The sequence below is a fragment of the Microvirga sp. VF16 genome (assembly GCF_016864375.1).
Taxonomy (GTDB): domain Bacteria; phylum Pseudomonadota; class Alphaproteobacteria; order Rhizobiales; family Beijerinckiaceae; genus Microvirga.
The window spans coordinates 670900-728570 of the sequence record NZ_CP069357.1 but is presented as its reverse complement, the minus strand read 5'-3'; the positions used below and the strand labels follow the sequence as shown (position 1 = coordinate 728570).

51 protein-coding genes (1 of these 51 running past the window's edge) are annotated in these 57671 nt (G+C 58.3%); 5 read left to right on the top strand and 46 right to left on the bottom strand.

The genetic code is table 11. From position 1 onward, the window contains the following. The 6 genes from JO965_RS42900 to JO965_RS42875 all read right to left on the bottom strand — a co-directional run. On the bottom strand, positions 1 to 239 hold the start of the coding sequence (locus tag JO965_RS42900; RefSeq protein ID WP_246777237.1) for a helix-turn-helix domain-containing protein. 397 nt of this gene lie to the left of the window's left edge; 239 of the gene's 636 nt are visible here — the first part of the coding sequence; its start codon is at positions 237 to 239; its stop codon lies off the left edge, out of view. A 154-nt stretch (positions 240 to 393) separates the two neighbouring features. Next, positions 394 to 1209 (bottom strand): outer membrane protein, encoded by an 816-nt coding sequence (locus JO965_RS42895; protein ID WP_246777236.1) that lies wholly within the window; start codon positions 1207 to 1209, stop codon positions 394 to 396. Positions 1210 to 1373: 164 nt separating this feature from the next. Continuing rightward, positions 1374 to 1868 carry a hypothetical protein gene (locus tag JO965_RS42890; protein ID WP_203447138.1) on the bottom strand — a complete coding sequence of 165 codons (495 nt, stop codon included), beginning with the start codon at positions 1866 to 1868 and terminating at the stop codon, positions 1374 to 1376. Positions 1869 to 1936: 68 nt separating this feature from the next. Continuing rightward, the gene (locus tag JO965_RS42885; protein WP_246777235.1) at positions 1937 to 8077 is read right to left on the bottom strand and encodes an Eco57I restriction-modification methylase domain-containing protein; all 6141 of its coding nucleotides are present in this window, start codon (positions 8075 to 8077) and stop codon (positions 1937 to 1939) included. A 203-nt stretch (positions 8078 to 8280) separates the two neighbouring features. After that, a complete protein-coding gene (locus JO965_RS42880; protein ID WP_203447136.1) occupies positions 8281 to 8631 on the bottom strand; it encodes a hypothetical protein in 351 nt (116 codons plus the stop codon). A 297-nt stretch (positions 8632 to 8928) separates the two neighbouring features. Next, on the bottom strand, positions 8929 to 9207 hold the full coding sequence (locus JO965_RS42875) for a hypothetical protein (protein WP_203447135.1): 279 nt from the start codon (positions 9205 to 9207) through the stop codon (positions 8929 to 8931). Between the two features lie 174 nt (positions 9208 to 9381). Here JO965_RS42875 and JO965_RS42870 point away from each other — a divergent pair, with 174 nt between their 5' ends. Then, positions 9382 to 10014 carry a hypothetical protein gene (locus tag JO965_RS42870; RefSeq protein WP_203447134.1) on the top strand — a complete coding sequence of 211 codons (633 nt, stop codon included), beginning with the start codon at positions 9382 to 9384 and terminating at the stop codon, positions 10012 to 10014. 412 nt (positions 10015 to 10426) lie between these two features. Here the strand turns inward: JO965_RS42870 and JO965_RS42865 are convergent, their stop codons facing one another. The 12 genes from JO965_RS42865 to JO965_RS42810 form a co-directional block, all read right to left on the bottom strand. Further along, positions 10427 to 11476: a hypothetical protein gene (locus tag JO965_RS42865; RefSeq protein WP_203447133.1), complete on the bottom strand. Its 1050-nt coding sequence runs from the start codon at positions 11474 to 11476 to the stop codon at positions 10427 to 10429. A 30-nt stretch (positions 11477 to 11506) separates the two neighbouring features. Then, entirely contained in the window at positions 11507 to 12325 is an 819-nt protein-coding gene (locus JO965_RS42860) for a hypothetical protein (protein ID WP_203447132.1), read from the bottom strand. Between the two features lie 311 nt (positions 12326 to 12636). After that, entirely contained in the window at positions 12637 to 12945 is a 309-nt protein-coding gene (locus JO965_RS42855) for a hypothetical protein (protein WP_203447131.1), read from the bottom strand. A gap of 207 nt (positions 12946 to 13152) precedes the next feature. Then, positions 13153 to 13683, bottom strand: a complete 531-nt coding sequence (locus JO965_RS42850; RefSeq protein WP_203447130.1) for a hypothetical protein — start codon at positions 13681 to 13683, stop codon at positions 13153 to 13155. 116 nt (positions 13684 to 13799) lie between these two features. Next, on the bottom strand, positions 13800 to 16202 hold the full coding sequence (locus JO965_RS42845) for a DNA cytosine methyltransferase (RefSeq protein ID WP_203447129.1): 2403 nt from the start codon (positions 16200 to 16202) through the stop codon (positions 13800 to 13802). Positions 16203 to 16274: 72 nt separating this feature from the next. Further along, entirely contained in the window at positions 16275 to 16886 is a 612-nt protein-coding gene (locus JO965_RS42840; RefSeq protein WP_203447128.1) for a uracil-DNA glycosylase family protein, read from the bottom strand. A 119-nt stretch (positions 16887 to 17005) separates the two neighbouring features. Next, positions 17006 to 17473 carry a hypothetical protein gene (locus JO965_RS42835; protein ID WP_203447127.1) on the bottom strand — a complete coding sequence of 156 codons (468 nt, stop codon included), beginning with the start codon at positions 17471 to 17473 and terminating at the stop codon, positions 17006 to 17008. Between the two features lie 77 nt (positions 17474 to 17550). Then, a complete protein-coding gene (locus JO965_RS42830) occupies positions 17551 to 18258 on the bottom strand; it encodes a hypothetical protein (RefSeq protein WP_203447126.1) in 708 nt (235 codons plus the stop codon). Between the two features lie 40 nt (positions 18259 to 18298). After that, on the bottom strand, positions 18299 to 18901 hold the full coding sequence (locus JO965_RS42825; RefSeq protein ID WP_203447125.1) for a hypothetical protein: 603 nt from the start codon (positions 18899 to 18901) through the stop codon (positions 18299 to 18301). Between the two features lie 2 nt (positions 18902 to 18903). Continuing rightward, positions 18904 to 19458 (bottom strand): hypothetical protein, encoded by a 555-nt coding sequence (locus tag JO965_RS42820; RefSeq protein WP_203447124.1) that lies wholly within the window; start codon positions 19456 to 19458, stop codon positions 18904 to 18906. A 57-nt stretch (positions 19459 to 19515) separates the two neighbouring features. Beyond that, positions 19516 to 21282 (bottom strand): AAA family ATPase, encoded by a 1767-nt coding sequence (locus tag JO965_RS42815; protein WP_203447123.1) that lies wholly within the window; start codon positions 21280 to 21282, stop codon positions 19516 to 19518. Between the two features lie 41 nt (positions 21283 to 21323). After that, positions 21324 to 21719: a hypothetical protein gene (locus tag JO965_RS42810; RefSeq protein ID WP_203447122.1), complete on the bottom strand. Its 396-nt coding sequence runs from the start codon at positions 21717 to 21719 to the stop codon at positions 21324 to 21326. Positions 21720 to 21870: 151 nt separating this feature from the next. Between JO965_RS42810 and JO965_RS42805 the strand changes: the two genes are divergently transcribed. After that, positions 21871 to 22188: a hypothetical protein gene (locus JO965_RS42805; RefSeq protein WP_203447121.1), complete on the top strand. Its 318-nt coding sequence runs from the start codon at positions 21871 to 21873 to the stop codon at positions 22186 to 22188. A 343-nt stretch (positions 22189 to 22531) separates the two neighbouring features. On the opposite strand, the gene JO965_RS42800 is transcribed toward JO965_RS42805, so the two are convergent. The 12 genes from JO965_RS42800 to JO965_RS42745 all read right to left on the bottom strand — a co-directional run bounded on the left by JO965_RS42800 (position 22532) and on the right by JO965_RS42745 (position 36465). Continuing rightward, entirely contained in the window at positions 22532 to 22873 is a 342-nt protein-coding gene (locus tag JO965_RS42800; RefSeq protein WP_203447120.1) for a hypothetical protein, read from the bottom strand. 196 nt (positions 22874 to 23069) lie between these two features. Beyond that, complete coding sequence (locus JO965_RS42795; RefSeq protein ID WP_203447119.1) at positions 23070 to 24950, bottom strand: hypothetical protein; 1881 nt, start codon at positions 24948 to 24950, stop codon at positions 23070 to 23072. Between the two features lie 158 nt (positions 24951 to 25108). Continuing rightward, positions 25109 to 25666 (bottom strand): hypothetical protein, encoded by a 558-nt coding sequence (locus JO965_RS42790; protein WP_203447118.1) that lies wholly within the window; start codon positions 25664 to 25666, stop codon positions 25109 to 25111. 75 nt (positions 25667 to 25741) lie between these two features. Further along, positions 25742 to 27898: an ATP-dependent helicase gene (locus JO965_RS42785; protein ID WP_203447117.1), complete on the bottom strand. Its 2157-nt coding sequence runs from the start codon at positions 27896 to 27898 to the stop codon at positions 25742 to 25744. Positions 27899 to 27912: 14 nt separating this feature from the next. Next, complete coding sequence (locus tag JO965_RS42780; protein WP_203447116.1) at positions 27913 to 28233, bottom strand: hypothetical protein; 321 nt, start codon at positions 28231 to 28233, stop codon at positions 27913 to 27915. 2 nt (positions 28234 to 28235) lie between these two features. After that, positions 28236 to 28712 (bottom strand): hypothetical protein, encoded by a 477-nt coding sequence (locus tag JO965_RS42775; RefSeq protein ID WP_203447115.1) that lies wholly within the window; start codon positions 28710 to 28712, stop codon positions 28236 to 28238. Next, a complete protein-coding gene (locus JO965_RS42770; protein WP_203447114.1) occupies positions 28709 to 29119 on the bottom strand; it encodes a single-stranded DNA-binding protein in 411 nt (136 codons plus the stop codon). The genes JO965_RS42775 and JO965_RS42770 overlap by 4 nt, the downstream gene beginning before the upstream one ends. A gap of 137 nt (positions 29120 to 29256) precedes the next feature. Then, positions 29257 to 29685 (bottom strand): hypothetical protein, encoded by a 429-nt coding sequence (locus JO965_RS42765; RefSeq protein ID WP_203447113.1) that lies wholly within the window; start codon positions 29683 to 29685, stop codon positions 29257 to 29259. Positions 29686 to 29758: 73 nt separating this feature from the next. Then, a complete protein-coding gene (locus tag JO965_RS42760; protein WP_203447112.1) occupies positions 29759 to 33121 on the bottom strand; it encodes a hypothetical protein in 3363 nt (1120 codons plus the stop codon). Positions 33122 to 33235: 114 nt separating this feature from the next. After that, the gene (locus tag JO965_RS42755) at positions 33236 to 34231 is read right to left on the bottom strand and encodes a hypothetical protein (protein WP_203447111.1); all 996 of its coding nucleotides are present in this window, start codon (positions 34229 to 34231) and stop codon (positions 33236 to 33238) included. A gap of 100 nt (positions 34232 to 34331) precedes the next feature. After that, positions 34332 to 35510 carry a Rad52/Rad22 family DNA repair protein gene (locus JO965_RS42750; RefSeq protein ID WP_203447110.1) on the bottom strand — a complete coding sequence of 393 codons (1179 nt, stop codon included), beginning with the start codon at positions 35508 to 35510 and terminating at the stop codon, positions 34332 to 34334. Positions 35511 to 35550: 40 nt separating this feature from the next. Then, positions 35551 to 36465 carry a hypothetical protein gene (locus JO965_RS42745; protein ID WP_203447109.1) on the bottom strand — a complete coding sequence of 305 codons (915 nt, stop codon included), beginning with the start codon at positions 36463 to 36465 and terminating at the stop codon, positions 35551 to 35553. A gap of 165 nt (positions 36466 to 36630) precedes the next feature. Between JO965_RS42745 and JO965_RS42740 the strand changes: the two genes are divergently transcribed. Together JO965_RS42740 and JO965_RS42735 are read left to right on the top strand one after the other, a co-directional pair. Further along, complete coding sequence (locus JO965_RS42740; RefSeq protein ID WP_203447108.1) at positions 36631 to 37779, top strand: hypothetical protein; 1149 nt, start codon at positions 36631 to 36633, stop codon at positions 37777 to 37779. A 283-nt stretch (positions 37780 to 38062) separates the two neighbouring features. Then, a complete protein-coding gene (locus tag JO965_RS42735) occupies positions 38063 to 38674 on the top strand; it encodes a hypothetical protein (protein WP_203447107.1) in 612 nt (203 codons plus the stop codon). 289 nt (positions 38675 to 38963) lie between these two features. On the opposite strand, the gene JO965_RS42730 is transcribed toward JO965_RS42735, so the two are convergent. Further along, positions 38964 to 39572, bottom strand: a complete 609-nt coding sequence (locus JO965_RS42730; RefSeq protein ID WP_203447106.1) for a VUT family protein — start codon at positions 39570 to 39572, stop codon at positions 38964 to 38966. A 31-nt stretch (positions 39573 to 39603) separates the two neighbouring features. Further along, positions 39604 to 41505, bottom strand: a complete 1902-nt coding sequence (locus tag JO965_RS42725) for an ATP-dependent helicase (RefSeq protein WP_203447105.1) — start codon at positions 41503 to 41505, stop codon at positions 39604 to 39606. A 558-nt stretch (positions 41506 to 42063) separates the two neighbouring features. On the opposite strand from JO965_RS42725, the gene JO965_RS42720 reads away from it, so the two are divergent. After that, positions 42064 to 42240: a hypothetical protein gene (locus JO965_RS42720; RefSeq protein ID WP_203447104.1), complete on the top strand. Its 177-nt coding sequence runs from the start codon at positions 42064 to 42066 to the stop codon at positions 42238 to 42240. 76 nt (positions 42241 to 42316) lie between these two features. Here the strand turns inward: JO965_RS42720 and JO965_RS42715 are convergent, their stop codons facing one another. From JO965_RS42715 to JO965_RS42650, 14 genes are all read right to left on the bottom strand, one after another. Beyond that, positions 42317 to 44512: a type IV secretory system conjugative DNA transfer family protein gene (locus tag JO965_RS42715; RefSeq protein ID WP_203447103.1), complete on the bottom strand. Its 2196-nt coding sequence runs from the start codon at positions 44510 to 44512 to the stop codon at positions 42317 to 42319. Positions 44513 to 44750: 238 nt separating this feature from the next. Beyond that, entirely contained in the window at positions 44751 to 45266 is a 516-nt protein-coding gene (locus JO965_RS42710; RefSeq protein WP_203447102.1) for a hypothetical protein, read from the bottom strand. A 4-nt stretch (positions 45267 to 45270) separates the two neighbouring features. After that, complete coding sequence (locus tag JO965_RS42705; RefSeq protein ID WP_203447101.1) at positions 45271 to 45576, bottom strand: hypothetical protein; 306 nt, start codon at positions 45574 to 45576, stop codon at positions 45271 to 45273. A 13-nt stretch (positions 45577 to 45589) separates the two neighbouring features. Beyond that, positions 45590 to 46612, bottom strand: coding sequence for an ATPase, T2SS/T4P/T4SS family (locus JO965_RS42700; RefSeq protein WP_203447100.1), 1023 nt, complete (start codon positions 46610 to 46612; stop codon positions 45590 to 45592). Between the two features lie 11 nt (positions 46613 to 46623). Then, positions 46624 to 48396, bottom strand: a complete 1773-nt coding sequence (locus tag JO965_RS42695) for a TrbI/VirB10 family protein (RefSeq protein WP_203447099.1) — start codon at positions 48394 to 48396, stop codon at positions 46624 to 46626. An 11-nt stretch (positions 48397 to 48407) separates the two neighbouring features. Further along, positions 48408 to 50060, bottom strand: coding sequence for a TrbG/VirB9 family P-type conjugative transfer protein (locus tag JO965_RS42690; protein ID WP_203447098.1), 1653 nt, complete (start codon positions 50058 to 50060; stop codon positions 48408 to 48410). A 39-nt stretch (positions 50061 to 50099) separates the two neighbouring features. Further along, on the bottom strand, positions 50100 to 50918 hold the full coding sequence (locus JO965_RS42685) for a VirB8/TrbF family protein (RefSeq protein ID WP_203447097.1): 819 nt from the start codon (positions 50916 to 50918) through the stop codon (positions 50100 to 50102). A gap of 24 nt (positions 50919 to 50942) precedes the next feature. After that, positions 50943 to 51119: a hypothetical protein gene (locus JO965_RS42680; protein ID WP_203447096.1), complete on the bottom strand. Its 177-nt coding sequence runs from the start codon at positions 51117 to 51119 to the stop codon at positions 50943 to 50945. Between the two features lie 163 nt (positions 51120 to 51282). Beyond that, a complete protein-coding gene (locus JO965_RS42675; protein ID WP_203447095.1) occupies positions 51283 to 52569 on the bottom strand; it encodes a hypothetical protein in 1287 nt (428 codons plus the stop codon). A gap of 29 nt (positions 52570 to 52598) precedes the next feature. Continuing rightward, positions 52599 to 53285: a hypothetical protein gene (locus JO965_RS42670; RefSeq protein WP_203447094.1), complete on the bottom strand. Its 687-nt coding sequence runs from the start codon at positions 53283 to 53285 to the stop codon at positions 52599 to 52601. 43 nt (positions 53286 to 53328) lie between these two features. Beyond that, positions 53329 to 54150 carry a hypothetical protein gene (locus JO965_RS42665; protein ID WP_203447093.1) on the bottom strand — a complete coding sequence of 274 codons (822 nt, stop codon included), beginning with the start codon at positions 54148 to 54150 and terminating at the stop codon, positions 53329 to 53331. Positions 54151 to 54178: 28 nt separating this feature from the next. After that, entirely contained in the window at positions 54179 to 56629 is a 2451-nt protein-coding gene (locus JO965_RS42660; RefSeq protein ID WP_203447092.1) for a hypothetical protein, read from the bottom strand. A gap of 36 nt (positions 56630 to 56665) precedes the next feature. Continuing rightward, complete coding sequence (locus JO965_RS42655; RefSeq protein ID WP_203447091.1) at positions 56666 to 56980, bottom strand: VirB3 family type IV secretion system protein; 315 nt, start codon at positions 56978 to 56980, stop codon at positions 56666 to 56668. A 149-nt stretch (positions 56981 to 57129) separates the two neighbouring features. After that, positions 57130 to 57483 carry a TrbC/VirB2 family protein gene (locus tag JO965_RS42650; RefSeq protein WP_203447090.1) on the bottom strand — a complete coding sequence of 118 codons (354 nt, stop codon included), beginning with the start codon at positions 57481 to 57483 and terminating at the stop codon, positions 57130 to 57132. Between the last annotated feature and the right edge of the window lie 188 nt (positions 57484 to 57671).

Genomic DNA, 57671 nt, shown 5'->3' with positions numbered 1-57671 from the left:
TCGAGGAGCGCGGTGGCCTCGTGCTCGGCCCGATACTGGACGAGCCAGCGGTGCACGCTGGAGCGGTTGACCCGGCCGCGGCGGGCCGCCTCGGCCACGGAATGCCCCTCGGCCACCAACAGCAGCGCCTCGAGGCGGCGATACACACGGGCCTCACGGGCGCCAGCAAGCGCTGCGGCAAGCCGCTTGCGATCCGCCTCGTCGAGCCACGTCTCGGGAGAGTGATCATGTCGTTGCATGCTCCCCAGGGAACACCCGCAGCTCTCCCGTTGCAAGTCTTATGGCGACCTACTTAGCCGCCCCATACCTTTCGGGGTGTTAACTCGAGCAGTGAAAAAGGCCCGGTGCCGAAGCACCGGGCCTTCTCTTTTCCTCAAAGGGGGCGTTTGAGGATCAGAACTTATAATTCAGACCTGCACGGAGGACCGTGAACTTGTTGTCGGCCTTTGCCGTGAAGGTATCCTCAGCGAGGATGTCGATGTCACCGGTGTAGGTGCCCGTGATCTTGGTGTCCTCGAGGTCGACATAAAGCGCCTCCGCACGAAGGGTGACGTTGTTCGTCAGCGCGTACTCGGCGCCACCACCAAGGGTCCAACCAAACTTCGTGTCGGACTCGGTGCCAGTCCAGACGTCAGCCGAACGGCCGAGGCGGGCAGTGGTCATCGTGTCGGTGGCCGAAGCGTCGATCGAACCGTAGGCCAAGCCGCCGGTGGCATAGACGAGAAACCGGTCGACCGGGACGAAGCCTACACGGGCGCGAACAGTGCCGAACCATTCGAGTTCAGAGCGGAACTCAAGGGATTCATTGAAGATGCCGGAACCGAGAGAGCCGAAGGACTTCGTTTCCTGGTCGGCATAGTTGATGTCAGCTTCAGCGCCGACGACGAACTTGCCGATCTGGTAGTTGTAACCAACCTGGGCACCACCGGTGAAGCCGTCGCCACCAGTCGTATTGAAGCCGCCGAAGGCTGCATCGTTGAAGAAGAAGCCCTCGGAACCGGACACCGACACGTCATCGCTGTTGTTCCAGCCGTAGCCGGCATTCACACCAGCGTAGAAGCCGGTCCAGTTGTAGCCCGAGCCGACAGTCGTGAAGGCCGGCACCGGAGCGGGTTGGGACGTGAAAGGAAGATCCGCAGCGGATGCGGGCACAGCGAACATTGCCATGGCGGCGCAGGCGGCGAGCGAAAGGAAAGAACGGTAACGCATGTCAACCTCAGTGTGACTGATGGAGGAGAGGTTCCGGCGCGAAGCGCGGAGCCGGGATAGCAACTGCGGGTGATTTTCTGAGCAGCTGGCTATGTCGAGCGTTCATGGAACGCTTTTTTGGGGTTTTCAGATTGTCTCTGGCAATTTCCTATTGGGAGATGGGATTAGGCGGTACCAAGAACGTTCCGCGCAGCGACAATCCGCTCATGTTCGCGTACAGCGAGCCACCGTGAGGTGGCGACGAATGTATGCATGATGAGAATGCCGACGGCGAAAACCGGAGGCATGTTGAAGCCGTAAGGGACGGCGGCGAGAATGAACGTCAGGACGTAGAAGGCGCGGTTCTGGTAGAATTCCAGGTTGCGACGGAAGCGCTTGAGTGCGTCGAGTTTGCTCAGGTTGCCCTTTGCTGCCATGCGACTTTGGGCATAGCGGACTCGCCAAGATCTATAGAGATCCTGCTTCCAGGTAATCCGCTCCAGACCGACGGCCTGAAGGAGGGATCTGCGTCCCGGAGAGCGGAGCATCCCGGCGATCCCGAGGAGCGCCAAGATGGCGAGAGTGAGCCATCCGGCGAGACCGGCAAGGTTGAGGACGAGCAGCAGTGCTAATGCCACCCGTTCCTCAATTGCTGCCGAGACGGTCCTGTCGTCAATCATCGATGTATTCATGTTACGATTCGCAAACTTCCGTTCGCCCGATTTGCACCTTATAGCAGCAATCCGAATTAAAGTGCATACCCAACCGCCATTTGGGTAAACGAGAGGTCATCATTGGCAGGCTGGGGCGGTTCCTCGAACTGGTTGAGGGCCGATGAGGCTAAAGGGACTTCTAAGGCAACCTCCTCAATGCCGTCTTGGACTGCATCATCGGAAACGGTTTCAGAGGCATCTGCTTCCTCGCCTTCGTCAGCATCTTCAGCGGCTGCAGCCTCCGCCGCTTTCTCGGCGGCGAGCTCTGCTTCAAGGGCATCGAGTTCAGCCAGCTTTTCGAGCAGGACAGCTTCCTCGGCGAACGGGACGCCAAGGCGGTTTCTGATCTGCTCGATCTTGCGCTGATTGCGCTGGATCTCGTCCTCATGCCGGTAAAGAAGGCGCTCTAGGCCACCGACTTGGTTCAAGCCACGGGTTGCGATGCCGCCCGGGGCGAGGTCCTGATCGAAGGGATACGTGACAATCGGGTCAGGGTCTCCGGGAAGGTCCATGTAGACCTCGGCGCCGTATTTCGTGAAATTCGTCGGGCGGATGCCCACGAACACGATATTGAAGCCGGCGAGCGTGCCGATTTCGCGGTTACCGACCGTCTGCCGGTTCACGTGCTGTGCAACCGCCTTGATGATAGCGTTGCCGAACGCCTCGCGCTTGTCATAGACGACGCCATCGACCGTGCCGCTGAATTCTCCGGCCGGAACGGGTTGGCGTTGTTTGATGGCCTCCCTGATTACATCGACTGTGGACGTTGAGGACTCGATGGTTTTCTCAGCCCACCGTTTCTCGCTGCGGAGTTTACCCTGTTCAGAGTTGTGGGCCTGGCGAAGACGCTCGAGGCGCTCCACGTCGGCTCTCAGGCCGGCCACTCGCATATAGCGCTCGTCACCGGACGCCAGCGCGGCAGCCATCTGGAAGGCTGATGCCTCAGAGACGTCGTCCATGCTGCGGATCGTATCGTCGCCGTTCATGGCTTGCTCAATGAAGCGTGCCTTTCGGGCGTTCATGCCCCACATCGTGGAGTCATAAGAGCCTTTTGTCGCATAGGCCCGGATACGAACCGAGCTATTCTGGTTGCCCTGGCGCTCGATGCGGCCCTCGCGCTGTTGGACGGAAGCCGGGAACCACGGCGCATCCAGGTGGAAGAGGTCATAGAGGCGCTTCTGGACGTTCACTCCTGTTTCCATATCGCGTCCGCCAATTAGTATCCTCTTCTTGCCTTCGCGCAGCTCTGCGAACAGGCGTTCCTTCTTGGCATGCTGCTTGTGATCGCGCATGAACGCGATGTGTTCCGGGCGCACTCCACCCTCAATCAGACGCTGCTGAATCCAGGCTTTCATATCGAACCCGCGATTGATCGCGGATTGCTCACCCAAGCCAATGTCCGTGAAGATGATGGAGGTTGCTCCCTTCAGCGGCTCGGCTTTCTTGGTCACCGGATCGAAGAACTCGAAGTCGGCGGTCTCGTGATAGGCGTCGATCGCGTCACTGAGCATCCGATTGAGTTTGCTGTCCGGGTCAGCCGGCCAGTTCGGATCGACAAAGCGCATATCGATGGCCGAGAAGCGTCCGTCAGCGATCACGGTCAAGATGATGTCATCACCCTTCTTCGGGGCGCCAGAGCGGTTACGGATTGCCTTGATGCGAGCTTCAAGCTCCTTCTGGTATTCCTTATAGCCGGTCGGCACAGGAGTAACGATGATCTGGCGCTGACCGCCCTCAATGAGCGGGCGTTCCACCAGTTCACCAAGCTGCTTGCTGGACAGAATGTCCATGAAGCTACGGACGCGGCGCATAAGCTCCGGCACGTTGTAGAACTTGGCGAAGCGGCTCACGATCTCATAGCCACCGGCAGCGTTCTGTTCGAAGCCTGCAACGATGTCGCCGTACTGAGCTGCCCAAGCATCGAAGCTGCCCAGACCATCGGCCTCCAACTGAGCGGGCTGGAAGAACCGCTGCACCGTGAACAATTCGCCCATGGTGTTGGTGATCGCGGTGCCTGAAGCCATGACCAAGGCACGGCCCTTGTTGTTCCGGCGGAGGTAATCGACCTTCATAAACAGGTCGAGCGCCATCTGGGATCCAGCCGGGTCGATTCCTTTGATATTTCCTTGGTTCGTTGCGAAATCCAGCTTCCGAAACGTATGTGCTTCGTCTACGTTTATAAAGTCGACGCCGAGTTCCTCGAAAGTTAGGACCTGGTCCTTCTTGTCCGAGGCTAGGCGAGCTTCCAGACGACGCTCCAGGGCTTCGATACGCCGCTCGATTTGCTTGCGGGTGCGGCGGTCTGAGTTGTCGACATCCTGCAGCAGCCATTCCCACTCGCGGATCTGGTCGTCAATGAATTCCTTGTAGAATTCGTTGCTCATGCCGATGCGCCCAAAAGCCGAATGCGTGATGACGATGGCATCCGGATTGTTCAGAGCGGCCATAGCCACGAACCGACGGCGGTTGTGGGTATGGAAGTTGTATTCGTCGGCCACCAGAATGTTCGCCGCCGGGTAGATCTCGAGGAATTCCCGCGAGAATTGGGCGAGCATGTGGTTGGGAACGACGAACATCGGCTTCGAGATCAGGCCGAGACGCTTTTGCTCCATCGAGCCGGCGATCATCTCGAAGGTTTTGCCCGCACCAACGGAGTGGGCCAGGTATACGTCGCCCTGCTGGATGATGCGCCAAACAGCCCGCTTCTGGTGGGCATAGGGCGAGAACCGGAGCGAGAGTCCCGGAAGGGTTAGGTGCGAGCCGTCGAAGACGCGCGGGGCGATGTTGTTGAAGTTCTCGTTATAGTAGGAAACGAGGCGCTCCGTACGATCCGCATCGGTCCAGAGCCACTTCTGGAAGGCTTCGCGCATCTTTGTTGCAATGTCGTTGGCCTTCTCGGTGGCTTCCACATTGACGGTCGAGGAGCCGTCCTCGTGGCGATCCACAATCTTGATCTGCTTGCTGTTGAGCAGCGCCTGCAGGACGTCGGACGACTCCATCCGGTCGAATGTCCATTCGGACACGGCATGGTGGTGGCAGGTGACCGTCCAGGTCCCGAGCGATGCCGTATAGACAACCTTCATCCGGTCGCCGATGACCTCCTGGGCGAACTCCTCGATGTCGGTGGTCGGGATCCAGTTTACGCCGAGCCGGACCATGATGTCCGAGGCCGCCAGCGGCTTTGGCTGAACCTCCATCAGGGCTTCGACGTTCCGCTTGTAGCTCGGATCGAGACTGCAGGCGGCCATGGCGTCCTTCAGCTTCTGGACGACGTTGCCCGACAGGTACTCGTCGGCCATGACCCACTGGCAGCCTGCCGGATCCTTGAAGATCGAGGTGCCGAGGTCTGCGATCACCTCATCGCGGTTGAGTTGGGCAAGGCGTGCCACATCGTCGATATCGAGACGGCCGAGGCGGTTCAGGGACACGAACAGGGCGTCCTGGGTCGTGTTGATGGCTGGTTCCTGATCCCGCTTGAGCACCCGACCCTGAAGGACAGGCCCGCGGCGGATATCTCCATCCTCCGCGATGGTTTCCAGGGCGTAGGCAAGCGCGCCCTCAGCGTCGATCCGGATCAGGGGATCGTTCTTGAAGCGCTTGGTCTCGGTAATGGTGCCATCGGGATTGGACCGTTCAATCACCGTGTATTGCAGAATCCGGCCATGGGATTTGACGAAGGAGTCATAGGTCTCGTTGAGGCGCGCTAGCGAGAACTCCCAGTTTCCGTCGTTGAGCTGGTCGGCCTGAGCCTTCTTCAAGGCGTCGCGGAGCTTGATATAGCCCTTCAGCCAGAAGAGCTCGCTCGGGCGCAGATCGATAGCCTTCCCGGACGAGTTGAAGCGCTGGGTCAGCGGCTGGCCGATGCCGTTCTCAAACTGCATGACGGTCCCGTCCTCGGAGAGGTACAGGCCGCCGACTTTCCGGTTGCTCGGGTCGAGGTCGATGGTCGGGCCGTTGGCGGCGGTCGAGGCGACCGATGAGGTTTTCGGGCGCCGGGCATAGATGCCCTCGGGTAGGGTCAGGATAGCGGTCTCGAAGGCATCCTCGATGGTGACGTCGGACAGAGGATCGACGGAGTATTCCACCGCCCGATGCATCGAGCCGCTGACACTGTGGCGACCCAGGACCATGTTCGGGTTGGCGACGAAATACTCATTGATCTCAAAGTCGTAGCCTTCGACTTCGATCTTGGCGGTCTCCATCCAGTCGTTCAGGTGGAGAACCGGCTCGCCGACGGCTTCACTGCGCTCATTCGTGCGGTACAGGGCAGCGCCCATGCTGGTCCGCCGCACCTTTTCGCCAGTCATGCGCTTGCGCAGGAAGAGAACGTCGGTCACGACCTGGGTGCCGGCGTTCTCCTTGAAAGCGGTCTGGGGAAGGCGGATAGCCGCCACAAGGTCGGCACGCTCGGCGATGTAGCGGCGGGCCTTGTCGTTCTTCTTGTCCATCGTGCCCTTGCTGGTAATCAGGACAACGATGCCCCCTTCGCGGACGCGATCGATGGTCTTGGCGATGAAGTAGTCGTGCAGGAGGAAGGACTGCTTCTTGTACTCCGGATCGTTCAGAACCTTCGTGGAGCTGAACGGCGGGTTTCCAATGGCGGCGTCGAAGAAGTCCCGCGGCAGGGCGGTCTTGGCGTAGTCGCCGGTGATGATATGGCTGCGGGGGTAAAGGAGACGGGCAATAGAAGCCGAAACCGCATCGTATTCGATGCCGGTGTACGTGCTGGCGGCGGCCATGTCCTCAGGCATGAGGCCGTTGAACAGGCCGACACCCATCCCGGGCTCAAGGATCGAGCCGCCATTGAAGCCCAGGCGCTGCATACCCTTGAAGATCGAGGTGATCACCGCCTCGCTGGTATAGTGGGCATACTGGGTGGTGCGCTTGGCCTCCTGATACTCGTCGTCGGTCAGGAGAGCCTTCAACCGATCGGAGAGTTGGTACCAGTCATGGCGGTAGCCGACGCCAAACATGCCATTGGCGACCTCGCTGGCGCCCCAGCCCGTGTACTTGGTGAGGAGAGACTTCTCCTCATCCGTGGCCCCCCGGCTCTCAGCGGTGATCGCCTTGGCGAGTTCGATGATCTCGATGTTCCGCTTGGCCGTCTCCTTCCAGGAGCCCTGGCGCTTCAGTTCGCCAGGCTGGATACGATAGTTGCGACGTCCGTCGAGCTCGGCTTCTGGAGCGAGCGAAACGAGGTCCGCCTCTTCGATCACTGTGTCGATGACGACATCGCCGACGAACGGGTCGACATGATCTGGGGCTGGTTCGGGCGCGACAGCCTGGGAAGCGCTTTCGGCCTCGGAAGTCACGGTTTCAACAGTCAGAGCGGGAGCCTCTTCAGGGGAGGCAGAGACATCCTGCTGCTCGAGTTGCGACGGAACGGGCAGGGGCTCGGTGATGATTTCGATGCGCTGGGCGGCCGGAACATTCTCGTTCGCCGAGGCGAGCTGCTTTACCGCCTCAAGGTCCTGGGGTTTTACGAGACCGCGCTGGATCTTGAGGGCGCCCTTCTCGTCAACACCGACCAGGGCGCCGGAGACTGCAAGCCATTCGCTTGGGATTGTGACGTCGGGGAGAGGGGCAGCAAGTGATAGATCCGAGGAGCGATAGGGGATCATATCCCAGGCGGTGTCTGGAGTGGTTCCCGTCGTAACCCACTTCCAGCCTTCCGCCTTGACCTGGCCGGAGACTGCATTGAGCTTCCGCGAGGCCAGTTGAACCAGCAGAGAGGAATCCGACAGGGTGCCGTTGCCTGGTTCACCGAAGAGATCGCGCTGAACGAAGCCGCCTGCCACCTTGTAGGCATCAAGGCTGACGAAGGAGACGAGCCGGTGCCCTTCGGGAATGCCCATGGGGCTCAGGATGAGGCGGATCTGGTCGGGCTCGGCCGCCCACTCGTTAAGCGCGTGGAAAATGACCTTTTCCTGGGCCTTGAAGTCGGAAGTGATGCTCAAAGCCTCGATCTGCTCCAGATCAAGGTGGCCCTGCCGAAAGAGGGCGATGATCTGGGGAGCAACCGTCGTGAGCTGTACGCGGGAGCGAGCCTCTTTGAGGGTGATCCCGAAACGAGTGGCGATCTCGCTGATATTCACGCGCTTCGAGCGCGAAAATTCACGGCACTCGTCGATCTGATCCGCGAGGTTGATCGCGACGGTCGAAGCTTCTGACATCATGGACAATCTCATTCGTTTGGCTTTGGCCGAAGGCCGCTTGGCCGAAGCCAGCGTTTGGGGGTTTTGATGTGGGAAATTCCAACGTCTGAATTGGCTAAAAATAAAAAAGGCCCGGGCGCTTAACGCCCAGGCCTCATCTCAATTCTGAAACTACAATGGTTCGATGATGGAAGGATCCGGCTGCGTCGGGTTCAGGTGGAAGCCTAATCCTCTGACGGAGCGTTCTGCCGCGCGAGGGCAATCGCAGCCCTGATCTTTGCCAAGGATTTCTGCGCGAGGCTGTCCTCCTCAGGCACGTCGGTGAGATCCTTCAGGAGGTTCTCGATCTCCTGTTCGGCATCCTGTAATGCCGCCACAAGGACCGGCGAAGCTGCCATCTGGGTGGCGATCTGGCCGGAAGGGGTCTCCAGGGGCTCCAAACCTTCGACCGGATGGTACCGGACTTCGGCAACGATCTCGTCGCTATTGGGATCGCGAATGGCGAACGTGTCGCCATTCCCCTCGATGATGAAAGCCTGTTCGGACAGGTCGGTGGTGGTGTTCCCGTCAGACATTGACGAACCGATCCAGCTTTAGCTTCCGAAATCCACTGGGAGCTCGGTCACCCTTCCGAAGGCTAGCCGACACCCAGGTACCTTTCGAGGTGGCTTTTGCCTTCTCAGCATATCGTTCGAACGCCGCCGATGCGTCGGCCGCAGTCCGGATCTCCACGGTTTCTCGCGGAAGGGGCGTCTCCTCATTGCAGAGACTGAAATGGATCGAATTGAAGCCGGACCCGTCGGAGGATGCAGGGTGAGTGGAAAGGATGAGTGTTGCCATAGGAGTGTACTGTTCCGTTGGTCGTCCGAGGATCAGACGTTGACGTAGCGATCGAGCTTCAGGGCCTTAAACCCACGGGGAGCACGGTCACCTCTCTTGAGGTCACCGAACGCGTGCGCCGGCTTCCCATTGGCGGTCGCATCCTCGCAGTAGGTTTCGAATGCCGCTTGGGCGTCGGCAGCGGATGCGATCGTCACCGACCGGTCAGGAAAGGGGATCGTCTCGGGAGTGCGGCTCAGACCAGTACGGGGCGCACCATGCGGCCCCTCGGCCGGGAAAGCCTGGAAAGTCTTCAGGATCAGGGTTGCCATGTGGCTGTTCTCCTCATTTTGGGGATTGGATTGAATTCTGTCCGTTTCAGGATTGGCGGAAATCCTGCGGAATCGGGTGAATTCGGGCGAACCGTGGCTTTTGGATGGGATAGAGCCGCTTTATAATGCGTTATAACCGCATTTTATTTCGGCTACGCAAATCAGGAGAGATCGTTGCGCTTTCTGACTATGGCCACCGTCGCGATCGCTAGTATCGTGTCCACCGGGGTTTTAGCCCAGTGCCGCCCAATCCCAGTTCAGGTGAGCGTGCAGACTCCTGAGCCTCAGGTCGTATTAAGCTCAACACCGAATGTGGCGGCTGTCGCAGCCTCGGCGCAGCAACTTCGATCGCCGGCTGGGTGGCATATCAATGGTTTGGCCCAGGCACGCCCGACGTATGATCTCAGACTACAGGGTGAGGTGATGCAGGACTGCTATCGTCCGAAGACGGTCGCTGTCACCCTTGGGTTTAAAGAACCGATCCAGGTTTTTATTGCGTCGAAATACCGGCCAGGGACCTGTGAGTACGAGGCCATCCGGCAGCACGAGATGCAACATGTCCGAATTTATAGAAACTCGATCACGAACTATGCCGGTAGGCTGCAATTCGATATCAACAACGCGGTGGCTTCGCTAAGCCCGCAGCAGTTGATCTCGGCCCAAGCACAGCAGCTGTCGTTCAATAAGGTCGTAGAGGCCACGGCACGGGTCTTTGACCAGATGATGGAAGAGTCCCGCCGGCTGAATGCTTCGCTGGATACGGCAGAAAACTATCGATACGAGCAGGCGCGGTGTTCAAATTGGTAGCGGGGCCGACTACGGATTCCCGCTATAGTTCTCGATGACAGCCGTAAAGGGCTTGGCGGAGCCCTCTCCGTCATCCCAAAACTCTCCCTGGTCGTCCAAGTTGGAGATGGCATTACGCAGCATCGTCTGCTCTGCGGCGGAGAGTTCCACTGGAATGCGAGCGGGGTAGGCCTGCTGCTCGACCGCTAGGGAGAGCCAAGTGCGCGCTGCCTCAAGATCCTCACTGTCGGGAGAACCCTACAAGCAATCGTTTTTAAGGACGTCGAGCATGCCTTCCATCATAGACAGGATTGCGGTTGCCTCCTCACTGGAAGCGAGGATCAAAACCGGGCTGTCACTGCCATTCATTATGTTCAATCCTGTCTGCTGAGCTCTCGCTCACGGGCTCGCTCGACTCGGGATGGGAACCCGTTTATGCAGCTTGTGAGGCCAACGGTGAATCTTCATCGTTGGCAACCATCTCGCTGTAGAGATTGGGTGTGTTCGGGGTCTGCATCAGACTACCGTTGGTCATGTCGAATAGTTCGATCCAACGCTGGAGCTCAGGTCGCTGGCTAATGTCGATATCCGCAACAGCTTCTTGAAAAGACATGAGGTGCTGAGGAGCACGTTCGACAATCATTTCGACCTCTTCAATTGGAAGAAGCTCCTTCTCGACGATGTACTCTGTCATCGAACCCGGGCGGGGGGTTGCCCCTCTCAATCCCTTAACAGGCTTTCTCCAAAGTCCGTCAATGTCGCGCAGCCGAGGCTTCGCCCGCGCTTCCATCAGAACGATGCGACGAAGCAGAGGCTTCTCAAGATCATGAAGCTCATGCGGCTTGCTAACCGGGCAAAAGAAGCAAGCACTTTTTACCGGAACTGGCAGACCTGCTGCTTTGATGCGAGCTATGCAATCCTCTCGCTTCCAGCCTAACTCACGAAGCGGGTATCGATAGGAATATTTGGGATCGTCTTGACCGGCTCGATCAGCATACCTTTTTTGATCCGCAGGGCTGCAGTCATAGCCGATTAGCTTGATAACCTTACCACCTGCAGCCCAACAGCGTCGTGCAGGCTCCCATCGGTCCGCCCAAAGTTCTTGAGGCTGTATTTTCCATTTACTTGAGCAAGAGCCAAATCCAAATGCCTTTGATGGCAAGGTTCCGTTAGTCAAGCAGTTGGATTCGAGGGTTCTATACGGTGGATAATTCTTAAAGTTCTTTGGCTCGTATTTAACTACTATAAGGGGAACACCGCGCTTTTCAAGCCATTCCTTAAAGATGGGGAGATAGGCGTATGTTTGTGGGCGCTCGCTACCGGTATCTGCGAAGAGGGCGGCATCCACACGCTCGCCACGCTCCACCAATTCCACGAGCATCGCTACACTATCCACCCCGAGCCCTAGGGCGGCTAGCACAGGAACGGACTCATTATCGGCGAAGAAGTCCAACTGCGGCGGACGGGCCGTCAAGTCAATCATAGGAAAGTCCACCATGGGAAGTGAGGAGCTTCAGGCAGTTGCGAGGGCAGGCCGCTCGGGCAGGATTTCCCGATGCTTGTCAGGGTCTATAATGAGGCCGAATTTCGGGCGCCGTTCGTATTCTGCGGCCGAGACGAGGAATACGCGCTCCTTGCGCGGCCCGGGACGGAAGTGGCGGTTGCCGCCGAGTGCTGCCGTGATCTTCAGCATTCCGTCGGCAGCAGTCTGGGCGGCGATTGAGACCCACTTGTCTTTCGTGGCCTCGACGAAGGCCTCTTCTTGCAAACGCAGGCTGTCGGAGAGCGCTAGCTTTTCGCCCGTCACGGCCATGTATTCGTGCGGCATGCAATTGACCAGGGTCCACTGGGCGGCCCGCCGATCGCGTGTCGTGAAGAGATTGGGGAAATGGTGGGCAACGATCGCCCAGCACTGATCCTCCTCGTAGAAGCCTGCAGAGTTGCGCCAGGCCTCATGGATCGTTTGGTTCCGCTCCTCGTCGAGGAAGAAGTAGCCGTGCCCTGGTGTGTTCAACTTTACGACACCCTCAGCGTACTTGTAGGCGTAGTCGGCCGCGCCGTCCGGGGTGTGAGGACGATTTGTCCCGAATGAAATGTGTTCGCGGGTCAGGGACTTCAGTTCCACGGTAGCGAGGTGGATGAGCCGCACTTCCTCCTGAGCCTCTGCCAGAGTGTCTTTGAAGGCAAGCTGCCACCAGTACGGACGGCTCTGGAGGATGCCTTCTTCCAGGCTTTGAACGCGGAAACCTGGGTAGCTTCCACCGACTTCGACAATACGGAGGGTCTGGCCAGATTCCGGATCGGTGGACAGTTCGATCTCGCGCTCACTCATGGCGGCTCCTGCTTTTGGGGATTTTCGTGTGTGGTTCTCTCCCTTGGGTGATTTGACCTGCACAACAAAAAACCCGCCTCTCAGGGAGAGGCGGGCGACGGTCCAGATGGGGGAGGTCGCTTCCGGAAATGGACTGGTTAACGCCGGTCTGTATCATTGAGCTCCTTTGCGCGCTCGTTCATCCTCCGCTTTGATCCGTACAGGACATAGCATCGGGAGGTGCTGGCGAAGATCGCCCATTCGCTCTTGTAGCGACTGACTGTGTATTCCATCGGAGATATCCTGAATTCGATGTGAGGAGCGGCTAGAACCTACTGGATCCGGTAAGAATTGCCCCAGGTCCAAGGACTGGTGAAGCCGGCGAGCAGGTTCTCAGGGTCTTCGACGATCTCGAGGTCCCAGTAGGGATCGACATGGGTGTCGCACACCCGTGTGACGTCGGATTCGACGGTTGCCTTCACCCGAGCTGCAACTTTCCCATCTGTCTTGATGTCGTGGGAGTTGTCGTCCTTGTAGGCGACGATCCATTCCGGATGGATTACCGTTCCGAGGACAGCCATATAATCGGCGAGTGCCCTTTGCTTCGCTTCAGCTTCCGGGAAAAGCGGATCATCGCTCATTGGACCCTCTCTAGTTCGCGCCGGAAGACACCCTTCTGCTGGCCGTTGTCCCAGTTTACGAAGACCATGTTCTTCCCTGGGTCGCAGTAGACCGAAGGGCCTCGGCCGGTAGCGACCTTCCCGACGGTTCCAAGGGTGTCCTTGGGAATACCAGCGAAGAGGGCGGTGCAGCGGACGCGCATCCCTTCTTGAAACCTTGTGCGAGTCTCAGTCATCGGAGCTGGCCTCTGAGAACATCACGAAATCGGTCCAGGCCTGGCCGTCTTCCGTGTGCCAGAGCCCGTCTTTGAAGTGTGCGATCTCCCGGTCACCGTCAGGGTCGACCCGAATGGTGCCGTAGGTGGCCTGGACGAACTCGAACGGACCATGGTTCTCGCTGAACCGATCCTCACGGCCGCACTCAAAGCGAATAAAGCTATTGGGCTTTCTCTCTGTCGCCTGTTGTTTCTGGGCGGGCACCTGGCGAACGAGGTTGCGGAGCTCGAAGTAAATCTCGTTACGGCGCCAATCGTTCTCAGGGACGTTCTCAATAAACCACCAGGAAGCCTGTAGGGCTCGATTTACGGCAGACAGGCCGGGGAGATTGGATAGTCCGACCAAGAGACCTTTGAAATCCCTCAGGCTGTCCTTGCGGAGCTTGTCGAGGAACAGCTGAACTTCCTCTTTTGGATGATCGTTCAGCACGAGAAGGAGTTTATCGCGGAGGTCCTCGGGGATCTCAATGACAGGGTTGCTCACACCTGATCCTTTGAACTTTGGGGTTTGAGGGAAATTGTGCTCGAACAAGGAAGGCCCCCAGGGTTACCTGCAGGCCCGATCATGAAAGTGTGTTGAGATGGGTGGGATGAGGCGGCTTATGCCGCCTCACCGAACAACGACATCTGCTGGATGCTGGCCTGCTGCTGACGGGCGAGAAGGCGAGCCTTGAGGTCAGCGCCCCAGGCGCGATAGACCGGCGGCGGCTCCTTGACCATCGACGCAACTACGATGTTGGCGTGGACCAATGCCTTTGCAACGCCAGGGCACACCGAGTTGCCGATCATGCGCGTCTGCGACGTACGAGTCAGGGCCTTACCATCATGCAGGGCCTCGAGGATGTAATCATCCGGGAAGCCCTGGCCGCGGGCCAATTCCCGCGGGGTGAGCATGCGCAATCTGATATCGACGACAATGTGAGTTCCCCCGACGGTGACCACCTCGCGATCGTCCCAGCAGCCGAACTCCCGAAGGAAGTCAGCGACCTTGCGAGCCTTTTCCATGAGTTCGGGAGAAAGCGGTGGGATACCGCCCTTTACATCGGCGAGGCCAAAGCGATCGCGGGTCGTGATCGTATGGACAGGTTCCGTGACCGGGGTGTCTTGGTCTGACCCATAGTAGGCGACCAGCGACGCACCGACCGTCCCGATGTGGTTCCCTTGGGCCGTCGCGGTTGGCATTGGATCATTGGCTGCCGAGGAGCGCATGTCGGAACCCTTCATGTTGATCACATGAGGGGCCACCATCTTGGTCTCGACGACACCGTGGCGTGGAGCGCCGGCCATCACCGTATGGATCGGCTCGTCCGGCAGCTGGCCGATGCTGTTCTCCTGGAACTTAGTCAGGTGAGCAGCAACGACGCTCTGGGTGCACCCCTTACCGACGATTGTGGAGAGTGGTTCCTCGGGCGAGTGGCCGATCATGCCGGTGTTGTTCTGCGAAAGGAACGTGGCAACGAGACCCGTTTTCCCGCCGCCGCCGGCAGTGGCGGTACCAACCGGCTCATCTGCGGCGGAACCGACAGACGCGCCGAAGTGGCGGACCAGAGAGACGGCCGCCAAGGATCCACCGTTGGCGTCAGGAACGATTGTCGGCGCGGGACGGTCAATCGGGTATGTGCGGGGCTCTTGTCCGGCGCGCTCGCCATAGCGAGGAACCAGGTAAGGAGCGATGACCGCATTCTGGTCTTTTCGACTTGCGGTCACGGTGTGGAGAGGCTTTTCCGGCGAACGATTGAGACCGCCCTGCTGGGCATAGGTCATCACCGGAGCGACGAGGCCCATTGGAACGCCGCAACCAGGCCGCTTCTCGAAGCTGTTGGCCGTGACCGTCGGCAGCGGATCATTTGCAGCCGAGCCGACAGCGCCGTTGCGGAACTTGGTCATGAAGGGCTGTACCAGCGCCTTCTCGCCGCGGTTCGCTGCCGTGATGGTCCGCATCGGATCGTCGACGCTCTCAGAGCGATCGCCGCCTTGGTGAGTCAGAGAAACTAGGAACGGACGCTCGGCATCGATCACGTACCGCTTAACCCCTTTAGCGATGCGAGCGAGGGTCGCACGCTCAAGCGGACGCTTCGTCTGGATGCCAGTCTGCTCCTTGAACTGCAGGGCCTCGACTTTCGACATGAAGATCGACGGGCAGGGACGATCCCAATCGATAATCTCAGCGGCAGTACGCCATGGGAGAAGTTTGCCCGACTGGACGTCCGCGCTGTTGGGGTCGCCATGGGTGGGCTCCGGCCAAACGATCGGTTTGCCATCGCAACGGGCGACCATGAAGAGGCGCTTGCGGATGGTCGGATCGCCATAGTCACAGGCGCGGAGCTCTTTCTTCTCCACGCGGTAGCCGAGGCGCTCGAGCTTCGAAACCCATTCGGCGAAGGTTTGTCCCTTGCGCTTCGGGCACGGCATTCCATCAGGTGTCAGCGGGCCCCAGTCCGCGAATTCTTCGACGTTCTCAAGAAGAATAACCTTCGGTCGAACGACCTTCGCCCAACGGATCACAACCCATGCTAGGTCGCGGATATTCTTCGACTTAGGCTTTCCTCCAGCCGCCTTTGAATGTGACTTACAATCGGGCGAGTACCACGCGAGGCCAATAGGCTGACCGTTCGTGTACTTGCGCGGATCTACACGCCAAATGTCATGACGAACGTGCACGGTCGAAGGGTGATTAGCTTCGTGCATCGACAAGGCCTCACCATCGTGGTTGATCGCGATATCAGGCTGACGTCCCAGCGCCATTGCAATGCCGGTGCTCGCTCCGCCGCCACCCGCGAAGGAGTCGATAATCAGCCCTCCGACTAGGGTGTCGAGTGCTTGCTGGTGATGCTTGCGGTTTTCGTAGATGCGGAAAGCCGGACGATCGTCTACGGCAGCGCCATCGTCATTGGAAGGTGTTCCGGTGGAATTGTCAAGACAATTGATTGATGAGGCGCTGATGGCCTCCAGAGCAGCAGCGTTTGCAGCAAAGCGAGAATAAGCAGGATTGTTCCCGAACATTGAGAATCCTCAACGGGTTAAGGCGACAGCCGATTTTTCTTGGGGTTTTTAGATTTGGATCTTCTGCTTACGTCAGAGGAGAGGAAGTACCTTCCTCATATCCTCTTCGATCCGGTCGGCGAGGGTGTCGTCCTTACGATGTAGAACGAAAGCCGGATGATAGGTTGGGATCAGCGGGGCATCGCAGGCCCGGGTGCTTAACGTCTGGCCGCGGTTCTCGGTCAAACCCTCCAACTGAGCCATGCCCCAGAGCGCCGTCGATCCCATGGCCAGGATAGCCTTCGGCTTTTTGTCACGAAGCAGCCGCCACGTTGCGCGAAGGTCGCCCGCGAGATCTTCGAGGAGATAGCGGCCGCGATAGGCTGGGAGATTGGGATTCGCGATCGTCTGATCCAGCGTGAAGAAATTCAGGATGTCGTTGTTACGGCGTTTGCCATCCTGATTGGCGCTCCAGGCTGGTTGATGGGCGAAGCAGTTCGTGATGAGCGTTTCGTCCCTCCTGATCCCAACGCGCTCGAGCAACTTGTTCAGCAATTCCCCGGCAGGTCCTGTGAACGGGACGCCATTGATAATTTCCTGTCGCCCCGGTGCCTCACCGATGATCGCGAGACCGTTCCACGATGATACTGGCAGCTGGGGTCCGATGGGACCCGCTTGCGTTCCGGGCGGGAGAGAATTGCGCATGGTTTCTCGAATCCTGTCACCAGATCCTGGATCGTAGTTCCGATCCGGTTTCCGATGATCTGAAGAGGTTCTTTTGGGGGTTTGCCACTCGATTTGGCTGGCCGCGGGCCATGGTCAATTCAGTGGACTGTGATGGGAGAAAGGAGACCTTTGAAGTTGAACGCCTTTTCGACAGCCTGGTCGGTGACGAAAGGCTCCACCTTCGGATTTCCCGCTTCCGTGCGAATGGGAAAGTATCCGGTTAGGCTGCTGTGACCGGTGTAAGCGCCCAGGACAACAACCAGTTGACTGGCTCCGGTCTTTGGATCTTCGAAATAGGCCGGTGTCACAATCGCATACGAGGTCGCTTTGTGAACCCGCAATATCGATGCATAGCTATCGCGCAGGTACTCGTTAACGGTTTCCTCGTCGTCACAACTAGAGCTGATTTCCTCGACGAGGTCAGATGCGACGCTGATCGTACGGATCATGTCCTGAGGATCGAGCATCAACATCGTATGCTGAAGGTCGTGCTTATTCTGCACAAGTTCGAGCACCTTTTCGGACGCGCCGGAGATTAACTTTTTCAGGAGGACGTCGTCGGCCATCAACAAACTCAAATCATAAATTGTTGATGTCAAAAATGAACTTTTACGACGAACAATTCAAGCGTTTGCAGACTGTATTAGGCTGCTATGCCAAAGGAAATCGGGATAGGATCAAAGCGGGTTTCCCTCCAAAGGTGAATTAACAATTCGGCCCGCTCGCAAACGATAGCGTTCCTCAGGATTTCGGCTCGGCTATGAGCGCCTATTCTCCTTAGGATGGCTTCCGCTGCGGCCTGTTCCGAAAGGTCTGGTGAGCCGGAGGCTTTCTCAATCAGGCCGGCCGGGTCGTGGTGTTTCCCGAGCCAGTGGCGAAACTCGTCTTCTTTGCAGAGGAGAACAATCCTCTGCATTGTTTTCCGGCGCTGTTCTGGCGCGTAACCAGTATGGTCGACGTCGTCGGTCGGATCGGGCTGGGCCGATATCCTGATCTGCGTTCCTCTTTTCGAATAGAGGATCTCGTCGGCAAGAGAATTCGGAAGAACTGCGAACGCAAGGGAGACCAAACCGTTTCCGAGATCACTGATTGGCAGCCGCTGGGCTTTCGTTGCGCCCATGAGCGGACCAGTATCAGTGATCACTGCGACGGCGAGCCTAAAGTTACTGCGTGCGGGGGCGAACTTCAGGTCATCGGGAATGTCAGCCGGCCGCGCCGCGACGGTAAACGAGAAGAGTCCGTCGCCGTTGTCCTTCCTGGCCCGTTTTTCACCTAGGAAAACGGAGGTGGACCTATCAACGAAAATGGCCGGCTGGGACCGGCCATCTTGGGGAGGAGAGAGATAGTTCATCGAGAGCACATCCTCTGTGACTTGTGCCCCTGGTCCTCGCCTAGTCGAGACCGAAATCTCGACCTCTCCTTCTGCCGAGGGCAGGCATGGATAGGTCGTCCATGCGCTCTGCCGATCCGAACATTTTGAGAGCCTGATCGATGACGCTCCGGGGATTTTGTTTTGTACCGAACGGAAGATGGTTCTCGAGGTCGTTCACCTGGGTCTTGCCCTGAGAGACGGCTTCCTCGCGTCCGGCCGGTGATGGGCTTGGAACCTCCGCTCCAAAGAAGTATGAGGAGGCCTCCTGGCGGACATAACTACCAGCTGAGGTGAAGCCCATATTGTCGAAGAGCTTACCGGCTGCGCCGAAGACGCTCGTTCCGGCACTGGAGACCGCTGACCCGATTCTTCGGCCGACGGCGGTCTCGCCAATGCGGTCGGATAGCGACTTTCCGGTGAACGCATAGAGCCCGAGATCAACGGCATCGTAGGCCAGGAGGGCGGTCCCGATCCCTGGGATCATTCGTGAGCCGGCTTTTGCAGCAAAGCGGGCGGCAACCTTCGAGGAGATCTTGTCGGCAGCCCAATCAGTGGCCGACCCTACGCCCTGGGAGATAAGTCCAAGAGAAGCATCTGAAACAGTCTGTCGATCCGCCAGCATGATCAATCCCTTTCGGCGCCGGAGTAGCGGCCTGGAGCAGGAAGCTGCTTAAGGGGAGGTGCTATGGCTTTTGGTGGAGGCGGCAAGCTCGCGAGGAAGGCTTCGATCGCTGCGGGATCGGCGGAGACAATCTCGCCGTCCTTTCCCTTTTGTGATTTGTGTGAGGCGTACCCGGCCTTAAGGCCCCGAATGAACCCAGCAGTCCCTGCAAAAGCTATATCTGCAGCTTCCGTGTTCAGTTCCTGTGAAGCCGAGTTAAGATTCTCACGGGCGGGGTCATTTGCAGAGAGCGCTGCATCTTTCAAAGATTTTCCGACCTTGCGCGCCTGGTTCGCGAGGGTGTGGTTAGAGCGAGACTGCTTCCGTTGGCGATCGTTTGCCTCGGAGCGGTCGCGCGCCTCCTTGGATTTGTCCTCGGTTGTGTTTTCCACTGTCGCCATCCGAAGGCTTGGTCCAGTAGTCCAGCCATGGGACCAGTCACCGTAGATTTCAGAAAGCCGCATGGGGAGATTGTCCCTGGTCTGGTTGATCTGGTCTTCGAGGCTGTCATCGTCCATCGCAGGCGCTCCTAATCAGTGGAGACCGCTATATACCACGGGAATCCGAATTAAACATCACCCTCCGAGACGATGAACCTGAGGGGAGGTCGCCATAAGGGGCGCGAGAAGTGTCCGGCGTTTGGCACTAGATGACCTAGATAGGGCGACGCGCAGCTGGTTTCGTTCATCGATGATGACGCACTTTTGGCGAGCGCGGGTGATCCCGACATTGAGCATATTGCGGTCCAGCATGTTTGCATTGCCCGGATCGGCAACGACTATAGAGGTGTGAAACTCCAATCCTTGTGATTTGTGGTAGGTGATGCAGTAGGCCTTGGACAGGGTACCTGTGGCCCTGAGGTCAAATTCGGCCACAACCCCTGCATCGGTCACGACACTTATGGTGCCGCCGCTGATGTCAGCGATGGTTCCGGTTTCACCATTGAAGAAGTCCTGATCGCGATCGTTCTTTAGCTGCATGACCCGGTCGCCGACGGCGAATTCCCTCCGGCCGGTAATAGCGTCATTGATCGCCTTCGTACCGACCGGGCCCTCGTGACGGGCGGTGAGTACCTGGACGTTATCTATTCCAACCGCGTCCCTGGCCGCGTGCCAGGCCTTGGTCACGGCCAGCAACGTGTCTTTCGGCCCTATCGTCTGGGTATAGAGGATGTCCGGCCCCACCAGGGGCATAAGTCCCTTCATGACCCGCTTACCTGAGCTGGGGATGGTCGATCCGGCTCCCGAGCGATGATTCGTGTTTAGGATGACAGAGGCGACGGCCCCCGAAGCAAGGAGGGCTTCGATCGGTTTGCCTCGGCCAATCGGCGCGATTTGCTCTGCATCGCCAATGATAACGAGCCTCGCCGATGGGCGCAGGGCACGGAGGAGGGCGAGGACGAGGGTGTTCCCGACCATGAAGGCTTCCTCCAGGAAGATGAGCCCTTCATCGAGCGGGTTGTCCTTGTTTCGACCAAACATACCGTCGATGTACTCGAGCCGGTTGTGGAGCGTATCTGCGGCCAGACCGGTCTTCTCGTGGATTGTTCTGGCGATCCGAGCGGGAAGGGACAGGCATAGAGGGACAAGGGCTTGGTCCGCCTCCATCAGGATCGATGCAATGATCTTGATGATAGTCGTCTTCCCGGTTCCCGGTCCGCCGGAGATGATTGTGGTGCGGTGAGTGCAAGCGGCTATGACAGCCTCAATCTGGCTATCGTCGATCTGGGGAATGCCCAGACGTGTGGCGTGGCGGATTACATCCGCAGCCGTGACCGAGAATGGTATCGTTCCAAGCCGCTGCTTGACCTCACTCGCAATGGTTGCTTCCTCATAGAAAACCCGATTGAGCATCGCTCGCCGGATGCCATGCAGGCTGAGCTCTACGATGAGGCCAGTATCGAGGGCCTGGCGCCACGCCCACTCGATTTCCTGCATGGATGCGCCGGACGTAGTCGCCATTCGGTCGAGAATTGTCAGGCTGTCAGCGAAGGTGTGGCCGGCCCGCTCGAAGTGATCAAACGCTTCGAGGATTGCGGCACGGAGCATGCAGCGCCGGTCTGCGGTTTCCGCGGTTCTTCGCCAAAGGCGAGCGGCCTTGTCGAAGGAGACGGCGTCGATCTCAGCGTAGAGACGGAATGGGTCGGTTGCCAAGACGAACGGGAGCCGCCCACCATAGTAAGCGTCCAGCGTGTCCTGCAGCTTCGGGCTTATTCCACAAGCATGGAACAGGATCTTTCGGGCTTTGTGAGACAGCCAAAGCTCGGGCTGATCGAGGTCTTCGTAATCTCTGGTGTCCTGGCAATAGCGGTCGATATCAGCCCGTGAAAGCCTGATGTGCATTTCGGTCCTAAGGTGGAAGCGAGTGTTAAAGCCGGCCTTCGTCAGGCAAGTCGGCTATCTGACCTGGGAGTAAGAAACGTGATGATAAGCCCAGTCAGAAGGAAGAACACGGTGACGACGGCAACAGCAACGGTAAGAGGGACAAAGCGGGCGAGGACAATGATCGGTGCGGTGATGACGGTAAGGGTGACCAGGCCATTGAAAACGAACTTCATCCAATAGCGAACTTCCTTCATGGAAGCTGCGATGAAGAGTGCCGCGAGGATCACTACGAGAACAAGGATAATGGGGTATCGCTCGTTGATCGGGAGAAGTGTGCCCACGACGTACCTTGCTGCGAAGTCAGGCAAGTACGGGGCAGCGATCTCAACAAGGAAGATGAAAGCGAGCGAGGCGCTCTTGAAGCTGTTGGCAATCGCAAATGGTGTGCCGCGCATGGGAACCAACCCTTTTGGGTTTTTATGTATGCTTCTAACCCAACCTTTATGGTAAGAGTTATACCGACCTTCTAACGCATTGCAAATCTTGATTTGCGAATTTGAGTTCCCCCCCAGGTGGTCGAAACTTTCTCATGGAGCCTTGTCGCTGATGAACGCCGTAGCCAAAATTAGAGCCGTCCAGGATGAGCCGAAAACCAAGTGCAGCGTGATCTTTCTAAGGAACTCTGACGGCGCCCCTTTCATCCACCACTTCGAGATCTCGGAGCGCGAAATCCAGCAAGGGCGGATCTATGACTATATCCTCGCGTGCTGGGGCTCCGTGGCCGACTATCAGAACCTGAAGCCCGCTCTCTGTCGCCGTGAGGAGCCGACGGGTGATGGGTTCCTGGTGACCTACCCGAGTCTCTGCCAGTACGTGGAGCGCAAGCTCCTCGAGGAGGAAACCTCTCGGACCCACCGGGCATAAGCCATGAGTTGGTTCGACTCTTCCGGCACCCGGGGCAGAAAGTATCGCCGCCGCGCTGAGCTGGCCCTGTTAGGCGTCATCGGGGTAGTGGGGTACCTGAGCCTGACGTTCTTGACCTCAACCGGGGGCGAGCTGTTGATCAGAGTTGTTTTGGGCCTTTCAATCGTGGTCTTGTTCGGGCTGATCGGCCTGTTGTTCTGGCGAGCACGGGAGCCCGAGGCCCGCAGAAGACTGGTTGGGCTTGTACGCCACGCCCAACCAAGGCGACCCGGGGGGCCAGACGAGGACACGAGGGGCGAATAGGAAAAGGGGGCGGAAAACCGCCCCCTTCGCTTTGGTAAGGCTACCGGATGCTCCGAGCCTTAAGGGCCATTACGCCGCCATGGACCGAGGCAACGATCCTGCCGATGATCCGGCTTTCAAAGGTGCCTAGATTAATGCGCAGGAGAACGGCCGCAGCGGTGATAGCGGTGCCAGCGGAAGCCTCGATCGAAAACTCGGCGAGCTTGTAGAGCCCAAGCGCGAGGATTGCGGCAAATACGAGAGCGCCGATGACGTGTCCGACGACCTCCGGCAAGCCGGCGAGAAGCCGGTCCTCCAACTCGTCGAACTCGTCATAGCTCTTCCAGAAAACACGCCAGAAGAACGGCGCGAGGAAAGCGAGGATGATGGCGAAGATGAACATGTGATGATCTTTCTTTTAGGGGATTCTAGCGTCCCGATTTTCACACTTCACTAATCAGCAAAAACATTTCAAAACAGGCACCAGTGATCTTTGGCCCATAAGAGTTTCCCGGGCCTGTCCTTGTCAACCTAATTCAAAAATCAAAAGCCCTCGCGCCATCCGGCCGAGGGCTCTTGTTGATTAAAAAACGATGTGACTAGGGGCCAGCGGAGAAGGCTTTGACCGTCTGCGTGGTCGAAGCCGCCCCGGGAATGTTCGGAATCCCCTTGGCGCCCCCAAGGGAATTCTTCGCGGCACCCTTGAGGAAATCCCAGACCTTGGGACCGGCAAACCCGGCTCCCCTGCCTGCCAGGCCTCCAGCGCCAAGGGCAACTGTTCCGCCCAGAGAGGCCGCCACACGGGCTCCATGCATGATGCTGGAGACAGCGCCCGCAGCGAACGAGTTTTCGCCTGCCATGCCTTGGTAGCTGGAGATTGATGCGGCAAGGCTGGGGGCAGCCCGCATAATGGAAGCGGCCATCGCTGCGGTAGCAAAGGAATAGATCAGGAAGTAGATGACGTTGCCCAAGCCCTGTGCGCTGCCGATCGAAATAGCGTTCGGATTACCCGCCTTCTCAATTCCCTGGGCGAGAACGAAGAGCACGACAGCCGACAGGAGGCCCGACATGACGAGCAGAACCGAACCGTAGAAGAAGCTCCGCAGGGCATTGGTGAAGGTTTTCTGGGTGGACTTGTAGACCCACGCATAGGCAAGGAAGGGGGCGAAGGCCACGAAAAAGCCCATGCGAACCAGCGCCTCGACGATCTGGAATGCAAAGAGCAAGAGCGCCAGCCAGTAAAGCCCGAAGACGATGAAGAAGAAGATCGAAAGGGCGAAACTGACTATTGTGCTCCTTGCTGAGGAGTCAGCCGTCTCGATTCTGCTAGCTGGTTCCGAACCTTTCTTGATCGCTTCGTTGACCGTCAGATGGACAGCGCAAACCAGCTTGATCACGCTCTCACCGGCCCGGATGATTTCCTGGTCGGTCCCGCTGATCCGATCATACCGACACACACCGGTGGATTTGTTGTTCTTGAAGGCGTTGTTCCCCACATTGGCCAACTTCGTTCCGAGCTCGCCACCAAGAGACATGGACGGGACGAGAACATAGGGCCGGACGATTTCAGTGTAGACGGATCCGGTTCCGATGAGCGTGATCACGAAGGTAAACCGCATCACCAGCCAGAAGATGTCGTTCCATCCGCCCGACCGGGATATCCAGAACAGCCTGCCGGCGATCAGCAGCGCGAAGACGATGCTGAAGATCACCCCCATTAGTTTCGCTGCCTTGGTGCCGAACTTGTTGATGAGGGCAGGACCGATGCGGCCGGTAATCTCCACGACGCGGGCGACACCGTCGCAGCCCCAGCACTCCTGAACCTGGAGATCCGGGCGAGACGACAGGTCGGAGGTGTCGGTCCCCTCGGCAATATTCTGGAAGGGATCGGACACTTCTGTTGGGGTGGACGCGCCGTTGCGCATTTTCTGAGCCATGGCGCAGATCGTGGTACCGTTGATGTCGGAAAAGCCGGAGCACTTGCCGGACTGCACCATCTTTTGGCAGTTTCCCGTGCCAAGCTGAATGCAGGCCATGATCATGGCGCCGTCGACCTGCTGGCCGTCGAACGTTCCCATCTGTTGAAGCTGGCGAACGACCGCGGTATTGGCCCCTTGGTTTGTGAGGTTGGCCCAGACCCTTACCTGCTCGTCCAGGCCTGCGTTCGCGTATTCCTCCGGCGTATAGCCGGCGGCGGCGAGGTTGGAGCGGTTGAGCTGAAACACGCCGGTGCAGCAACTTCCGTTGTAGATGCCAGCGTTGCCTCCGGACTCGAACATCCCGAGGTTGCCCATCTGGTCGGCATACTGGCGCAGGCTTGGATTGAGATTGGAGTTGCGAACGGCGTTCGCGATGTCACTGGCCGAGTAATTCGTCTTGGGACCGAGTTGCGACTTTCCAGCCCAAGCCTCCGATATGAAGCCGACATTTCCGACAATGAGGACCGCCAGGAGGGCGATCCAGCGTAAGGGGGCGCTCATTCTCATTCAGCCGACACCGTGGTTACGTTCGCAAATCATCGGCCCCTCAACAAAAAAGGGCTGACGCCATATCGTGGGTTACCACGGCGTCAGCCCTCTTTCTATCAGGAAAGTACGTTTTATTTCGGCTTTATGGCCCTTTACTTCGGGCTGGCGCCTTAGCTGATCTTCACCGTTGCGGTGCAGCCGTTCAGCGGACGGCCGTCTCGAAGAGCGCGGATCGTAACGGTCCGCTGCTTCGGGTCGTATGCGGCGAAGGTGGCGTTCTTGCGCGGATCAAGGCCGGAGGGATCGCCGGGCGGGACCACAAGGAAACAGCCCGTTGTCCGCGTGGTTTTGGAGCCGCCTGGGCCGGTCACCACCACCCGCAGCGGGCAGATGCCGTGGATGTCCGTGCTCGAAGCCGAGTTTGCTCCATTATCGCACCGGCGGGCGATGTTGATCAGGCTCACGGTGATCTGCTCCTGGCCGTCCGTGAACGTGTGGGACAGGAACTCGGCCGGAGCGTTACCGGTCTTGAACCGGGGATCCTTCAGCTCGTCGCGGAAGTAGCGGTTGTTGTCCGCAATAAGATCGCCCCAGATCTGGGTCATCGCCGGGGTCTCGGCAGAAGGCTTGCGCAGATTGCCGTAGGTCAGAACCTGCCAGTCCTGAGCTAGTGCAGCGCCGGAAAGAGCGAACGTCGCCGCGAGAAAGGTCAAAAGGGTCTTCATCATCGTGAAATCCTACCTGGGGAATTAAAAGGTCATATCCTCAACTCCTGCTTCGGGAAAGGAAGCAAGGGCATTGCTCTAATGGAACTGCTTGAACGTGCACAGATTGGCTTCGATGATATCGTTAATGTAGACGTTCGGCCGCCGTTCTGATCCGTCGTTCGTCCGATTGATCCGGCTTTTGGCATAGCTGATGAGGAGGCTGAGCTTGGCGCGGGTCATCGCCACATAGGCCAAACGCCGTTCTTCCTCGAGGTCGGTATCTGGTCGAACGACAGGGAAGATCCCTTCCTCCCAGCCAACCAGGTAGACATAATCGAATTCCAGTCCTTTGGCCGCGTGGATCGTGCCAAGCCAGACCGCATCATCGACGGAGCTGTCGGTCTCCAGCAGGCTCATCGAGTCCACGAAGTCCTGGATGTTCGTCTGCTCCTTGGCGTGGAAGAGGTATTGTTCGACCCGCTCCTCGATGGACGAGGCCTGCTTGCGGAACTGATCGGCCTTCTTGCGGTCAGACTGGTTCTCTGCCTTCTCGCGGAGTTCCTGGACGTGCTCTTTGATGCCGCACTCGGCGATGATCTTCTGGATCACCTCGTCGAGCGGAACGCCTAGACGGTAGTCGTCACCGATCTCGTCGATGAACTCGATGAAGGCTTTGACCTTCTCGACGGCGGCCTTGCGGATGGCGCCATTTCGAATCTGGTCGGCCAGAATGTCGATCATCGGAAGTTCAGTGATCCGGGCGGTATCCGACAGCTTCGCCAGGCTCTCCTTGCCGAACCCTCTAGGTTTGGCATCAATCGCATATTCGAAGGCGGCGTTGTCCGAACGGTTCAGCATCAGGCGGAGATACGCCGAGAGGGTCTTGATCTCCGCAGTCTGGTTGTATTTGCGACCCGCCGTAACGGTGAAGGGGATCCGGCGCATCGTCAGCGCCGGCTGGAAGCCATTGAGCTCCATAGAGGCGCGGGAGATGATCGCGATCTGGCTCGGGCGGATGCCGCCTTTGAGCTTTCTCTCGATGTCGTCGACGATCCAGGAGACTTCTCCCCGATCTTCCGAGAATTCATGGACGAGAACAGGGCTGCCCTGGGTTCCCTTCGTAAAGAGGGCCTTGCCGTGACGGCTCTCGTTTCCGGCGATCACATGGTTCGCGGCATCAAGGATGGCACGGGTCGAGCGGAAGTTCTGCTCAAGGCGAATAATCCGGGCACCCGGGTAGCGGTCGGCGAAGCTGAGAATGTTGTCGATGTTGGCGCCACGGAAGCTGTAGACGGACTGGTCGTCGTCTCCGACGCAGGTGAAATAGCACCCCTGTCCATGGTCCGTGATCAGATCGAGCCATTCCTGCTGAATGTCATTGGTGTCCTGATACTCATCGACCAGAACACCCCGCCATAGGGTCTGGTAGTACCTGCGAACTGCCTCGTCGTCGCGCAGAAGGTCCCGACACTTGATCAGGATATCGTTGTAATCCACCGCGTTCATGCGCTCTTTGGAACGCTCGTAGCGGTGGTACATCTGCTCGATACCGTGAGGGGTCAGGAATGTGCCGCGATTGAAGTTCGGCGGGAAGCCGCGGCCGGTTTTCTTGGCCTCGATACAGTCGAGGATGAACGCATAGTCGACCTGGCGGCGGGAGTCGGTGGAATCCGGGGGAACAATGTGCTCGCCATAGGACAGGCTGGCATAGCAATCCTTGACGACGTTTTTCTGGTCGTCAGCGTCCAGGACGGAAAAGTTGGGCTCCAGCCCGGCCCGATCGGCATTGTCCCGGAGGAGGCGAGCCGAGATGGCATGGAAGGTGCCGACGTCCATAGCCTTTGCCACCGGCCCCATCATGGCAGCAAGACGGTGTTTCATCTCCTGAGAGGCTTTACGGGTGAACGTGACCGCCAGGACTTGATGAGGCTGAACTCGCTGGGAGCCCACGAGAAACCCAATGCGGGAGGTAAGGGACTTCGTTTTGCCGGTTCCGGCGCCGGCCAGGATCAGGAGGGGATCGATCCCGTGGGTGACGGCCGCCTCCTGGATCTCGATGAGGCTGGTAAGGGCTTTGGCGCGGGATTCCTCCGCATCGAAGACCGCAGCATGCCCAAGGGAGCTATGATCTTCGATCTCGGAGAAAACATCGTCCTCAAGAGCATAGTCGGGAGTTGAAGGCAGGAACGGGGTCTCGGACTCGTCGAGATCAAACTGATCAAAGGGATTGGCAGAAACGAGATCGAGAGACATGGGAACCTATCCTTCTAACCTCCGGTGGGCTCTAGGGCCCTCTCGGGACTTCGTATGGCGACCTTTTGGGGGGCGGGCTCCTGGCGTGCCTCTGTGCCGATAAGCGCGATGAGGCGGCCCGCCCTGACAGCGACGTCAGGACGTTTGCCAGCGATGTCGATGAATCGGTAAACCCGGCCGCCCACGTTCACCGCGCCCTCCGGAGTAAGTGCTCCGATGATCACGGTGTCCGCTGATCCTGTATCGGTCGTCGGGTGGACCGTCTTGGTCTCGAAATCGACAAAGACGATCCGGCCCTCGGCCGTCAGAACTTTTGGGGTTTGGGTTCCTGCCACTTTCAAATCTCGATTGAACCCTCACGCCAGAGCGCTGCGAGCTGCGGCGCAATCACCGCTTTTGCGCTTCCGTTGCCCTTGAATTCGATGCCGGCAATCTCTTCGCCGTCGAACCGAAAACGGACGATCAGCTTGTTGTCACGGTCGACGATGTCTGCACTGCGACGGGCCAGATCCTTGCCGTTGGCGTCATATTCTTTCAGGACGTGAGCGCCCATCAGGCCACCCTCGGAAGGCTCGGCTATGGAAATGCGTTTCAGGGTGAACTGGTCGCCAAGTTGCCGCTCAAGGCTGGAGATGATGCTGGCTGGCGTCTGCTGGCCTTCAACGGCGTATTGCTCGACGACCACTTTGGTAACGACGACGCGCGATCCTGAGTCATCGGGTTTGGGCTGGGGGACCATAGTTAGGAAACCTTCACGTGGCTTGTTGGAGGGGTGGGAAACTCGATCCGTCGAGGAGACGAGACGAAGGGTCATGCGGCAAGCTCGCTTGGAGCAGCCCGCTCGGGATTCACTTCCGCCGCATCGGCGGGAGCGAAATTGAAACGATTGAAGTGGTTTCCGCGCTTAATGGAGATGTAGGGAGATCCAGAATCCCCCTCATTCTCGGCGCGGTACTGAAGACGGCCGCTCAAGGTAACCCAGTCGCCCTCTTTGAGAACGCCCTGGATCTCATCGGTGATGATTTCCTTTGAGTAGACCACGATCCGGTGGTTCTCGTCCTTTTCCACGACAGAGGCTTTCAGAGAGCCTTTTCCCTTGGTGAAGGACGCCTTGGTCGTGAGGGTGAACTCAGCGATCATCCCCCCAGAACCGTCGAAGGATTTGATACTGATATCGCCCTTCACGATGCCGCAGAGGGAGATTTGATTAAGCCAAGACATGGCTTTCTCCGTTGATTCGCAAATCAAGAAACTTGGTTGCTCTTAATCCGTGTATACCCCGCCCAAGCGCGAAGTGTAATGCAGAAAGAATGCTTCTTATTTCGTGCGCCGGATTAGATGGTTAACAGTGGCTGGGATCACACATCCCTGGCAAAGCGCCGGCGGGATTTGGAGCATAAATCAATCCAGCGAGCCTCGTCTGCCTTGTCGTAGGAGACGCGACGGACGTTGAAATCAATGGTGACAGACCGGCGGGAGATTGTGGCGACGAGCGCAACGCGCTGATCCTCGATCTTCTCCGGATCTCCATTCCAGTCGCGATCGGCGACAGTGTGGGAAAAATTGATGGATTTCGTCTCCGGGTCCAAGCGGAGCGGGGCAGCAGCGGCGCTGGCGAAAGCCTCAACCAAGGCCAGGGCTCGCATATCTGCTCCATCGAAGCCGGTGAAATCGGGATCCGTGCCAATGGCGCGCTGATAGACCCGACGGGTGACATGAACCGAGCGGCCATTCCATTCACCTACAGTGAAGAAAGCCTGCTGGCGGGTCTGAACGTCCTGCATCATGGTCTGTCTCCTTTGGAACGAAAAAGCCCCGGCCGAGGGCCGGGGCTCATGGTCACCAGATTGTTAGAAGAGGTTACATCCCGATCCCATTTTGCTGGGCCCTGGCAACCACACGGAACTTGTCATTGGCTGCCAGCTTAGAGAGCTTCGTTTCCAACTCGCGCTTGTCATTGTCCGCGAGGGCAACGGAGATCTCTTCAGGGGATTTAGCACTCTTTTGCTCATACTCGCTTGGGTGCCTCACAACTCCATACTTGAGAGCAATCTGAGCTGCGGTCAGGCCGTTAAGGTCGTCGCGGGTCAGGGTATTAGCCTTTCCGGCTTCGACGTTTTCGATGAACGCCCCCATTTCGCCGGTCTTCATAATGACCGTGGCCGGGCGGGAGAAGGATGCAACGCGAACCATCGGGCTGGACTGCGGGTCCATGCCACCGTCAGCGTTGTAGCCGTTGCTCTCGAAGACTCCGTCCTCACCTTGGAAGCCGACGCCAACCGGGCTGATGGTGTTTCCGCCGCGGCCGGTTTTGGCCGTGATGGTCCCCATCTCCCGGGTGAGGGCGACGTTCGCCGTGAAGTTCAAGAACTCCTCGGGGTTCGGCGAGAGGGTGGCGACGGGACGGGTCTGGCCGGACTCGACCGCGATCAGAGCTGATACGTCCTTGTCGCTGGCGGCGGCGAGCACGACGCTCTTTGCCGTCTCGGTGGCCATCTGCAGAACCTTGGTCCGGTTCGCCGCCATCTCGTTCTTGCCAAATCCCTGGGCTGAGACCATGGAGCCGCTGCCGTTGTTAATGGCATCGAACAGGGCGTCCACAGCCTTGTCGGACAGACCCGAAGCGTCCCTGTCAGGGGAGAAGGCGACGAACTTGGCCCCGTGCTTCGAAGCTGCCTCGATTACAGCCTCACCAATGCCCTTTTCGGCGGTGGTGTGGATGATCGCGCCCTTATCACGGGCCTCGACGACAAGCTGCTCGATCGCGCCCTTCGTCTTTGCGCCGATCTCGTTGTCGTGGCCGATGATCGCAACAGCATTGCCTACAGACGGCTCTCCGTAGACCACAACGGGCAGGGCGCGAGCCTTGGCGAAGTCCGACGTCAGGTCGTAGCGCATATCATTCTGCTTCGCTGCCTCAACCTTCATGGATGAAGCGAGAAGCAGGGCCTCCAGAGCGGCCGGGTTGCGAAGCTTTTCGACACCGCCCCGGAGGGCAGCGGCGACCGGACGGAGGGATGCCATTTCTTCCTTGCTGAGCGTCACGACGTTCTTGCCGGAACGGGAAGCGAACTCGACCACATCGCCCAAGGTCGAGAACTGCTTCTGGATGACCGCGAGGTTTTTGATGCCGCACACCTGGGCCAGGGCGAGGCTGTTGACCGTGGCGATGGTCTTCTGCTCCGGGCTGATGCCGGGAGCTTCCGGATTGATGAGACCAGCAGCGCAGCTCTGGATTTCACGGCGAGCTCGTTCCTGAGGGGTCGGAGCGCCCATGACGGCGGTCTTGTAGGCTTCCTCCAGGTTGACCGCAGCGCCGGCGTTATCCCGAACCTCGATCTGCTTGCCACCTTCGACACCACGCCGCACGTGCTGGCAGGTGTTGTAGTCGTTCTGCTCAAGCCCGAAGACGGCGACCTTGTTGGAGATCGACTGGGCGACCTGCCAGCCGATCATTCGGGCCTGGTTGTCGGACTTGCCATCCGGATGCAGGACGATGAGCTTGCCACGGGCAGCGCGCTGGCCCTCACGGGAGTGCAGATCGAAGGCTTCGTCCGGGTTGGACGGGTTCGGCACAGTGATTTGCATCTTGCGCTCGTTGAACGACTTGGCGCCGTTCTCCCCGACAATCTTCATCCGGGTGGTCTTGGCAGAGACCGTGGCGTTGATCACGCCAAAGCCGTTCTTCTCGGCCGCCTCAGTCAGTGCCTTATACGATTTGGACTTGTCATCCACGGTGACGACGAGGCTGGTGCGGGTGTGGGGCGGAAGAGCCTTGTTGGCCACCGCGATCTGAGCCACGTAGTCGTTGATGGCGCCGGCATTCTTATAGAAGCGGGAGCCTTCAACCGCGACTGTCGGGAACTTCAGCCCGCTGGTCTCAGCGCCGAAGAGGGCAGGGCGGATCGTCATCTTCACCGGGACGATCTTGCCGTCCTCGGCCTTCTTGTAAGACGCCATCTCGACCGGGCGGGAGAAGTCCTCCCGGATCTGCTTGGCCGCGTTCGCGATTGCGGTGCGGGATGGGACGTTCGGACCAGCCGAGGCTGCAAAGGAGACCCAGGCCTCGGCAATCAGAGCCTGCTGACGAGAAGCCATGACGAAATCAGTCCGGTCCATCTGCTGCGAGGCGTGGCGGCCCATGGCAGCCGTGATCGCATTCCGGTCGAGGCCGCTCTTCTGAAGGTCGGCCAGGGCCTGCTTCTGGCTCTGGAAGAGGTCTGAGGCGAGAACCTCCTTGGCAAGGGCATTGAGGTCAGCCGTGAACCCGTGCTTCTCGGCCCGGTCAGAGCCGCTTGCCACCATCTGGTCGTAGTGTTCCTTCTGCTTGTCCATGTCGGTACGCAGGATCCACTCGGGGCGGTCCTTGGTGCCGTCGAGGACGCCCATGGCAGCATTGTCGATGAACGCCGCGAACATGCGGCGCTCCTTCTCGTCGGAAATCACCTCCGAGATCATGGAGCCGAGGCGCAGGCGGTTGTAGACAGCCTGCTCGAAAGTTTCGTTGCCGACAAACGGATCTGCCGCCTGCTGCGCCGGGGCTTTGCCCTCCGGAGCGAAAGAGGACCGAAGGATCTGACGGGTCATCTGCTCGCGGCGGTCCGCGGAGACATCCTTGATGTTCCCGAGCTCATCCTCGTCATCTTTGAAAGGAACCGTCGTATCGGCATAGATATCGCCGACAGCCTTGGTAAGAGTGCGGTAGGCCTGCGTGTTTCGGAGGCGAACAACCGTCGAGTCGCTGTCATCGGTGATGATGTGGCCCTGAGCGGTACCGATGGCCTCGTTGACGAGGCGGGTAAGGACCTGATTGGTCTGAGCTACCGTGAGGTTCTTCGGCATCAGGTCCGTCAGCTGGCGCTTGGCCATCGTGACGTTCATGGTGCCTTCGATCTGACGGGGGGTCAGGTCGACGTCGCTGGCCTCAAGAGCCTGATTGGCACGGTCGCGCACTTGACGGCGGCCCTGTTCTGCCGAGAGGACGCCACGGGTGGCGACAGCTGCGATGGCGCGAAGCTCATTCCAGTAGGAAGCGCGAGCAAGCTCGTTGTCCTGGGTCAGAGACTGCTCGATGTGGAACGCGAAGGAGGCAGCCTTATCACGGTCGCTGCCGAACTGCGGGCGGTTGGGGTCCTGGATCGGGTGACGATCGCCGATGGTGATGACAGTAATGTCTCGCCGGAACGGGGCATCGGAGTGGTTCAGGAAGGACTTAGCGCTCATCGGGAGTTTGCTCCTGGCACGATGAAAAGAACAAAGGGTGGATTGGGGTATCCCGGCAAAACGAATTATAACGCAGTTTTGCCGCTTTTCATATCGGTTTCGTCACGCGATCTGCTATCTGAGGCGGAAAAGCAGATATTTTTTGCGGGCGATCTCCTCCAGATGGTCGAGAGTCCAGCCTTCCTGTCGGAAATCGTCCAGATCGTATCCGGGCTCGATATCCTCTGTCCGAGCGCCCTTTGCATTCGGGAGCACAGACCGTGGCATCCGAATTAAAGTGATGGACTTCGCCTTGCTTCTCAGAAACTGGGACGCATAACTGAGACCGGCGGCGTCCATGTCTTGGGCAATGAACAGGTCACGCCCTTCCAACGGCTCGAGATCGGCCATGTGAACCTTCCGGGAGCCTCCAAGGGTGGTGGTGGTCCAAGGGACGGCGCCGCCGAAGATCTCCGAGGGTCGGGTAATAAGCTTCTTGGCAGCCTCGGCGGTCTTTTCGCCTTCGACAGCGAGGACAGGGCTCTCGCCATCGTCCAGGTGAAGGTCGTACATCGGGTGGGGATCCGGAGGGGCATATCGGACCCACTGCACCTTGCCCTTGATCATCCAGGGGGTGAGGGGTTTGATATCCTTGCCACCTTCTGGGTCATCGAAGCGCACGGTGTAGAAGCACTCGCGGCCATGCCGGTCGTGCCAAGACCACACTCCGTTGTTGTTCTTGAGGAGGAACGCAGGCGGCTTTTCCTGCTGAGACGTGCCTGCATAGATCGCGCCGTCCGGAAGTCCCTTCTTCTTCCGGCGCTCTGTGGGCGCCACGCGCTGGCGCGGTCGGCCATCATCACACCGTAATTCGCGCTTCTGGGTGCGGCCGAGTTGCCTGGGCTCGATCTGGTATTTGCTCCTGAGCCTGTCGAGGATAACGGTTTGGGCGCAGGCCGCCCGACAGTAGAGGAGAAGCCGGTCACCTTTTTGCGTAATGACGAGGGAGGGCTTGCGGTCATCGTGGGCGGGACACAGCGTTTCCCATTCGTCGTCACTGTAGCGGCGCTCCTTCCCACTTCCGATTTGTTTGGCAAGGTCACCTGCGGAGAGCTTGAGGTTCTCTGACATTGTACTCAACGAGCTTTTGGGGTTTTCACTTTCCCCTGGTTCCAAGGGATTATTGATGGGAGCACAGAAAAGGCCCCGCGGATGCGGGGCCCGTTTAGGCCTACGCCGCCTGGCCTATGCCAAGGATATGTTGACGACGCTTTTCGATGAACGTGTCCATCGTGTCGAAGTAATGCTTGATGTCTTTCGCACCGGCAGAAGTGCCCGAGATGATGTTCTCGTTGGAGGCGCGCTTCCGGAAGTCGGCCATGTGAGCCTTCATCGTGGCCACATCCTCGACTGTTGTGACCCAGTTCTTCCGGGCCTCATTGATCTGCGAGAAGATGTTCTTCCACCGGTCAGGGATACCGACCTCGATCAGGTTCCCCTGGGGAATGATCAGCCGCAGGTGCTCGGAGAGCGGATCGGTGAGGGTGCGGACATCGACGGGAGCCTGATTCAAGGCATTATCGAAGTCGTCCGCCGGCCCGCGCTGCGATGCAGGCTGAGGCGGGGTGGTCGGGGCAGCCGGAGCGTGTTCCGGTGCCTGCCGAGACAGGCCACTGGTGACATTCGGCTCATGATGCTGTTGAGGACGGGACGGCTGCTGGGCCGAAGCCTGCGCTCTCTGCTGCGGGGACTGAGATTGAGGCTGCGGCCTCGTCTGGGCCTGGGGCCTGGCCTGGGATTGAACCTGCGGCTGATGCTGAGGCGGATTTTGGGGCTGGCCGACGTCGTTAGCGATCTCGACCTCCGAGGTGGGGCGGGTTTCCTCGTCTGCCTCATCATCCAAAGGCGGGACGTAATCATAATCGTACCGTTGGGTACCGTCCTTCTCCATACCGCGGCCGAAGATGTTTCCGAGGAGGGTTGCGGCACGTTTGATGGCGTCGGTTCCGGCGGCTTTAAGGGCGAGACCCTCGGCTTCCACAGAATTGGGGTTATCGGCACGACGGATCGCGTCACCGGCGCCAACGCCGTCGCGGAAGGTTTCTCGTCCGTCAGGAAATTTGACAGTCAATCGAACGGTAACCCAAGCTGATGCGACCCGAGCTTTGTAAACCTCCTGCTTGTTCTGTTTGAAGCTGACGAGATCCTGCTCCCATACACGGGATTCCTGATTGAGAATCTCCGCGCTCCAGTTTTCCGGGCCGAAAATTTCGTCGAGCTTGGTCGCGTCGTACTCCATTTTAACATAATAGAGTTTCGACCGATTATCGCCCTGGCGGTCCTTCTTGTTCTCGTTGGCGACCTTTTCTTTTAAAGCTATCACCACATCCGAGTTAGTGCGTGCTGGCATTTGAACCTCTAAAATTTAATCTGAAATCAGTAGCTTGCGATCAGACCGCCTGTGTCTGGCGGTCGATCTTGAGGGTCGAATAGGAGTATGCGGCCCGCTTTTGCTCCCCGACGTGGTGTTCATCTCGGAGGAGCCTGAAGCCCTTGCCCTGTGCTGCTGACCGGTTCCCCAGGGCTGTGATGAGTTGAGCCTTCAGCTTGCGCTTGGCTTTGTCCTTCTCCCGGACATCCCGCTCGAGCCCCTGGATCTCCTGGGTGATGGCCTCGTACTCCGTGACAAGCTTGTTGAAGGCGCGATCTTCCGAGTAGTCGGCAGGGTCGCTATTCATCGGGCGGTACCGCTTCTCGATAGCGTCCCCGTCGATGGCGAAGTCAGGGGCCGGCTCCTCGTCCATATCGAGGGAGAAGATGAAATCGGTCGTTGCCGTTTTGATCATTTCCCAGAGGGGAGGGTCGAAATCGATCTCGACGAAGGCTTCGAATTCGCCGCCGGCCACAATCAGAGCAATGGCGAGGCTTTCGATGCCAAGTGCCGCCATGATCGGGTGAACTTCGGCGACGATATAAGGAGGAGCCTGGACGACACCGTTTACATTCCAGTTGATCGCGTAGTTCTCGGACGAGATCTGGATCAAGTGGATGTGCTTGGTATCGTGGCTGAGGGGGAGTTGCCCACGGGACCGGACCTCTACCAGGTGGCGGGACAGAATCTGCCTTGTCGGGTGAATCTGCTCTTTGCTCCGATCGAAAAGAATGCAGGAGTAGCGTTCCTGCAGCCCGATCACGAACTCCCGGTGGAGGCGGCGGCTCCAGAAGCCGCGGCTGGATTCCACCTGCGCCGAGGGAATGTTGCCTTTGAGTACGTGCCAGAGCTCCCATGGGGATGGTGTCTTCTTGAGACCAAGGAGCGTCGGGACGTATCGGGCCTGAATGACATAGTCTGGATCTGGGCTCATCGATTTTTCCGGGGATTGGAAACCAATAGGTTTGTTTGACCAGACATGCCTTTTGCCTTTCGGGCGACCGAGTTTTGCAAATCGTACCGAATTACGTGCACTGTAGCCGAATTTATGATACAGGTCTTGTGTCGTTAATTCGCTATCGGAGACGGAGATCCCGCGATGCAGACAAGTCAGGTGAGCGTGGAAGCTGGTGTGAGTGGTAAGTCAGGACTTGATTTCGTGGCTGTCGGGCTGGTGTCCGAAGGGTTGACCGGGTTCTTCGCGCCCCGCGCCCAGGCAGACATTATGATTAAGGAACTCGGCCAGGCGGGTATCCGGGCGAGCTACAACGAGGAGTATGGCTGCTACGCGGCCCCGACAGGCGCGATCCCGGATGTTAACCATCCTGCCGTCCAGCGTTACGGAGTGGATTCCAAGTCGCATGCACTTTGGAAGGAAGACCGGGAGAGCCAGCTTAATCTCGAGGCGATCCTTTTCGGCGCAGCGGATGCCATCAGCCGAGAGCCGGAGATGGCAAAGGTCCGTGAGGCTGCTGCTCCTGTGTCGGCGAAAGTCGCCTCGACCCCACCGCGCCGGCAGCAGGGGCAGGTGAGTGACGAGCAGGTCGCGTACTCTGCCCGGGCCGAAGCTGCCACGCAGCAGGGATTGAAGTTGGTCGCCGCATATATCCGCGGCGGGCTCATGCTGGCGGGTGACCGAAATCCGGAGCGTCGTGATCAACAGCTAAACATGATCCGTGAGGCGTCCCGTGAGGAGATTACCGAGGTTCTCGACCGGACGGTGAAGCGCTTCCAGGAACTGGATAATAAGGAGAAATTTGCGCGGTTTGACCACGCGATCCAGAACCATCTGCCGGAAGTCGAGAAGCTCGCTCGGGCCATCGATCATGATAAAGCGTTCCAAGACCGTATCACCTGGGCGGTCGAAAATCTTCAGTCTGGTAAAAACACCGAGGCTAAGTTCGTCCTTCGGGGCGCTTTTATGCGCTTTGAATTCGACGATCAGAAGCGCCTGGGAGGCGGGGTCACGCTGGATCAGCAGGACAAGATCCCGATGGACTCGCTTCGCCGTGGCTTCAACGCACTGGAAAAGATCCATGTCGAGCGCTTCGGCATGCCGTCGGGCTATCGCCTGACGATCGGCCGGTCTGAGGGCGGCGTCTATAAGGCGGCACTCCAATCGCAGGGACGGCCTGCGCCGGCCGCAGAGGGAAAGCCTGCAGCTGAACCTCCGGCCGCGCAGCCAGCACAGCTCTCTCGCCTCCAGATGCGACGGCGGATGATGGAGCAGAATAGCCAGGGAATGTGACGGTCTCGGATTAAGGTTGAGGAGAGGGCGGCCCTAGGCCGACCTTTTTTATTGATCGACACAAATGTCTTATACAAACGCGGCCTGGATCTCTTTCTTGGTGGCGTTTTAGGCTGGAGCTTCGACAAGCTCCGCATTCTGTAATACCCCATAATCGCTATCAGTGGCCGGTTGTGCGAACCAGCTTTGAGCAGCCATAAATTCCTTAATAGGAGGAAACTTTATGACCGCGAGCTCAGAACCTAGTTTGTTAGGCCCGCATAGGTCCGGGAAGACGATGATCATGGATCGTCTATCTTATCCAGCTACCGTGACCCATCCCACGATGAGGGGCGAACTTCAGACGTTCGAGGTAACTATCCACAGCGTCTACTTTTCGGATGATGCCATCTCAGATGACCCGAACCTGGACGGGTTAGCGTTCAGAGGCTGGGCGACGGTTGAAGACTGGGGCGGGTTCAAGACGTTCTTTGCCGGAGAGTGCGAACGGATAGTCGATAAGATGACGGGGGAGATTGTCACCGACAAAGCAGCGTGGCTCCGTGGATTGGAGCAGCCTGTTGACCCGATGACCGTGCGGCAGCTTGGCGAGAGAATGCGGGAGCACTATCGCCTCAAGAAGTTCTACCGCATGGAAATCGGTAAGATGGAACTGGTGCAAGGAACGGGCGGATCGTCAATCATCTATACAGAGATCACCCAACCTGACGACACAAGGGAAGCTTTTAGGGTCGGAAAGTTGGAAATCCGCTTGGGCAGAACGTTCTCGAACATGGACGACGTTATTGGCTCCGAGCCCCTAACGATCGATGTCGATATGGACGACGGTGACGGGGGAGATCGGGTCACATGTACGCCGTGCGCTGCCGGGCGCATCGACATCCGTGATAGCTAGTTTCTTCCATTGGACTCCAATTAGGAGCAGCTCGAAACCTGGCGAATGATCCAGCCCTGATCGGGAAGGAAGAAGCGACGCCGAACCTTTTTGCACTCCGATCGCTCTGGTTGGACCGCTTGTACGGCGTTAACCATGTCGGGCCTTCTAGGCGGTTCGACGCTCGCCACTTTCTTGGGGGCTGCGTCGGCAGTGGAAGCTCCTACAAGGGTAAAGAGCGCGATTAGGCTAGTCGTGAAAGTTACACGGCGGCGCATGGAATTCGTTCTACGGCCGATCAGCCGCGCTTTTAAGAGTGAGATGTTCGGAAACCTACGGCCGCTGATCCTGCGGGAAGGCGATCGCTGGTGGCCGAATGTCGCCGATCCCGGTTTCTCAGCCAATAGAGGAACGGTAGAGAAAGAACGATCATCCACGCTTTCCCCAAGGCCTGCCCGGAGAAATGATCAAGCGAGCCAAATGCTAGCCAGAGAAACGATACTGAGTCCGCCAATAGTCCGACGAGGCTTGACCCGACGACAGCGATGACGAGCCCCTTGCGTTGCAGCGGGGTGTAGACAGCCAGATCGATGAGCTCCGAAATCAAAAAGGCGACCGCGCTTGCGAGGGCCAAGGCAGGGCTGATCAGGTAGCTGAGCGCGGCCCCGATCAGGACACCGACCGTGCTCCATGCGACCCCGAGCTGCCGCTGGACGAGATCACGGAGGATGAGGGCGATCCCGGCCCAGATCACGCCGCTCGGGGACATTATCCCAGGCGCCACGGGGATGAGACAGGGACCGTCGGGCAGGCAAATCGTGCCGATCCGCGAGACGAAGTAGTTGGCCAGGGGAATGGTCAGCAAAAAGCCGACCAAACTGGCAAAACCAGTGAGCCGAGATTTGGTCATGATGGGCATTTTTCTTTCTAATTGAGAATTCGGAGGGGTATCAGGCCAGACCCATTTCGGTTAGGAACGGAGAGGGGCCTAGTTGGCTATCCCAGAGCAGGTAGCATCGGGCCGAAGCGCGGGTGATGGTCACAAACGCCAGGCGGCGCGCCTCGTCGATCTCATCTCCCTTATCGAAGCCACTTGGAAATTTCCCCTTGCTCCATCCAGGGGAGATCACAACTGGCGATTCCAAGCCTTTCATGGCGTGCATCGTTGAAACCGCCACCGCGTTATCCGGCCGGCCTTCAACGTCGGCGATCTCCGTCTGGGCCGTCGCGATGATTGTGGCGAGGTCCTCAACCCGATGGGCGTGTTCTGAGATCGCCATGTATTGGCGGAAGAAGCGAGCCCGACGGGCTGGATTGAGGGCCTCAATGTCCTTATCGAGATCCGTATAGGTCAGGGCGAGCTCGATCATCTCGGTAGTGCTCGAGATCATCGTCGCACTCCTGAGGCCCTGATAGACGTCCATCAGCCGGAGAAGACCGTCTTGCCTCAGGCTGCCGGTATCCGCACGCTTACTCAACCACTGCATCACCGGAAGGCCTTCCATCCTGGCGGCTCGCCAGACTGCCTGAGCAGCACCGAGGCCGGCGAGGCTGGTCATGATCTTGATCGCTGCCGGGCTGTCGGATTCGTTCGCCAACAGGCGAAGCCAAGCAAGAAATGTCTGGAGCTGCGGGGAAGAATCCGCATCGGGATTGCACCGAAAGATGTTAACCCCGTGGCGGCTGAGAAACTGGGCCACCTCGTCGGCATCGCTGTTCGTGCGGGCAAGGACGGTAATATCCTTGGGCTGGGCTTTTGCGACCGATTGAATCAGGACCAGAGCTTGGTTGAGCATCCCCTGCTGCCCATTGCAGGAAATGCTCGCGACATCGCCCTGACCCTTGTTGCCGGATCGGACCGTCTTCGAGTGTCTCTTCTGATTGGCGGAGATTAGTTTTCCCGCCTTCCTGACAATCTGCTCCGGGCAGCGGTAATTGATTCCGAGCTTGATGACGACGGCATTGGGATACCGCTTTTCGAAGGTCAGGATGTTGTCGACCGTCGCATGGCGCCAACCATAGACTGCCTGGTCATCGTCGCCGAAGCAGGCGAGATTGTTCCCCGCGTCAGAAAAGATCTGTAGCCAGCACTCTTGAACGGGATTGGTGTCCTGATACTCGTCCACCAGGACAAGCTTGAACTTCTTTCGCCAGGACCGCGCAACAATGGGGTTGCTGTTCGTGAGCCGAATGAAATCCAGGATCAGATCGTTGTAATCGAGACAGCGATTTTCCCGCATCGTCTTTTCATACTGGGCGAGGATATCGCTATCCTCTTTGGACAGCCCTGGGGCGCTCGTGATCCAGGTCGATTTGCTGCTGGGATCGAGGTTCACGCCTATGTTCTTGGCGGCATCAATGGTCTTGAGGAGTGCATTGATCCGCTTGTCGATCTCCCGGCTACTGGAAGAGTTTCCGAAACCGTCCAAACTGGCGAGGATGCCCGTAAGAGTCATCTTGATCTCTTCCGGCTCGACGATCGTAAACGGCTTTTCACCAGTATGGATTGCCTGGTGGATCCTCAGCATACGGGAGGACAGGGAATGGAATGTCCCCACATATAGATTGTCGATGTCCGCGACGATTTTCTTTCCGATGCGCTCTTTCAGTTCGTGAGCGGCTTTTCTGGTGAAAGTGACCGCCATGATCTCGTCGGGCTTGTACCCGAGGACCTGGACCGCAAAGATGAACTTGGTCGCCAGAACATGGGTTTTGCCGGTTCCAGAGCTTGATAGGACCAGAAGGGGCTTATGGAAGGCTTCGACCGCCGCTTGCTGCTGCCGGTTCAAGCCGTGTGTGAGAGACGCCTCGATCGACGGATGCGCAGAGATCGTGGATGCTAAATCTGGCATGGCTTTCACTTTTTGGGGTTTGGTCGAGTAACTCGAATTCACCCGTGAATGCCGAATGTATGGTTTTGAAATTCTTCGAGATGAAGGAGATGGGTTCTATCGATCTAACCGTTCAACTATTGTGACTTGGCTCATCCAAAATCGGAGGGACTCTGTGAACTGACGTGATTCATGAGCCAAACCCGGACCGTTTCACTCAAACGACCCGTTGCTTGAAGATGTAGCCCCATGTTGAAACGGCGATGGCCTTCGATGAGGAGGTAGGTTGGGGGCAAGGCTTCCCACGATGGAACAGGGGATATGCCCTGCTTTAGATGCCCGTCGATTATCCAGGACTATGATTGGGCTAGGGAAATCGCCATGCTCAAGCATGTATAGGGCCGTTCTGTAGGCATAAAACTTGAGATTGTTCTCGATGATATGCCTTCCGTGGGCTCGGCAGGCTTCCCCACCTTCTTGCCAATCACACCATCCTGAGCGGATGTCGACGAGGCGATCAGATGGCCAATTCACCAGTCGAAAGCGATAGGCCTCTGACGGGAGGTAGCTGAACGGCGAATGGCTCCAGTGTTCGTGGAGCCAGCAACGGGCGACTTCTTCTGGAACGTGCGGGAAGTGGCTATGGACCCGAGCCCACCATTCATCGAAGGGTGTTTTCACAGCGCCACCTTCTTCGAACTCCGGCGCGAGATGCTCTGGGTAGTTGTCCATATCGTTCCCCCAGCTTCCACCTAATTGAAACTGACTTCTACCCAGTAGTTAAGCCGCTCGATGCACCGGCGCCAGGGTCTAAATTTGGTTAGCGACCAGATTAACCCTCATAGGCCACGATCTCCGGCGTCAGGTGCCGGGTTTCCTGATCATCCCGTTCCTTCCGTCGCCGGCCAGCATGCCGCTTCGCTGCTTCTGCAGGGTCAACGGTATTCAGGCGGCTCTTGAAAATGAACTCAGGAACGGTTTGAGTCGCGATTGGTCCGTTCCCGCGGGAGCGAACATGTTTGACCATGTCCTTATCCTTGAAGAAGTAGGGCGTATCGAGCTTCATCGGCCGATGCAGGAAGTTTTGGACCAATACGATGTTCTTACCTGGCTTGAGAGAAGCAATATCCTCAGTGCGCAGGAAGCTGATGTTCTCGATCTGCTCCGACCGACTCCAGGCCATGGGGTTTGCTGATTTCGAAAGACCCTCGTTATATGTTTTCTGTGCCCGCTGGATTGTCGTTTCGCCGACCATTTTCTTGAACTTGTCGATCGTGTCGGTGTTGTTCTGGGCCAGTACGTACTTAACGGCGGTTGTGGTGATGATCACCGACTCGTCCTCCGCCGTGTATTTCTTTCGGATCTGGCCAAAGTCTTGTGCTGCCAGGAGGTAGCTGACCTTCTTAGCACGCCCAAGATCGGGGCCAGTGATCACGGATTCGATGCGGGGCAGCTTCGCGAACTCATCGAGCGCAAAGCATACAGGGTATGGGCCGAGCTCCCGGCCTGTCTTGTGATTGAACGAGCCGGGGTCGTAGGAGATGAGGCTTTGCGAGAAAACCTCGTAAAGGAGAGCTGTGACTGTTTCGAACGCGCCAGCCTCAGCCTGGTTCACACAGATGTAGAGAGTTACCGGCTTGATCTCGTCGGATCCGGGAACTTTCATTCCCCGCATGTCGTCCGGGGTGAAATCGCAGGCAGATGTTCTTTGGGCAACGGCGGCATTCTTAAACGGCAAGAGCGCCTGATCCATCGTGCCGAAGACGCCTGATCTTTCCTTGTCCGCCATATTGACGAGAGAGCTTAGTTCGACAAAGGCGCGCGGGGAGGGGAACTTGCCGCCCTGCTCAGCGGGAACGACGTCATCACAGAGGGTGCGAATCCAGTCGCCCATCTTGTCAGCGCCGTAACCCGCCATTGGGTCTTCTTCGCCGGTCTTCTTGGTGCTCTCGAACTGCGATACTGCAAGCCAGTCAGATAGCATCGGGATCGAGGGCTCGTAGCCGTTCCAGTTAGCGGGCAGCCCATCATAGTTCTTTTTGTCGCCTACCTTGGAGATCAGGTAGTGCATAAAGCCTGTGAGCGCAGCACGGCCCTTGGTCACGAAGTAGTCGTTCCCTTTACCGCCGTCGGGATTTGGGATCAGGGTTTTTGCGACTGTATCCAGGTAGGTATCGCGGTCAGGGCCCTGAGGCGGCACGAGTTTCGGCGACAGGAAGTTGAAGCGCGGATAGAAGACCGGATCTCGGACGGTATAGACGTCTGCGCCATCGCGCTGGTTGACCCAATCCTTGACGGCCTTGAACCGAGCCGGAGCGACCGGGACGTCGAACGTGCCGTCATCGCGACCGGCAGCGTCACGGGCCTTGTATCCCGCGACCAATTCTTCGGGAATTTGTCCTTTAGTGCCCTTGCCGTAGAGTTCCAGGAAGAGGTTCCGAAATGGGCCCTCCTTGGTCAGGTCAAACGTGAAGATGTAATTGGGCTCGTCCACCTTCGCCCAGTTCAGCATGAAGACGTGGCTGACCTGTGACCGATAATGCCCGGTCATTTCATAGAGTTCGGGCTTCGGGTCATTGACGATGAACGACACGTTGTCGCCCTTGAGGAGTGTCGGGACCACGAAGGCCGCCGTTTTACCAGTTCCGGGAGGCGCGAGGCAGAGAGCGGAAAGGGTTTCGATCATCATGACCATCTGACCTTTGCGCTTTCCTTTTGGCCATCGCCCAAGGGCCATCAGATGCCCACCCTTGATTCCTACCTGTTCACGGGCCTCCATTTCCCCAAGTGTCTCGTCGTCGCACCAGTCGGCGAAGCCGCCCTTCATGACCTGGCGGAGGTAAGGATTGAGGAGGGCGGGCGCCATGTAGACGACGGTGCTGACCAGTGCCACACCGAAATAGGCCTTTAGCGCGTCAAAGCCACCGTAGTTGGGTGAAACGACAAAGGCATAATTCATCGAGAATATGTCGCCGCCGGCCACGCGGCCGAAGAATGCCCCAACGCCATCCAGGGTTCGCTGGTTCATCGGCTGATCAATGAGCCATCGGAAAAGCGGAGTGCAGAGGGTCGTTCCAACGGCCAGAGGAAGACCTATGGCCGCCGTCGTTCCCAGCCAGCGGTAGTGTTTCCGCTGACTTTCCGTCATGTGTTCGGGCAAATATTCTGTTTTGAGCGGGTTGTGGAGCTTCATGACAGGAACCGGAATAGAGTGGGCGAGGGTCGGAACGTCGTCCCGGGAGGCTGAGCCTCCCAGGTCTCAGATCTCAGGCTGCTGCGGAAAGGATCGTCTGGCCTTCAGCGCCAGAGGCTTCAACTGCCATTCCTTGGGCACCGGCAAGCGCAAAGTCGTCCGTGATATGTTGGCCGAGAGCATCGAAGACAGCCATGATGCCGTAACGTGCCGCCGGTTGATCCTGCAGGACCGTCAACAGGTGGGTGACGGCGATCTGGCGCAGCGGTGTTGGCGACCCGCCAAGGGCGCTCTTGCCGCTGATCCATTGCAGCAAGGGCGCATTGGTGCCCCCCGCCAAATGGCTGTGAAGGTCAGAAAGTGTAGCATCGGCGAAGCTCTCAAGGGTCGGATCAGGAGCATCTTCGTCGTCTAGCGCTGGCTTTTGAGCACGATCGGCGATGAAGGCGAGCAGCAGGCCCTTCAACAGCATCCGAGCCGGGAGGAGATGTGCCGAATAATGTTGTGCAGGAAGCACGTTGAGGGCGATGGAGTTGATCGCCGTCAGGGTCGAGCTGAGGTTTTGACCTGTAGGGAGTTTCGTAGCCATTGATCTATGCTCCCGTCTGCAAGGCGATCTGGCCGCCTACCGGCGCTTCTGGAGCCGGAGCCGAAACAGGGTCGCTGGCAGTAGGACGCCCCTTGATGGCGGCGATAATATCCTGGGTTCTGCGGTCCTCGTCCTGTCGGCGGATAACCTGGAAGCTGTGCACGATAGCCGCAATCCAGATGTACGGGAGAACGGCTGGCGCGAGGAGAATGCAAAGGCAGATCATCACCAGACTGGCGATGGCGTCATACTTGGCGTCTCGGATGACGAGGGAGATCGGCGGAACGAATATGGCGATTAGGAAAATCATATGAGCCTCGATGTTAGGCAACGGCTGAAATGCGGCGCTGGCCGAGAGAGTCTTTTTCGATCTGAATGACGCGAATGTGCTCGACCATCTGGGCCCGGAGCTCGTCGCGGTCGATGGCATCGGTGTTTCCAGCCTGCGAACGGGCGTTTGAAATACAGTTGATGAACGTGGTCAGCGCCTCGTCAGGGGATCTGGCGTGGATTGTCGTCATGAAGTGGCCGTGGCCGGTGGTCATGAGCTCCCAGATTGTGGCCGCGTTCGAATTCGAGATCTCGCCGGCCATGACCACGTCGGGGGTCATACGCACAATGAGATCGCGCACAGCACGGTAGTCGAATTTATTGGCCTGCTGCGTACGACTCATCAGGATATGGACGCGGTTGGGCTGGAGAACCCGGATTTCGCGGGTGTCCTCGACCGTGAGGATCCGCTTGCGGTCGTCGAGGAACGAGACAAGGCGGTTCAGAAAGGTGGTCTTGCCGCTGCTGGTCGCGCCCGAGAGGAGGATGTGGTCGCCTCGCGTCAGGGAGTTAACGATCTGGGCGAAGGGATCGTCAGGGTCGGTTGCTCGGGTGAAGATTGAGGCCACCGGAGGGCGAAGTCTCTGACCTGGCGTGATGCCGTAGTCCTGCAGATCGACCGTCTGTTCCTTGCTGTATTGGCGGACGCAGACGCAGATAGAGCCATCTTCGCTGGTTCCCTCGGGTGTTTCGGACTGAATATTCGGGCCAATCCCGGCCGCGAAACGATGCCCACCTGGAACAGTGCCGAAGACCACCGGCATTCCGGCTGCGCCGAAGTTCGGGATGTTCTGCAGGTTGGCCACCATGTGGCAGATGTTCTCGAGGTACCGTCCCGTAAGGTCGGGAGCCTCTTCGGGAATCCACTGGCGCCCCTGCTCGTCAGGCTTGCGCCGGCGGATCCAGATTTCGCCGGGTTTGTTGATGGCGATCTCCTCCACGTCAGGGTGAAGGAGACGCTCATAGAGAGGCCCAATGAATTTCTGGAGGAGGACCTGGGTGCTGGTGTTGCTCATGGGACCGTCTCTTAGAAAGGCGACCAGTTTTGACCCATCGGGGTCCCGGCTGCCGACTGTTGCTGCGAGGTCTGGCGAGACTGCTGCCGCTGCTGAAGCTTTTCATTCGCCGATGGGGCGCTGATGAAATCTAAGCTGTCATCTGCCCGAGCTCGCGGCTGCTGCGACCGGGCCTGTGTCAGGTTCTGGACTACTGGACTGTCCATGGCTGAGATCGTGTTCTGATTGATGCCACTGTTCTGCATGTATTGCGGAACGCTGGTCCCGATCGGAGAATTAAAGCGGTTCGGTGCCGCGGTCCCTGGCTGCTGGGTTGCGGCTTGACTGGGATTTGAGCGGACTGGATTGTTGCGGGCCGCTTGATATTCCGGAGTCTGGCGTACCTTGCTGGCGTACTCCTCACGCATTCTTTGGGTAGGATTGATCGGCTTGAGCCACAAGTCCGTGCTCGGGAACACCGTGATGCGAGTTCCAGCCGGAACAGTCCTGATGGGTGGCAGGGCCAACTGCTCCTCGGTGAATTGTTGAATAAGGGGCTGGGTATCTTCGCGGAACTGCTGGGTGGCGATCCCCCTGGCGTCCTGGCCGATATTGGCCGAGCCGGCACCATAGGGGCTGACGGAGGTGACCACCGTCTGGGAGCCATTCAGCCCCAACGTCACACCCACATTGAGCGCCGACATCAGCATTGTGGTTCCAAACCGCTCGAACCAGCGATTGTCCATATGTGCCGGGATGCTGGCGCGTCCCATTGCATCGCCGCTGGTAGCCTGGAATGCGAACGCCGCCCCGTCGGGTCGAACCAAGCGCTCCCACGCAATGGCGACCTTCTCCTCGCCCGTTGAGCCGATAGCTTCCACGGTTCCGATGAGGGTGGATCCGCGCTCGATAACCACGAGACGTCCGTCCCCGCCATAGATGTCGCGCTCGACAGTAGCAACCGCGCGGGAGGCGTTGCGGGTATCGATCGGGATCTTGATTACCGCGGGGATGGGCTTGTCCATCGTGACGACGCGGCTCATGTCGACCGGGTAGCTTGAGGAGTTCCGCTTATAACCGATGGACTCCCAATCCTCTTCGCTCGGCCGCTGGGGACCCAGGTAGGTCAGGTTCTCAGCATCCGACTGGGAGGTCAGAAGGCTGGCCGACCGCCGATTCCGGAGGACTGCCTCCGCTGCTGGATCGTATTCGGGTTCCGGCGGCGGTGGCGGAGCAAGAACTACCGGCTCGGCCACGACGGGGGTGATCGCGGTCGCATCGACGTTGACCACCTTTGTGACATTGCGGATCGAACCGTCCGACCGCTCCGAGGCGGCCGTGATCAGGATCCGTCCATCAACCCGGCCTGGGATAGCGGGATCATAGACGAATTGGACGAGGCAAGCCTGCTCAACCTCAAGCCGGACGCCCTCGCAGTTGCTGGCATCGAGGCGGATACCGGCTTCCTGGGCATAGGGCATGCTGACGGTCTTGATGGTCGCCGGCATATCCGTCGCCCGGATCGAGAACGTCGATGTGAAGCGCTCCTTTCCGGCCGGGATGTCCCGGGCCTCAATTGTGGCCCGGTCAGGAGAAATATCACCCTCCCGTGGGGGCGCCTTTGGCGCCTCCGGCTGGGCAGGTGCAAAGACAGGCTCGGACGGCGGCAGGGCAGCCTGCTTCATCGAAAGCGCGGTGTTCCTTTCCGGCAGCGTCAGAAGGAACAGGGTCACACCAAGAAGGGCAAAGGCGCTGGTGGCGGTAAGGAGCCGGATTTTAGTTTTGCGCTTGGGATCGTCACTCATTGTCTCGCCCCTTATTCTGCGACCAGGCAGGTGTCGCCATGCCGACGACGGACATCACAGATCGAGCTAGCCGCAGAAGGATCGACGCCGCTGATCTTGATCATGGCGCGGCCTGAGGCAGGAGCCGCCTTGAGAGAGCCACCGTTCTGGGACTGCCAAGTCAGTTTTGCTTTGCCAGCCTGCAGACGATTATCCGCCCGATAGAGCTTCCAAACCTGCTCGCCTTCCGCCTTGCTGTAAGGACCGAGGATGATGGCGCTGGACACCGGCGCCGGAGGCGGCGGAGGGGCAGCAGTAACGACCGCGGGGGCCGGAGCAACGGCAGGGGCGGGAATGGCCATGGGAGCCACGAGAGGACCGGCAGATGCGACGATCTTCTTCTCGACGGGCTCGACTGCGCCCTTCCGGACGAGGGGCGGCTGCGGGGCGGGTGCCGCAGGCCTTCCCGCAGGCGCCGGAACCGGCTTCTCGATGACGACGGTCTTCTGGATCTCGACCGGAACCTCACGCTCCACGATCACCGGCTTTTCGACTACTACGGTACGACGCGGGTCGACGATCGGCGCGTCCTTGGCGTAGCGGTTATCGTCCAGAGGGCGAGCCAGACGCAGGCAAACGAGACGGCCGCCGTTGCGCAGCGTGATATTGCCGATGGCTTCGATAACCATCATCGACCGGTCTTTGCCAGCTACGCGGGTGCCGACCGGGCTCTCGACACCTTGAATCACAAGGGCAGCCACAGGCCACTCGGTCATTGACGAAGCGTTGGGGCCAAAATCGAGATAGGTAAACCGTCCATCGTGCCAGGCGCGGATAGGGGCGATGACCGCATCGTCCTGCGAGCGGGCCTCGATGCTGATGTTGTTGCGCATATCGCCTGGATTGACCGGAGCGCCACGAGCATATTCCCGTCCGCCGGCATCGAAGTAGGCCGTCGCCTTGTTCACCGCAGGCTCGTAGAGATCCTTGTAGTTCGTGTATGGCATCGACACAGGCGCAGTCGATGCAAGGGTTTCACCCGTTCCGGCCTCCATGCCGCCGACCACAACCTCGACGGTCGTGTCGGGGAGACGATCGGCGTTGAAGGGAAGGGAGCGGAGATAGAAGTTATAGACGTTGCCCGAGCTGCCGTAGACGATCAGGTTGCCGTCCACACCTGGGTAAATGGCCCGAATGGCGACCGACCGCTTGTTAGGGCCAGTCGAGGTCTCGAACGAACCGGGATCCGACGACATGACCTGAACGACCTCTTCCTGCCGCGGGAACTTGATCACGCTCAGGAGCCCTTCACGAGCGTTGACTTCCATGACGTCATCGGGACGCCAGGAGATCTTCACGAAGCCCGGCCGCGTCTGGCGAGGGGACTTGTGCTTGTTCGGGTCAAGCCAAGCCTTCTGCTCCAGGCCGAGAGGCTTTGAAGCAACTGCCGTCGCAATTCTGGCCGTTCCTTGTGTCGTCACCTGTGAGGGCATATCGAGAGGCTCCGGCGCGAGCCCGGGAACGCCCGGCTTGGCATAGTCGGCCGGCACATTAGCCTGTGCCTGGGTGATCTGCCCGGCAGGGCCTATCGGAGTGCCCTGTGCGAGAGCAGCATCCAATCCGGAAGTGGCAATGAAGGCAGCCAGCGCGGCGGTTGAGAGGTGACGAGAGCGCGAGGAGGTCATTGGGTAAGGTCCTGGTGATCTTGTTGGCGCCGCGACGGCTTAGTCTTTTTTGGACGCCACTGTGTAAGCGGTGACAGTGAACCCGAGTGGGTTCAGGAAGCGGTTGTCATAGCTAATGCTTTGCTCGACATTCTGGGCACGGAGCTGGGCAACGAAGGTCCTGCGCTCGTCGCCGCCGTCGGTGAGGCCGGAGCCTATGCGCCGGTCAATGACATCGAACTCAACTTGCCAGTAGCCATTCTGGATTTTCAGAACACTCTTGAGCGACACGCTGCGGGTAAAACGCCGCTCCTTAAGGGCGTCATAAACAGGCTTCGTCTCAGCAAGGAACTGGTCGTAAACGGGCTTGGAGGACATCAGCCGGACGATGGTGCCCCACTGATAAATCGTGCGCTGCGGATCGTCCGTGATCGTATTTCGCATCGTCACGTATTCACGAACGTTCGCCTCTTCCAGGATTGCCAGCGACTTCAGGTTGCCGGTCGGCGGCTCGACGCGAACCACCTGATCGGATTTGTCGGACCAGGTGACGAAGAACGGTACGACACGGTAGAGCGGGATAAGCTGCATGATCGCGACGGCCTGCACCACGTTAATGGCAAGCGACACGCCTGCGACGGCGATCAGGAGCTTGTCAGAGACTGCAGCGCGACGGCCAGCGGCATGAGGCGCATCATGATCACGCAGGTAGCCGCCGATCTTGTCCTTAGGCTTCTGGCTAGAGACGGACGGGAGATGAGCCACACGCTCAGTATGAACCTGGGGCTCGGGCGCCGAGGTTGCGGGTGCAGCATCCCCCTCCTTCTTAGGGGAGATACGATCGGTGAGACGCTGGAGGCGAGAGACGCTGGAGGTCATGGTAAACGACGCCGATTGAAAGGATTAAACTGGCAGCACAGGCACGTCATTCGCCGCGTTTGGCAGCTGAATGCAGGCGCAAGGGCTCTTTTTCAGGTCGTTGGGTGAGCGGCCGATGCCGATTGGATCGTCCTGGGTCAATGTTCCGCAGGCGCTGAGAGCAAGGGCAGCAAGAGCGACGACAAAAATGCGAATCAACATTCGATCTTTCCTGGTGATCGGTGTTCTTTAATTCGCTTCTATACCTTTAAATTCGGGCGTCCAATCTATTTCGACGGTGTGCGGAACAAAGCGCGGGGATATGAGTAGGAAATGACTAGGTAAGTTAAAATGTAAGAGTTTCAGATGGTTAACGCAGGGCGGCTCAGTCGGTCACGGTGCTCGATGGAGGCACGTTCGCGTTAACCGAGATGTATGACCGATAACTCGAATCGTTCCGCAGATTTTCCAGAACAGTCTGCTGGTCGGTAATCATCCGGCGCAGCGATGCGTCTGAACCGAGTGAGGGATGCTGCTGCATGATTTGCGTAGCGGTGCGTATGCCCTTTTGGGTCTCCGCTGCGAGCTTGTTGATGAAGTCGTGGACCTGCTCTGGCGTGTCGAGCGAAGCGCCATACCGCTGGCTGAGGGTTTGCAGTTCCTCTCTCAGGTAGTTGGTGTCAGATCCGCCTCCGGATTGAATGCTCTGGTTCAGGTTGTGCCCGGTGATAAGGCCGTTGTGGAGCTCGACGGCATACACAAGGGACTGGCGGCCGGCGTTTAATGCATCCTGAGCCTGCAGGAGTGCTTTTGAGTTGAGAGCTTCTTCGGAGCGGGCTTCCTGCTCCACACTGTTCGCATAAGCTTGGGGGTTTCCATACGCATTGGAGTTGGAGGCCCAACTGTTGTTGCTGGCGAAGGAATCCTGGCCCATTTGTCGAAGGTGACTGACCGCCTGGCCGGAGGTGAGGCGAGCGACGAGGCGATTGCGCTCCTCAAGAGCCTGGAGAAGTGTCAGGCGGATTTTTGCGTTAACGACAAAGTCATCGCGGAGGGTCTTGGCTTTGCCAACCTCCTCGGACAGCTTTTTGATCTCATCTTGATTCTTAGTGACGACGGACTTGGCTGCCACCGCAGCTCCTAAGCCATCGCTGTAGACCGAGCGGGATAGTTGCGTCCGTTCCGCCGGATTGGTCGCTCCTGGGCGGAGGTAGAAGTCTGCAACCGCCCGTGACATGTCTGGCACGTTCGCTGGGTTGGCCGAGGCCATCACCTGAGGCAGGTTGATCCTCCCATCATCCTTAAAGGTCGTGAGGGGTCCGGCTGATCCACCAAATGAGAAGAGGCTGTTCAAAAAGGCCTTAACTTGGGAGATCGGTGCCGTGACGCTGCTGAGGGTCTTCTGCCATTCCTGAAGTTGCTCCATGAGGGCTTCCAGCTTCAAGTTCTCGTCCATCGTCGTCTGGACTTCATCTGCTAGGCGCTTGGGATCGATGATGGGGCAGGGGAACCAACCCCACAGCGTACCGCCGGAAGCGACCTCGCACGGGGTTGGCTTGTACTTGCCGACAGCCTCCGAAATGAGGGGCCGATTGGCTTGCCCGATCATATCGCTGGAAAAGAGCCCGACGATAATCGCCGTGGAGGCGAGTATGACCTTCTTGCGTTGCATGGCACTTCTCATTTCGGAGGCTAAAAAGGTTATGCGGTCCCAACGATGTCTTCTTGAACTGTCGGACTTACGTGAATTTCACAGTCCTCAGGAATGTTAAGAAGATCTCGTAGGCTCTCGGCGACTGCTAAGGAATAGCAATTCGTGAACCCGAAGCGGTATCCAAATAGGCTCATTGTGAAGAAGCAAACAAGGGAAACCGTTACGGTAAACAGAAGGAGGAAACGGACGAAGGACAGGTTTGAGGCTGTATCCCCATTCTGTAGTTCGCTTACGATCGCCATGAAGAAGTCAGGTGAGTATAGTGCCAGAGCAAGAGAACCATAAAATAAGAGCACCGGCACAGCGAGGATCAGTCGGTCTGAAACAAATATGGCCACGCGGCCCAGGTTCCGTAACTGCGCGACCGCGTTGCGGCGATCACGGACAGCTTGCAGTTGCATTTCCGCATATTGAGCGTCGGTGACGCTTCCGACTTCGACGTTATTCATCCAGATGCTCCAGCGGTCAGGAGCGTCGGCCTCAATGCGTTTCGTCAGGTTGGTGGGATACCATCTTACAAGCCAGCTAATGCCAATGGTCAGGGCCGTCCCGTCCGACAACGGCAGCAGCAAACCTTGCAGTCCGTAGTGAACTCCGCTTATGAGCGTAATCACCAGGGTTGCAAGGCCAGCGACAACAAAAACAAGTCCATATCGTTCGATCATGTGCTTCATTTGGCTTCCTCAGCAGGATTATAGCGTGGCTTATTCGAAGTGATTAGTTGCCACCTGACTGGCTGTTGTAGCTGTCGTTGCCGATCGCGCTGGCAGACTGAAGGTGGAGCATGGCGGAAAGTTGGGCATTGCTCTGGATGACCTGCTCCAACATCTTGATCATGATGGCGTTATTGACCGCGAGGTCACCGCGCATGTCCTGAGACTGTTTGGCCTGTTCCGAGATCTTCTGGATATCCTGAGAGGTCTTGGAAACCTGGTCCTTGCCCTGGATGGCAATTGCCATGGCGCTGGTTGCCGCAGTGCGAGTATTGATGGCTCGCACAGCATTGATGGCTTCCACATCCGCCTGGGTGCCAGCTGCCTTGTTCACGTAGAGCGCTTGGGTGATGCCGCTCTGGATCGTTCCGACGCCCTGTGAGGCTTGGCCAAACGCAGTCTGCAGGGTGTTGAAGGATGACGTGAAGCTGCCGTTGCGTCCCAGGTTGCCGAAGTTCTCTAAGGAGCCCAGTGTGGCTTTGATCCCGTGAAGGGAACTCATCATCTGGCCAATGCCGCCGGCGCCTTTGATTTCCGAGAACATGGAGGAGAGGCGGCCGAGGAGCCCGGAGATCTGGCTCGGCCCTAATTGCCCGATCGCCTGCTGTAGCTGATTCACCGTGCCAAGGATGTTCTGTAGCTGGCCGAGCTGGTTAGCCACCGTCTTCATGGTTTGCTGGACCTGGCCGAACACGTTGGAGTCCAGAACAGGCACTTGGGCATTGGCGAAACTTCCGCCTGCCGCACTCAGCCAGACTGACATGAGCATAACAGCCAGCATCGACGTGATGGCCGATGCCCGGGATCGAAGGGAACGTAGGGTCATGATAGCCTCTGTTGGTCAGTGGAACGGATTAGCGGGCGGCGAATTCGCCGTTCAGGTATGGCTCGAGGAACGCGTCGTTGCCGTATTTCTCGATAGCCTTGGTGAGTTCGATGACTGCTGGCCGGCCGGACGAGAAGACTTTGAGGTAGCGGCCCAGAACCGACAGGTTGATGTCGAGGATGGCCGATTGTCCGGTGGAGTATTTCTTCACCAGGACAGCGTACTTATGCTCCGGCCCAGCGAAGTCCTTGCCGAGGACGAAGGCCAGTTCGCTCTCGTTGAGGCCCCAATCGTCGTAGTCTTCAGGCTTGGCGTTGCGGTTCCGATAGAAGAACACGGTCTGGCATTGGCCGCGGATCAATTCGGACATCCCGGTCGCCTTGATGGCTTCCGGCCGCTGGAAGGCCAAGATGTAGGCCTGGCGGAGCTTTCGGGCTTCCTGCAGACCAACCTTAACGAAGTTGTTCCGGAAGAGCTCGTTCTGAAGCATGGGTTCGGTCTCGTCGACGAAGACGAGGGAAGGCGACCCTGTGGTGGTGGCGTTCGACCGGATACGGTGGATGATGTAATCGACGATCGGGGGAGCCAACCGGTGGTCCCCGAGGATCTTGGTCATATCGAAGCCCGCAAGGCGGGTCTTGGTCAGGTCGAGATTGTCCTCATCCGCATTGAAATAGCCTCCGAGCATGTTCGGATCGACCCAAGGCTGAAGGGACTTCCTCAGATTGCCGTGAGGCGAGAACGCCGCCTTGTGCAGAGAGTCCAGCTTCCGGAAGCTGGCATCGAGGTATGGGGCGTAGTTGATGTCGAGGGCTCGGGTGATCTCCTCCTCATCAAAAGCGTCCTTAGCGTCGCCCAGCAGCCGCAGCCATCGCTGCTGGAACTGGCGGTTATCCGGGGTATCCTCCAGGAGGAGCGGGTTCATTTTGGCAGACGAGGCATCCCCGTCGAAGGTGACATAGTCGCCGCCGGCGCACCGGACGAATACTTCACAGCCATTGAGGCGGTCGAATAGGTAGACCCTCAGGTCTGGCAAGCGGAGCGCCTGAGCCGCAAGAAAGCTTACAAGGGTCGTCTTACCCGTTCCGGTTGGACCAATGGAGACACAGTGGGGCACCGCCTCCTTGTCCTCGGTCGCGTGAAACTGAAAAGCGTAGGCCTCGCCGGTCACAGAACGGAAGTAACTAAGGGGCTCGTTACACCAATCCGACTTACGCAGGCCGATGTTCGGCTTGTGCAGGACGAGGTTGGTGGCGACATTCTGGCTCATGAACCTGAACTGACGAGGCCAGAGCCGGTCGAAGGAGAACATCGAGAACCAGACGGCCTGAGCGGTGATCAACTCACGAACACAGGTCGCACCGGTCCGGGAAATCGTCGAGACGATCTCGTTCTCGATCTCTCCGATATCCTCGGCGGTTTCGCCGTAAATCACAACATTCATTGAGTAGTTGTGCAGCGTAGCCTTCATCTCGGATTGGCCGTCGAGAAGGCTAATGGCCTCCATGATCTCGTAGGACGCGTTCTGCGATAGCGTCATCATGGGCGCCGCCATCTGCTCCTGCTTCAACTTCGCCATCTGGAGCGACGTATTGAGCGGCTGAATGGCGTGGTGAATGACCAACTCGGCATCAATGCCGATGATTTCCCTGTAGGCGTTCTCCGAAGTCTTCTCGCCACAATCCCGGACACCAAGGATAGTTGCGAGCTTCTCTTCGCGGCCATTCGAGAAATGTAAGATGCCTGTGTCGTCGGCGCCGAAGTCGATCGAGTCCACAGCGATCATTCGGTTCATGGCCCGCTCCTCAAGTCCCGCCACTTTTGGAGATGGGCGGCTGACGGGGCTAATCAGGCGAGCAAGGACGGCCGCAGGGCCCGTTGCCGGATCCAAACCCTCCTCGAGAACACGACAGTCGTAGGCATTGAGAGTACGAAGGATGAAGTCCTCGGACTGCTTCAGCAGTTCAGAGGCCTCCTGATCGTCACTGGACTTAACGACCAGCAGCGCGAAGTGGCGCAGGGAGTATGCGTGGCTGAAATCCTTGTTCCACTGTTCAGAAATCGCTTGGAGCAGGGGGTTGGTTCGATTTGGAGAGGCCTGGATGGGAAGGCGCTCTTTGGTCGTGAACAGCCTGATTTCGGCAAAGGATGACCTTTGCGCCTCGTCCAGCATGTACTTTCGGGCAAGAAAGAGCTCAGCCCGTGTTTCGAAGGAACTGAGATTTAGCTCCGCACCTCCGATCTCGACGATCGAAATATACCGGTCAGCAACACACCTGATGTGTTTGCGGTTCGGAAGCAACTCGATGAACGGCAGAAAGTCTGCCAACGTCTCCTGGCGGGCAGGTGGCCTGAGCCGATCCACAATAGATGGAACAGTAAAGGCGAGACCTGCGGCCGCGGCCCCAGCCCCTATGACCGTAGCAACGGCGCGAAGGCTAGTCTGATAGGTGAGGAGAAGATCTAGCGTTTGGCTCATGTGAGCGGCTTTCGTGACGACGTGAGGAGCGAATGATCAGGGCCAGAAGCGGCGCTGGGGCTTACCGCCAATTCGGCGGCATTTTTGGAGCGAGTAGCGCATTGTCTGGATGAGAGTTGTCATGTGCGGCTCTTTTGAGCCGAGCATAATAAGGGCCATGTGGCCGGCAAAAATAGAAGCTAAGAAGCCCAGAACGACCAAGAGGTTCGACAGACCGAAATCATAGAAAATCAGAAACAGGAAGCTAAGAACGGCGAAACACAAAGAGAACACAGCCGGCAGTAAGGGTGCCCCTGCGAACCTTTGAGGCATTGAGACGGGCCGGTAAATTTTAGTGTCGATATCCTGCACGACGGCACCTTGGTTCCAATGGCGAATTTGCCTGTACGATTCGAGAAATATACCTCGGAAATCCCTTTTACCTCGCCTAGGGAGCAGCCGTCGAGAAAAAGGGGGCGAAAGCCCCCTTTTGATTGATCTTTCGACTGCCGATCAACAGATTAGCGCGCGGTAAGTGTGTCGCCGAAGTCAGTCTCAGTTACTGAGACCTGCTCGGGCGAGTTGCTTTCAGTGACGTACTTAATCAAAGTTCCGGAAGACGCGATCAACGCAAGGCCGCCAACAAGAGCGAAGAGCCATTTGAACTGGAAACGGCCGAAGTAGGCCATAACAGCGAGTCCGATGATGCCGAATCCACCTACGAGGAACGATAGATTTTTGATAGCTTGAAAAGCATTAGCGCCCTTCTGCTCCAGGGCGCCGAATACTTGGGCGGACGCCGAGCTATCGATAGCCGTGAGCGCCGTGACGGCAAGTGCGCAGGCCGCGACTGCCAGATGCGTTTTATACCTCATTGAAACCCTCTCTGCTGATAGGCGACATGCCACCTATGATTCGCGAACGGTTTGGAATTCGTTCCGAGGATCATTCTATAACCGCTTTCCGAATTACAATGAAGTGGAATTGCCGTTTATTGCGGGACCATGAGCCAGATCGTAGCCCAGTGCCGAGAGATACCGCCGTAGTGAGCGGACGGTGGCGG

Excerpts from the sequence above, each read along its gene's own strand:
- JO965_RS42885 (WP_246777235.1), bottom strand. The coding sequence starts at position 8,077 with ATGATGTCAGAAGCTTCGACCGTCGCGATCAACCTCGCGGATCAGATC.
- JO965_RS42690 (WP_203447098.1), bottom strand. The coding sequence starts at position 50,060 with ATGACCTCCTCGCGCTCTCGTCACCTCTCAACCGCCGCGCTGGCTGCC.
- JO965_RS42795 (WP_203447119.1), bottom strand. The coding sequence starts at position 24,950 with ATGAGCGCCCCCTTACGCTGGATCGCCCTCCTGGCGGTCCTCATTGTC.
- JO965_RS42770 (WP_203447114.1), bottom strand. The coding sequence starts at position 29,119 with ATGTCTTGGCTTAATCAAATCTCCCTCTGCGGCATCGTGAAGGGCGAT.
- JO965_RS42855 (WP_203447131.1), bottom strand. The coding sequence starts at position 12,945 with ATGAGCGATGATCCGCTTTTCCCGGAAGCTGAAGCGAAGCAAAGGGCA.
- JO965_RS42830 (WP_203447126.1), bottom strand. The coding sequence starts at position 18,258 with ATGAACTATCTCTCTCCTCCCCAAGATGGCCGGTCCCAGCCGGCCATT.
- JO965_RS42825 (WP_203447125.1), bottom strand. The coding sequence starts at position 18,901 with ATGCTGGCGGATCGACAGACTGTTTCAGATGCTTCTCTTGGACTTATC.
- JO965_RS42730 (WP_203447106.1), bottom strand. The coding sequence starts at position 39,572 with ATGCCCATCATGACCAAATCTCGGCTCACTGGTTTTGCCAGTTTGGTC.
- JO965_RS42875 (WP_203447135.1), bottom strand. The coding sequence starts at position 9,207 with ATGGCAACCCTGATCCTGAAGACTTTCCAGGCTTTCCCGGCCGAGGGG.
- JO965_RS42705 (WP_203447101.1), bottom strand. The coding sequence starts at position 45,576 with ATGATTTTCCTAATCGCCATATTCGTTCCGCCGATCTCCCTCGTCATC.
- JO965_RS42865 (WP_203447133.1), bottom strand. The coding sequence starts at position 11,476 with ATGATTGACTTGACGGCCCGTCCGCCGCAGTTGGACTTCTTCGCCGAT.
- JO965_RS42660 (WP_203447092.1), bottom strand. The coding sequence starts at position 56,629 with ATGAGCCAAACGCTAGATCTTCTCCTCACCTATCAGACTAGCCTTCGC.
- JO965_RS42815 (WP_203447123.1), bottom strand. The coding sequence starts at position 21,282 with ATGCACATCAGGCTTTCACGGGCTGATATCGACCGCTATTGCCAGGAC.
- JO965_RS42765 (WP_203447113.1), bottom strand. The coding sequence starts at position 29,685 with ATGATGCAGGACGTTCAGACCCGCCAGCAGGCTTTCTTCACTGTAGGT.
- JO965_RS42680 (WP_203447096.1), bottom strand. The coding sequence starts at position 51,119 with ATGTTGATTCGCATTTTTGTCGTCGCTCTTGCTGCCCTTGCTCTCAGC.
- JO965_RS42810 (WP_203447122.1), bottom strand. The coding sequence starts at position 21,719 with ATGCGCGGCACACCATTTGCGATTGCCAACAGCTTCAAGAGCGCCTCG.
- JO965_RS42750 (WP_203447110.1), bottom strand. The coding sequence starts at position 35,510 with ATGCCAGCACGCACTAACTCGGATGTGGTGATAGCTTTAAAAGAAAAG.
- JO965_RS42685 (WP_203447097.1), bottom strand. The coding sequence starts at position 50,918 with ATGACCTCCAGCGTCTCTCGCCTCCAGCGTCTCACCGATCGTATCTCC.
- JO965_RS42700 (WP_203447100.1), bottom strand. The coding sequence starts at position 46,612 with ATGAGCAACACCAGCACCCAGGTCCTCCTCCAGAAATTCATTGGGCCT.
- JO965_RS42715 (WP_203447103.1), bottom strand. The coding sequence starts at position 44,512 with ATGAACCAGCGAACCCTGGATGGCGTTGGGGCATTCTTCGGCCGCGTG.
- JO965_RS42725 (WP_203447105.1), bottom strand. The coding sequence starts at position 41,505 with ATGCCAGATTTAGCATCCACGATCTCTGCGCATCCGTCGATCGAGGCG.
- JO965_RS42805 (WP_203447121.1), top strand. The coding sequence starts at position 21,871 with ATGAACGCCGTAGCCAAAATTAGAGCCGTCCAGGATGAGCCGAAAACC.
- JO965_RS42860 (WP_203447132.1), bottom strand. The coding sequence starts at position 12,325 with ATGAGTGAGCGCGAGATCGAACTGTCCACCGATCCGGAATCTGGCCAG.
- JO965_RS42695 (WP_203447099.1), bottom strand. The coding sequence starts at position 48,396 with ATGAGTGACGATCCCAAGCGCAAAACTAAAATCCGGCTCCTTACCGCC.
- JO965_RS42720 (WP_203447104.1), top strand. The coding sequence starts at position 42,064 with ATGGCTCCAGTGTTCGTGGAGCCAGCAACGGGCGACTTCTTCTGGAAC.
- JO965_RS42745 (WP_203447109.1), bottom strand. The coding sequence starts at position 36,465 with ATGAGCCCAGATCCAGACTATGTCATTCAGGCCCGATACGTCCCGACG.
- JO965_RS42650 (WP_203447090.1), bottom strand. The coding sequence starts at position 57,483 with ATGAGGTATAAAACGCATCTGGCAGTCGCGGCCTGCGCACTTGCCGTC.
- JO965_RS42665 (WP_203447093.1), bottom strand. The coding sequence starts at position 54,150 with ATGACCCTACGTTCCCTTCGATCCCGGGCATCGGCCATCACGTCGATG.
- JO965_RS42880 (WP_203447136.1), bottom strand. The coding sequence starts at position 8,631 with ATGTCTGACGGGAACACCACCACCGACCTGTCCGAACAGGCTTTCATC.
- JO965_RS42740 (WP_203447108.1), top strand. The coding sequence starts at position 36,631 with ATGCAGACAAGTCAGGTGAGCGTGGAAGCTGGTGTGAGTGGTAAGTCA.
- JO965_RS42675 (WP_203447095.1), bottom strand. The coding sequence starts at position 52,569 with ATGCAACGCAAGAAGGTCATACTCGCCTCCACGGCGATTATCGTCGGG.
- JO965_RS42845 (WP_203447129.1), bottom strand. The coding sequence starts at position 16,202 with ATGTTCGGGAACAATCCTGCTTATTCTCGCTTTGCTGCAAACGCTGCT.
- JO965_RS42790 (WP_203447118.1), bottom strand. The coding sequence starts at position 25,666 with ATGATGAAGACCCTTTTGACCTTTCTCGCGGCGACGTTCGCTCTTTCC.
- JO965_RS42760 (WP_203447112.1), bottom strand. The coding sequence starts at position 33,121 with ATGAGCGCTAAGTCCTTCCTGAACCACTCCGATGCCCCGTTCCGGCGA.
- JO965_RS42800 (WP_203447120.1), bottom strand. The coding sequence starts at position 22,873 with ATGTTCATCTTCGCCATCATCCTCGCTTTCCTCGCGCCGTTCTTCTGG.
- JO965_RS42670 (WP_203447094.1), bottom strand. The coding sequence starts at position 53,285 with ATGAAGCACATGATCGAACGATATGGACTTGTTTTTGTTGTCGCTGGC.
- JO965_RS42840 (WP_203447128.1), bottom strand. The coding sequence starts at position 16,886 with ATGCGCAATTCTCTCCCGCCCGGAACGCAAGCGGGTCCCATCGGACCC.
- JO965_RS42785 (WP_203447117.1), bottom strand. The coding sequence starts at position 27,898 with ATGTCTCTCGATCTCGTTTCTGCCAATCCCTTTGATCAGTTTGATCTC.
- JO965_RS42895 (WP_246777236.1), bottom strand. The coding sequence starts at position 1,209 with ATGCGTTACCGTTCTTTCCTTTCGCTCGCCGCCTGCGCCGCCATGGCA.
- JO965_RS42890 (WP_203447138.1), bottom strand. The coding sequence starts at position 1,868 with ATGATTGACGACAGGACCGTCTCGGCAGCAATTGAGGAACGGGTGGCA.
- JO965_RS42710 (WP_203447102.1), bottom strand. The coding sequence starts at position 45,266 with ATGGCTACGAAACTCCCTACAGGTCAAAACCTCAGCTCGACCCTGACG.
- JO965_RS42775 (WP_203447115.1), bottom strand. The coding sequence starts at position 28,712 with ATGACCCTTCGTCTCGTCTCCTCGACGGATCGAGTTTCCCACCCCTCC.
- JO965_RS42755 (WP_203447111.1), bottom strand. The coding sequence starts at position 34,231 with ATGTCAGAGAACCTCAAGCTCTCCGCAGGTGACCTTGCCAAACAAATC.
- JO965_RS42735 (WP_203447107.1), top strand. The coding sequence starts at position 38,063 with ATGGATCGTCTATCTTATCCAGCTACCGTGACCCATCCCACGATGAGG.
- JO965_RS42820 (WP_203447124.1), bottom strand. The coding sequence starts at position 19,458 with ATGGACGATGACAGCCTCGAAGACCAGATCAACCAGACCAGGGACAAT.
- JO965_RS42835 (WP_203447127.1), bottom strand. The coding sequence starts at position 17,473 with ATGGCCGACGACGTCCTCCTGAAAAAGTTAATCTCCGGCGCGTCCGAA.